The 57,671-nt window shown below is 46.4% G+C and carries 53 protein-coding genes and 1 tRNA gene (2 of these 54 cut by a window edge); 32 read left to right on the forward strand and 22 right to left on the reverse strand.

The features are described 5' to 3' along the window. The 5 genes from glmS to CIK98_RS05420 form a co-directional block, all read right to left on the reverse strand. A protein-coding gene (gene glmS, locus CIK98_RS05400) for a glutamine--fructose-6-phosphate transaminase (isomerizing) (protein ID WP_094383248.1) crosses the window boundary here: on the reverse strand, positions 1-1,624 show its 5' portion. It extends 221 nt beyond the left edge of the window; only the first 1,624 of its 1,845 coding nucleotides appear in the window; it begins with the start codon at positions 1,622-1,624; the stop codon falls past the left edge of the window. A gap of 97 nt (positions 1,625-1,721) precedes the next feature. Further along, entirely contained in the window at positions 1,722-2,657 is a 936-nt protein-coding gene (locus CIK98_RS05405) for an endonuclease/exonuclease/phosphatase family protein (protein WP_094383249.1), read from the reverse strand. Positions 2,658-2,762: 105 nt separating this feature from the next. Then, a complete protein-coding gene (locus tag CIK98_RS05410) occupies positions 2,763-3,215 on the reverse strand; it encodes a DUF4293 domain-containing protein (protein WP_094383250.1) in 453 nt (150 codons plus the stop codon). Positions 3,216-3,222: 7 nt separating this feature from the next. Then, positions 3,223-3,558, reverse strand: a complete 336-nt coding sequence (locus tag CIK98_RS05415) for a DNA-directed RNA polymerase subunit omega (protein ID WP_094383251.1) — start codon at positions 3,556-3,558, stop codon at positions 3,223-3,225. A gap of 37 nt (positions 3,559-3,595) precedes the next feature. Beyond that, a complete protein-coding gene (locus CIK98_RS05420) occupies positions 3,596-4,426 on the reverse strand; it encodes an outer membrane protein assembly factor BamD (RefSeq protein WP_094383326.1) in 831 nt (276 codons plus the stop codon). A gap of 126 nt (positions 4,427-4,552) precedes the next feature. Here CIK98_RS05420 and uvrB point away from each other — a divergent pair, with 126 nt between their 5' ends. The 4 genes from uvrB to CIK98_RS05440 all read left to right on the forward strand — a co-directional run bounded on the left by uvrB (position 4,553) and on the right by CIK98_RS05440 (position 9,923). Further along, positions 4,553-6,604, forward strand: a complete 2,052-nt coding sequence (uvrB, locus tag CIK98_RS05425; RefSeq protein ID WP_094383252.1) for an excinuclease ABC subunit UvrB — start codon at positions 4,553-4,555, stop codon at positions 6,602-6,604. Between the two features lie 89 nt (positions 6,605-6,693). Next, positions 6,694-7,317, forward strand: coding sequence for a DUF4468 domain-containing protein (locus CIK98_RS05430; protein ID WP_094383253.1), 624 nt, complete (start codon positions 6,694-6,696; stop codon positions 7,315-7,317). Continuing rightward, positions 7,314-7,568: a hypothetical protein gene (locus CIK98_RS05435; RefSeq protein ID WP_094383254.1), complete on the forward strand. Its 255-nt coding sequence runs from the start codon at positions 7,314-7,316 to the stop codon at positions 7,566-7,568. Before CIK98_RS05430 ends, CIK98_RS05435 begins: the two co-directional genes overlap by 4 nt. Then, positions 7,569-9,923 carry a putative porin gene (locus CIK98_RS05440; protein ID WP_094383255.1) on the forward strand — a complete coding sequence of 785 codons (2,355 nt, stop codon included), beginning with the start codon at positions 7,569-7,571 and terminating at the stop codon, positions 9,921-9,923. Here the strand turns inward: CIK98_RS05440 and CIK98_RS19045 are convergent. Continuing rightward, on the reverse strand, positions 9,920-10,075 hold the full coding sequence (locus tag CIK98_RS19045) for a FeoB-associated Cys-rich membrane protein (RefSeq protein ID WP_094383256.1): 156 nt from the start codon (positions 10,073-10,075) through the stop codon (positions 9,920-9,922). The two genes, CIK98_RS05440 and CIK98_RS19045, sit on opposite strands and share 4 nt — an antisense overlap. A gap of 38 nt (positions 10,076-10,113) precedes the next feature. After that, positions 10,114-11,151, reverse strand: a complete 1,038-nt coding sequence (locus tag CIK98_RS05450; RefSeq protein ID WP_094383257.1) for a diacylglycerol kinase family protein — start codon at positions 11,149-11,151, stop codon at positions 10,114-10,116. A gap of 159 nt (positions 11,152-11,310) precedes the next feature. Between CIK98_RS05450 and CIK98_RS05455 the strand changes: the two genes are divergently transcribed. The 3 genes from CIK98_RS05455 to CIK98_RS05465 all read left to right on the forward strand — a co-directional run bounded on the left by CIK98_RS05455 (position 11,311) and on the right by CIK98_RS05465 (position 15,223). Further along, positions 11,311-12,498, forward strand: coding sequence for an aminotransferase class I/II-fold pyridoxal phosphate-dependent enzyme (locus CIK98_RS05455; protein ID WP_094383258.1), 1,188 nt, complete (start codon positions 11,311-11,313; stop codon positions 12,496-12,498). A gap of 84 nt (positions 12,499-12,582) precedes the next feature. Next, positions 12,583-12,655 (forward strand) — tRNA-Pro (locus CIK98_RS05460). A gap of 102 nt (positions 12,656-12,757) precedes the next feature. Beyond that, entirely contained in the window at positions 12,758-15,223 is a 2,466-nt protein-coding gene (locus tag CIK98_RS05465; protein ID WP_094383259.1) for a two-component regulator propeller domain-containing protein, read from the forward strand. Here CIK98_RS05465 and CIK98_RS05470 read toward each other — a convergent pair. The 8 genes from CIK98_RS05470 to rlmD all read right to left on the reverse strand — a co-directional run bounded on the left by CIK98_RS05470 (position 15,211) and on the right by rlmD (position 23,836). Continuing rightward, positions 15,211-16,458, reverse strand: a complete 1,248-nt coding sequence (locus CIK98_RS05470; RefSeq protein ID WP_172409830.1) for a DUF5103 domain-containing protein — start codon at positions 16,456-16,458, stop codon at positions 15,211-15,213. The genes CIK98_RS05465 and CIK98_RS05470 overlap by 13 nt on opposite strands. Positions 16,459-16,521: 63 nt before the next feature. Then, positions 16,522-17,748, reverse strand: coding sequence for a DNA recombination protein RmuC (rmuC, locus tag CIK98_RS05475; RefSeq protein ID WP_094383261.1), 1,227 nt, complete (start codon positions 17,746-17,748; stop codon positions 16,522-16,524). A 144-nt stretch (positions 17,749-17,892) separates the two neighbouring features. Further along, on the reverse strand, positions 17,893-18,906 hold the full coding sequence (locus CIK98_RS05480) for a GGGtGRT protein (protein WP_094383262.1): 1,014 nt from the start codon (positions 18,904-18,906) through the stop codon (positions 17,893-17,895). A gap of 12 nt (positions 18,907-18,918) precedes the next feature. After that, positions 18,919-19,620 carry an iron-sulfur cluster assembly scaffold protein gene (locus CIK98_RS05485; protein WP_094383263.1) on the reverse strand — a complete coding sequence of 234 codons (702 nt, stop codon included), beginning with the start codon at positions 19,618-19,620 and terminating at the stop codon, positions 18,919-18,921. 118 nt (positions 19,621-19,738) lie between these two features. Continuing rightward, complete coding sequence (locus tag CIK98_RS05490; protein ID WP_094383264.1) at positions 19,739-20,431, reverse strand: tRNA1(Val) (adenine(37)-N6)-methyltransferase; 693 nt, start codon at positions 20,429-20,431, stop codon at positions 19,739-19,741. A 16-nt stretch (positions 20,432-20,447) separates the two neighbouring features. Beyond that, a complete protein-coding gene (gene kdsB, locus CIK98_RS05495; RefSeq protein WP_094383265.1) occupies positions 20,448-21,197 on the reverse strand; it encodes a 3-deoxy-manno-octulosonate cytidylyltransferase in 750 nt (249 codons plus the stop codon). Positions 21,198-21,216: 19 nt separating this feature from the next. Next, positions 21,217-22,374, reverse strand: coding sequence for a porin (locus CIK98_RS05500; protein WP_094383266.1), 1,158 nt, complete (start codon positions 22,372-22,374; stop codon positions 21,217-21,219). Positions 22,375-22,399: 25 nt separating this feature from the next. Further along, entirely contained in the window at positions 22,400-23,836 is a 1,437-nt protein-coding gene (rlmD, locus tag CIK98_RS05505) for a 23S rRNA (uracil(1939)-C(5))-methyltransferase RlmD (RefSeq protein WP_094383267.1), read from the reverse strand. A 164-nt stretch (positions 23,837-24,000) separates the two neighbouring features. On the opposite strand from rlmD, the gene ppdK reads away from it, so the two are divergent. The 3 genes from ppdK to CIK98_RS05520 all read left to right on the forward strand — a co-directional run bounded on the left by ppdK (position 24,001) and on the right by CIK98_RS05520 (position 28,724). After that, a complete protein-coding gene (gene ppdK, locus CIK98_RS05510) occupies positions 24,001-26,721 on the forward strand; it encodes a pyruvate, phosphate dikinase (protein ID WP_094383268.1) in 2,721 nt (906 codons plus the stop codon). A 100-nt stretch (positions 26,722-26,821) separates the two neighbouring features. Further along, a complete protein-coding gene (locus tag CIK98_RS05515) occupies positions 26,822-27,244 on the forward strand; it encodes a hypothetical protein (RefSeq protein WP_094383269.1) in 423 nt (140 codons plus the stop codon). Between the two features lie 184 nt (positions 27,245-27,428). Further along, positions 27,429-28,724: a Fic family protein gene (locus tag CIK98_RS05520; RefSeq protein WP_094383270.1), complete on the forward strand. Its 1,296-nt coding sequence runs from the start codon at positions 27,429-27,431 to the stop codon at positions 28,722-28,724. Positions 28,725-28,868: 144 nt separating this feature from the next. Here CIK98_RS05520 and CIK98_RS05525 read toward each other — a convergent pair whose 3' ends face one another. The 6 genes from CIK98_RS05525 to CIK98_RS05550 form a co-directional block, all read right to left on the reverse strand. Beyond that, entirely contained in the window at positions 28,869-31,157 is a 2,289-nt protein-coding gene (locus CIK98_RS05525) for a hypothetical protein (RefSeq protein ID WP_141210417.1), read from the reverse strand. Between the two features lie 176 nt (positions 31,158-31,333). Beyond that, on the reverse strand, positions 31,334-32,734 hold the full coding sequence (locus tag CIK98_RS05530; protein ID WP_094383272.1) for a hypothetical protein: 1,401 nt from the start codon (positions 32,732-32,734) through the stop codon (positions 31,334-31,336). Positions 32,735-33,335: 601 nt separating this feature from the next. Next, positions 33,336-33,851, reverse strand: coding sequence for a pyridoxamine 5'-phosphate oxidase family protein (locus tag CIK98_RS05535; RefSeq protein ID WP_094383273.1), 516 nt, complete (start codon positions 33,849-33,851; stop codon positions 33,336-33,338). Positions 33,852-33,922: 71 nt separating this feature from the next. Further along, complete coding sequence (locus CIK98_RS05540) at positions 33,923-36,052, reverse strand: Tex family protein (protein WP_094383274.1); 2,130 nt, start codon at positions 36,050-36,052, stop codon at positions 33,923-33,925. Between the two features lie 85 nt (positions 36,053-36,137). After that, positions 36,138-36,929, reverse strand: a complete 792-nt coding sequence (locus CIK98_RS05545) for a polysaccharide biosynthesis/export family protein (protein ID WP_371683243.1) — start codon at positions 36,927-36,929, stop codon at positions 36,138-36,140. Positions 36,930-36,972: 43 nt separating this feature from the next. Further along, positions 36,973-39,288 carry a transglycosylase domain-containing protein gene (locus CIK98_RS05550; RefSeq protein ID WP_094383276.1) on the reverse strand — a complete coding sequence of 772 codons (2,316 nt, stop codon included), beginning with the start codon at positions 39,286-39,288 and terminating at the stop codon, positions 36,973-36,975. A gap of 164 nt (positions 39,289-39,452) precedes the next feature. Here CIK98_RS05550 and pyrB point away from each other — a divergent pair, with 164 nt between their 5' ends. From pyrB to mnmE, 6 genes are all read left to right on the forward strand, one after another. Continuing rightward, positions 39,453-40,400 (forward strand): aspartate carbamoyltransferase, encoded by a 948-nt coding sequence (gene pyrB, locus CIK98_RS05555; RefSeq protein ID WP_094383277.1) that lies wholly within the window; start codon positions 39,453-39,455, stop codon positions 40,398-40,400. Between the two features lie 29 nt (positions 40,401-40,429). Then, positions 40,430-40,885 (forward strand): aspartate carbamoyltransferase regulatory subunit, encoded by a 456-nt coding sequence (gene pyrI / locus CIK98_RS05560; protein ID WP_094383278.1) that lies wholly within the window; start codon positions 40,430-40,432, stop codon positions 40,883-40,885. A gap of 70 nt (positions 40,886-40,955) precedes the next feature. Then, positions 40,956-42,236 carry a serine hydroxymethyltransferase gene (gene glyA, locus CIK98_RS05565; RefSeq protein WP_094383279.1) on the forward strand — a complete coding sequence of 427 codons (1,281 nt, stop codon included), beginning with the start codon at positions 40,956-40,958 and terminating at the stop codon, positions 42,234-42,236. Between the two features lie 64 nt (positions 42,237-42,300). Then, positions 42,301-43,461 carry a hypothetical protein gene (locus tag CIK98_RS05570; protein WP_094383280.1) on the forward strand — a complete coding sequence of 387 codons (1,161 nt, stop codon included), beginning with the start codon at positions 42,301-42,303 and terminating at the stop codon, positions 43,459-43,461. Then, positions 43,433-44,314: a nucleoside phosphorylase gene (locus CIK98_RS05575; RefSeq protein ID WP_094383281.1), complete on the forward strand. Its 882-nt coding sequence runs from the start codon at positions 43,433-43,435 to the stop codon at positions 44,312-44,314. Before CIK98_RS05570 ends, CIK98_RS05575 begins: the two co-directional genes overlap by 29 nt. 10 nt (positions 44,315-44,324) lie before the next feature. Continuing rightward, positions 44,325-45,698 carry a tRNA uridine-5-carboxymethylaminomethyl(34) synthesis GTPase MnmE gene (gene mnmE, locus CIK98_RS05580; protein WP_094383282.1) on the forward strand — a complete coding sequence of 458 codons (1,374 nt, stop codon included), beginning with the start codon at positions 44,325-44,327 and terminating at the stop codon, positions 45,696-45,698. Positions 45,699-45,723: 25 nt separating this feature from the next. On the opposite strand, the gene CIK98_RS05585 is transcribed toward mnmE, so the two are convergent. Further along, complete coding sequence (locus tag CIK98_RS05585; RefSeq protein WP_094383283.1) at positions 45,724-47,109, reverse strand: DUF1593 domain-containing protein; 1,386 nt, start codon at positions 47,107-47,109, stop codon at positions 45,724-45,726. Positions 47,110-47,686: 577 nt separating this feature from the next. Between CIK98_RS05585 and CIK98_RS05590 the strand changes: the two genes are divergently transcribed. From CIK98_RS05590 to CIK98_RS05660, 16 genes are all read left to right on the forward strand, one after another. Then, on the forward strand, positions 47,687-48,394 hold the full coding sequence (locus CIK98_RS05590) for an SDR family oxidoreductase (protein ID WP_094383284.1): 708 nt from the start codon (positions 47,687-47,689) through the stop codon (positions 48,392-48,394). A gap of 23 nt (positions 48,395-48,417) precedes the next feature. Beyond that, positions 48,418-48,687, forward strand: a complete 270-nt coding sequence (locus CIK98_RS05595; RefSeq protein ID WP_094383285.1) for a DUF1294 domain-containing protein — start codon at positions 48,418-48,420, stop codon at positions 48,685-48,687. Between the two features lie 3 nt (positions 48,688-48,690). Then, entirely contained in the window at positions 48,691-49,089 is a 399-nt protein-coding gene (locus tag CIK98_RS05600) for an FKBP-type peptidyl-prolyl cis-trans isomerase (protein WP_094383286.1), read from the forward strand. A gap of 91 nt (positions 49,090-49,180) precedes the next feature. Next, a complete protein-coding gene (locus tag CIK98_RS05605) occupies positions 49,181-49,909 on the forward strand; it encodes a YitT family protein (RefSeq protein ID WP_094383287.1) in 729 nt (242 codons plus the stop codon). 91 nt (positions 49,910-50,000) lie between these two features. Further along, on the forward strand, positions 50,001-50,354 hold the full coding sequence (locus CIK98_RS05610; RefSeq protein ID WP_253249652.1) for an EamA family transporter: 354 nt from the start codon (positions 50,001-50,003) through the stop codon (positions 50,352-50,354). Between the two features lie 87 nt (positions 50,355-50,441). Further along, positions 50,442-51,476 carry an alcohol dehydrogenase gene (locus CIK98_RS05615; protein ID WP_094383288.1) on the forward strand — a complete coding sequence of 345 codons (1,035 nt, stop codon included), beginning with the start codon at positions 50,442-50,444 and terminating at the stop codon, positions 51,474-51,476. A 15-nt stretch (positions 51,477-51,491) separates the two neighbouring features. Continuing rightward, on the forward strand, positions 51,492-53,264 hold the full coding sequence (locus CIK98_RS05620; protein ID WP_094383289.1) for an alpha/beta hydrolase fold domain-containing protein: 1,773 nt from the start codon (positions 51,492-51,494) through the stop codon (positions 53,262-53,264). Between the two features lie 19 nt (positions 53,265-53,283). Further along, entirely contained in the window at positions 53,284-54,825 is a 1,542-nt protein-coding gene (locus CIK98_RS05625) for an agmatine deiminase family protein (protein WP_094383327.1), read from the forward strand. A gap of 22 nt (positions 54,826-54,847) precedes the next feature. Continuing rightward, positions 54,848-55,051: a hypothetical protein gene (locus CIK98_RS17595; RefSeq protein WP_094390365.1), complete on the forward strand. Its 204-nt coding sequence runs from the start codon at positions 54,848-54,850 to the stop codon at positions 55,049-55,051. Next, complete coding sequence (locus CIK98_RS05630; protein WP_094383290.1) at positions 55,051-55,488, forward strand: DUF4186 domain-containing protein; 438 nt, start codon at positions 55,051-55,053, stop codon at positions 55,486-55,488. Before CIK98_RS17595 ends, CIK98_RS05630 begins: the two co-directional genes overlap by 1 nt. Further along, positions 55,485-55,691 (forward strand): hypothetical protein, encoded by a 207-nt coding sequence (locus tag CIK98_RS05635; protein WP_094383291.1) that lies wholly within the window; start codon positions 55,485-55,487, stop codon positions 55,689-55,691. Before CIK98_RS05630 ends, CIK98_RS05635 begins: the two co-directional genes overlap by 4 nt. A 10-nt stretch (positions 55,692-55,701) precedes the next feature. Then, positions 55,702-55,935, forward strand: coding sequence for a hypothetical protein (locus CIK98_RS05640; RefSeq protein WP_094383292.1), 234 nt, complete (start codon positions 55,702-55,704; stop codon positions 55,933-55,935). 11 nt (positions 55,936-55,946) lie between these two features. After that, positions 55,947-56,510, forward strand: a complete 564-nt coding sequence (locus CIK98_RS05645; RefSeq protein ID WP_094383293.1) for a flavin reductase family protein — start codon at positions 55,947-55,949, stop codon at positions 56,508-56,510. Further along, entirely contained in the window at positions 56,510-57,262 is a 753-nt protein-coding gene (locus tag CIK98_RS05650; protein ID WP_094383328.1) for an MBL fold metallo-hydrolase, read from the forward strand. The genes CIK98_RS05645 and CIK98_RS05650 overlap by 1 nt, the downstream gene beginning before the upstream one ends. A gap of 26 nt (positions 57,263-57,288) precedes the next feature. Then, a complete protein-coding gene (locus tag CIK98_RS05655; RefSeq protein ID WP_094380885.1) occupies positions 57,289-57,468 on the forward strand; it encodes a transcriptional regulator in 180 nt (59 codons plus the stop codon). After that, positions 57,468-57,671 carry the start of a ribonuclease H gene (locus tag CIK98_RS05660; protein ID WP_094383294.1) on the forward strand. Its footprint extends 246 nt past the window's final position, so 204 of the gene's 450 nt are visible here — the first part of the coding sequence; it begins with the start codon at positions 57,468-57,470; the stop codon falls past the right edge of the window. The genes CIK98_RS05655 and CIK98_RS05660 overlap by 1 nt, the downstream gene beginning before the upstream one ends.

The following is a 57,671-nucleotide window of genomic DNA, read 5'->3' on the forward strand; positions in this document are numbered from 1 at the left end:
CCTCCTGAATGTTGCTGAGCACTTTGTCATACATGGCGTTGTGTGTGGCAATGACCACCACTGGCATGTCAGAGTCGATGAGTGCTATAGGTCCGTGTTTCATTTCCGCGGCGGGGTATCCTTCAGCATGAATGTAGCTTATTTCCTTCAGTTTCAGTGCTCCTTCGAGTGCCACTGGATAGTTATATCCTCTACCGAGGAAGAGGAAGTCGCGTGCGTAGGTGAAAGTACGGCTGAGGTCGGCAATACGCTTATTGAGTTTTAGAAGTTCCTTCATCTTGTTTGGTATCTGATGCAGTTCTTCTACTATTTTGAGATAGTCGGCAGAGGAGATGGTTCCGCGTTCTTTTGCCAGGGCCAGTGCAAGCATGGTAAGTACGGAGACCTGTCCGGTGAAGGCTTTTGTTGAGGCCACACCTATCTCTGGTCCTACATGGATATAGCTACCGGTGTCGGTGGCTCTTGGTATGCTGGAACCTATGGCGTTGCAGATGCCGTAAATGAAGGCTCCGTGTCGTTTGGCAAGTTTTACGGCTGCGAGTGTGTCAGCAGTCTCGCCCGACTGTGATATGGCTATCACCACATCGTCTTTGCATATTACAGGATTCCTGTATCTGAACTCTGAGGCATATTCCACTTCTACTGGTATTCTGCAGAAACTTTCTATCATTTGTTTTCCTATGAGTCCTGCATGCCATGAGGTACCGCAAGCTACGATGACGAAGCGTTTGGCCTGGAGAAGTTGTTTCTTGTAGTCGATCACGGCACTTAGCACCACGTTGTCGGTGTCGATATTCACTCGTCCTCTCATGCAGTTGGTGATACAGTCGGGCTGCTCGAAGATTTCCTTTAGCATGAAATGCGGGTAGCCGCCTTTTTCTATTTGTCCAAGGTTGATGTCGATGGTTTGTATCTCTGGATAGAGTTTGCGGTTTTGAATGTTCACCACCTTGAGGTCGTCGTGGCGTTTGATGACGGCTATGTTTCCGTCTTCAAGATATACTACCTTGTCGGTATATTCCACGATGGGGCTTGCGTCGGAACCAAGGAAATACTCGTCGTCGCCGATGCCTACAACAAGTGGACTTTGGTTTCGAGCTGCAATGATGGTATCTGGGTTGCGATGGTCGAGGATGGCTATGGCGTAAGCGCCTATTACTTCGTTGAGTGCCAGCTGCACGGCTGTGAGCAGGTCGATGTTCTTTTCTTCCTGTATGAACTCTATAAGTTGTACGAGTACTTCCGTATCGGTGTCAGACACGAAAGAGATGCCTTTGGCCTGAAGTCGGCTTCTGAGTTGTGAATAGTTTTCGATTATGCCATTATGGATAATGGCGAGATTTTTCGACTGTGAATAGTGGGGGTGGGCGTTGAGCGACGAGGGTTCGCCATGTGTGGCCCATCGTGTGTGTGCAATACCGATATTTCCGGTGACATTCTTGTCGCTGCAATATTCTACAAGATTGTCAACCTTACCCTTAGTCTTAAAAACGTTAAGGTCGCCGTTATCGTTGATGAGAGCCACTCCTGCGCTGTCGTAGCCTCTGTATTCAAGTCGTCTCAATCCTTTGATGAGAATGGGAAACGCTTCTTTGTTTCCTATATATCCAACAATACCACACATAATTATATACGTCTGAATTTAAAAATTGGTTGCAAATTTACAGTTATTTTTCCATTCATGCAAGAAAAACCTGGATTTTTTCTTTCTTGTTCATAATTTATCTTAGTTGTACTGTAAGCGAGATTGGTAAATGGTCGCTGCATCCCTCTTTGTTATATCGTCTGCCGTAGAACGTGCGGCGTGGTTTTACGCCTCCATAACGGCTATCAAACTCTAAGAGATAGGGATGGTCGTGAAGGGTGAAGGTGTAGGGCTGACTGGCGAGTGAGTGACTGACGAAAATGTGGTCGATGGTTTCCCAATCGCCTTTATATTTGTATGTCCCCTTTGCTCCGTTGGTTCCTTCTGCCCCATGGTCAGTGTCCACCATTCCGTGGTTTATCAGTTCCTTCAGCGGTCGTTCGCTGCTTGTGGCGTTGAAGTCGCCGGCAACGATAATCCTTGCCTCTGGCGATGCCTGGTATAGCGAGTCGATGATATGCGTGAGGGCATAGGAGAATGCCATTCGTCTTGGTTCTGTCTCACTGCCTCCTATTCGGCTTGGTGCGTGGACTACCATAACGTGAAGGGTGTCGCTATTTCCTGTCAGGCCTTTGACATAAAGGATGTCGCGAGGCGGATGGTCGCCGAAGTCGCCTTCCACTCTTATACTTTGTGTGTCAAGTGGTTTGAAGGTGAGTCTTCGGTAAACGAGTGCAACATCAATGCCGCGTTGATCTCTTGAGTCGGTCATCACATAACCATAGTTGCCTCCCTTGAGTGGTGTGAGTCTTGTGAGTCGGTTCATAACGCTGTCGTTTTCCACTTCGCTAAGTGCCATTAGGTCGGGCAGTGTTCCTTCGGGCGAGCATGACATGAGTGCCTTGGCTATGTTGACTGTCTTCTGCCGGTATCGGCTGAAGTTCCATTGGCGAATGCCTTCTGGAGTAAACTCCATGTCGTTTTTCAGTGTGTCGTGCCTGCAGTCAAACAGGTTTTCGCAGTTCATCTCCACTATTGTGAAGAGTGATGCTATGATAGCCAATGTATTCATGTTTATAGTAAATGTTTAGTTGAGTATGAAAGAAAGAAACCACAGAAGCAGTGGGTGACACTGTTGTCTGTGGTTTCATTCTTTGTCTTTTTCATATGTCGAAAATTATCTTATTCTGTCGGCTGCCCTTACGAGTTTTTCATCAGCCCATATTGCCTTGTAGGAGAGGAAATAGAGGGCGATGGCGATAAACGGGGCCCCGCCGCCTATTTCAATCTCGAAGGAGATATTGCCGCCTCCGAGCACTTGGCTAAAGACGGCAAAGACGATATACCACCCGATGACAAGAAACATGTTGAACACGCAAAGCCTCGCCTGTGCCACACGGTTGTGATAGGCGAAGATGCTGTAGATGCCCAATACTGACGAAAGTAGCAGTATGATGAACAGCGGGCATGTGGTAAAGTCTTTTGTTCCCTGTGCGGTATAGAGCCAGAGGTTGTATTCGGTGGCAACTCTCATACCTTCGGCATAGAAAGTACCGATGGGCAGGCAGAGTGTCAGTACCGACAACAACACCGCAAGCAACATATACAGAGTCTGTTTGCGCTGAATCATTACCAGATTAGTTGAAGTTCTGTGAATCTTTCTGCTGGTCGCGCCAGTAAACCTTTTTCTCTACAAACTCTTGTGTTGCGAGCAGCGATGGCTTTGGGAGCTTCTCGTAGTAACGTGAAATCTCTATTTGTTCGCGGTTCTCAAACACCTCTTCGAGGCTGTCGTTGTAAGATGCAAACTCTGCAAGCTTCTTGCTGAGATCTTCCTTAATCTGCATGGAAATCTGGTTGGCGCGCTTAGAGATGATAGCTACGCTCTCGTAGATGTTTCCTGTGTCTTTGCAGAGATCCATGATGTTGCGTGTCACGGTGTTTACCGGAGCCTTTGATTTCTTGTAATCCATTGTCCTTATATATTATATATGATGTTTCTACTCGTGATTAAATATCGCCTGTAATCTTTTTGCATTTCTGAAGATATTTCTCAGCAGTGGCTCGTTCGGCACTTTCTGGGAATTCGTTTATGAAGGCATAGCATTCGTCTTCAGCCTCACGATATCTGTCGATACGCTTTTCTTCCACGCTCTGCTGAGCCAACTCGTACTTGCTCTTCATGATGAGTACGGCGAAATCCTCGCGCATGCTAGTGAACGGATATGTTTTCAGCGTGTTTTCTGAAGTAACGATGCAAGCCTCGTAGTTAGAGCCGCCGTGAATGCAGTTGCCAAAATAATCTCCGAGGGTGTAATACAGCTTGGCTGAGAGATATTCCTTGAGAATGAGCTTGTCTTGCAACTCATAGAGTCGTTTCTGGGCACGCTCCTTGTACGACGATTCCGGGAAATAGTCCATAAACTCCTGATAGGCATTGATGGCTCCTACTGTGGCGGTCTGGTCGAGGCGTGGCTCGGGAGTGGACTGGTAGAGTGACTGCCCTATGTAGAAACATGCCTGTTCTGCAAATATTCCCTTGGGATAAGAAGAGAAATACTTCTTGAATGTGGCTGAGGCACTCTCATAGTCACGGTCGCAGTATTGTGCCATGGCAAGCATGTAAAGACATTCCTGAGCCTTGTCGGTTCCTTTCTGGATGGTGACGAGCTCTTGAAGAAGGACAACGGCCTGATTGAACTTGCCGTTGGCGAAACACTCTTTTGCAAACTCGTACTTGTAATTTATGTCGTTTGACTTATATACACGGTTAAACTCTGCTGCACAACTGCTCAGCAGAGTAGCGCATACAATTAATATGATAAATGCGTACTTTTTCATGTTTTTGTCTTTTGTGTGTGCAAAAGTACTCATTTTCTATTATATTTCAAAGCAAAACATGTTTTTTTTGCAAAAAAATCGGCAAATATAACGTTTATTACGCCGAAAAAGTGTAATTTTGCATTTATGAGTAAATTTATACTGACTTCTAAGTATCATCCCACTGGTGATCAACCTGAGGCAATAAGACAGTTGGTCGAGGGGGTTGAAAGAGGTGACAAGGCACAGGTGCTGCTCGGTGTTACCGGTTCCGGGAAAACCTTTACCGTGGCTAATGTTATTGCAAAGGTTGAAAAACCCACCCTGGTCATCAGCCACAACAAGACATTGGCCGCCCAACTTTACGAGGAGATGAGAGGATTCTTCCCCCAGAATGCCGTGGAATATTATGTTAGCTACTATGACTACTACCAGCCTGAGGCTTACTTGCCGGCAAGCGATACTTATATTGAGAAAGATCTTGCCATAAACGAGGAAATTGACCGTCTCAGACTTAGGGCGGTTTCATCGCTACTGTCTGGTAGGAGAGACGTGGTGGTTATTTCGTCGGTGAGCTGTATTTATGGTATGGGAAGCCCCATCGCTCTTTCCGAAAATGTCATTGAGATTCACTGCGGACAGACACTAGACAGAAACATGCTGTTGAGAAGACTCGTACAGGCTCTATATACAAGAAACGACATGGAGTTGGCCAGGGGTAACTTCAGGGTTAAGGGTGATGTGGTGGACATCGCTCCCGCTTATAGCGAGTCGATAGTGAGAATTTCTTTCTGGGACGACGAAATCGACGCCATCGAGGAACTCGACGCCATGACCATGACAAGATTGGCGAAGTTTGAGGAATACAGAATATTCCCGGCAAACTTGTTTATGACAACTCAAGAACAGACAAATATCGCCATCCGACACATACAAGACGACCTCGTGCAACAAATAGCATATTTCCAAGACCTTGGTGACAATATCAAGGCTGAACGTATTAAGGAGAGAGTGGAATATGACATGGAGATGATAAAGGAACTGGGACACTGCTCGGGTATTGAGAATTATTCCAGATATTTCGACGGAAGACAAGCTGGTGAAAGACCTTATTGCCTGCTCGACTTCTTCCCTGAGGATTTTCTTATGGTAATAGACGAAAGCCATGTCAGCGTGCCACAAATTAATGCCATGTATGGTGGCGACAGGGCAAGAAAGAGAAACCTCGTGGAATACGGATTCAGACTGCCTGCTGCCTTCGACAACAGACCGCTGACTTTTGAGGAATTTAAAAGCATGACCAATCAGGTGATATATGTTTCGGCAACGCCTGCCGATTATGAACTCGCTGAGACAGAAGGGGTAGTGGTGGAACAGGTGATAAGACCTACAGGACTGCTTGACCCGGAAATTGATGTAAGAAAGAGCGAAAACCAAATAGACGACCTTACAGACGAAATCCTCACGAGGTCGAAAAGAGATGAACGTGTACTTGTTACCACACTCACAAAACGTATGGCAGAAGAACTGACAGAATACCTCATGGCACAAGGCATACAGACTGCATATATACATAGCGACGTAGCAACACTCGACCGTGTGAAAATATTGGAAGACCTCAGGGCTGGTGTATACAACGTGCTTGTGGGAGTGAACCTGCTGCGTGAGGGACTTGATCTGCCTGAGGTATCGCTTGTGGCCATACTCGATGCAGACAAAGAGGGCTTCCTTAGAAGCAAAAGAAGTCTGACGCAGACTGCTGGACGTGCCGCAAGAAACGTAAACGGAAAGGTGATCATGTATGCCGACACCATAACAAAAAGCATGCAGGAAACTATTGACGAGACAAACCGCAGAAGAATTAAACAGCTTCATTTCAACGAAGTAAACCATATCGTGCCGAAACAGATAGAGAAAAACTCCAAAAGCCTGCTGCGCAACGAGGCGGGCGCTCAAGATACAAAGGAAACGAAAAAATCATCAGTTTATACCATGTCATCGTATTCAGAACCTCTGGAAGGCACTTTCGCAGCCGACCCAATAATCAAGAAGATGACTCCAGAACAACTTAGAAAGAGCATAGCCAACACTACAAAACTCATGAAAGAGGCTGCAAAAAATCTCGATTTCATACAGGCTGCACAATATAGAGATGAGATAATCAGACTGAACAGCTTGCTGGATGAGAAAAACGGGTAAAAAAGTGTTAATATTTATGCATGGTTACACATATTTAAAAATATATTAGTAACTTTGCCAAATAATTACAAGTATAACAAACGAATAATATGAAAAAAATAGTATTTGCAATTTTGTTCATGATGCCTTTTACGACAATGGCTCAAGACAATACATGGGAACGAATAGAAATCGAAGAGACTGATGAAACAAAAGTCAATCCCGACTTGAAATATCTAGAAGGTGCTGTGCCCATGGTGAACGGAAAGGTGGAATTCTCCACAGTCATTAAGGCGCCTGGAAAAAATAAAGAACAAATTTATGATATAACAAAAAAATATCTCACAAAAATGACCACCGAACCTAACCAGACAGAGTTTAGCAGAGTGGTGATTGACAATCCTGAAAAAGGAGAATTGTGTGGGGCTTTCCAAGAGTGGCTCGTATTCAAAAGTACGTCGCTATCGCTCGACAGAACCCGTTTTTTCTTCAATCTCGTGGCTGAATGCAAAAACGGCGAATTAGAATTGAGAATGATACGCATCCACTATCTCTATGAGGAGGAAAGAGACCCGCAGACTTATAAGGCCGAAGAATGGATTACCGACGAATATGCTCTTAACAAGAAAAAAGACAAACTGCTAAGAATAAGCGGCAAATTCAGAAGAAAAACTATAGATAGAAAGGATTTCATCTTCAATAAGTTCGACAACCTTTTAAATAGTAACAAATGACAAACGATAACTCTAAGAAAATAGATGAACTGGTAGAGACGCAAATGCGCCACAGACGACCGGACGACTTTGACAAAAAAGAGCAGATGATGCTCAGAATAAGAAACGTGCTCAATATCGTTTTCATGATACTCGCTGTGGTTGGGGCAGTGGTATACATTAAGGTTGACCTCGAAACGGGAGGTTGGATTATCGGTACAGCAGTAGTAATCAAAACTGTTGAAGTAGCTTTAAGATTATTCAAGGTTTAAATGAAAAAATTAGCAATATTACTTGTCGCAACTCTTATACATACCTTGGCAATGGCACAGGGGTTCGACCGCATAGATACCAACGGCAACGGGACCTTCACTCCCGACGGTGGCGACAACCGTAATTTCAACAAACACAATAACGACACCACTAAAAACAAAGAAGTGCCTAAGGGTATCAGAGTGTGGACCATAGATAGAAAATTTGGCGACACAATGCCAGCCGTGCCCGACACATTGCATCATCTGTTTATGAACTCCATTTTCAATACCGGAAGGTATGGGGAATATAACACCACTGGTAATAACTATACACCCAGAATCAACCGTATCGTAATTGATAGGCAGATTACAGACCAGTTTGCTTTCGTGCAACCTTATGACTACGTTACCTTCCAACCTGATACTTACCACTTCACCAATACGCTCTCACCACTGACAAACATCAAATATGATAATTGTGGCGACAAAACAAATGGTGAAGATCATATCGATGCAAAATTTGCCGTCAATGCCGACAAAAAACTCGGTTTTGGCTTCGACTTAAACTATTCTTACGCTCGTGGCTACTATAGTAACCAAAGCACTTCGCATTTCGGAGCATTGTTATACGGTTCGTATGATGGTGACAGATACAAAATGCATACCATGTTTTCTACTTACCACAGAAAAGTAGCAGAAAACGGCGGCCTGACCGATGACCAGTATGTTACAAAACCAGACATCTTCGAAGACCGACTTGCGACAAACGAAATGCCTACTATACTACAGCAAAACTGGAACCGAAACAATAGCTTCCATTTCTTTCTTACACACCGCTATAGCGTAGGGTTCTACAGAAAAGTAAAAATGACCGAAGAAGAAATTAAGGCCAAGAAATTTGCTCAACAGTCGAAAATTGACAATGAAGACAAAGACGGGAAAGACAAAAAACTATCTGGACAGAGAAAAATAAAACCCGAGTCTGAGCCTAAAGGTAGACCTGAAGGTGCGGCAATTGCAGGCAACGAACCTGAACAAAACAATACTCTCACAACAGACTCTACAAGAGTGAAAATTGGGTCGAAAGAACAAATGGACAGTCTAATGGCTGCAAAAGCTTTACAGGACTCCATCGACGCAACTATGAAGAAAGAATATGTGCCTGTAACAAGCTTTATTCATACTCTTGACTTCAACAACTACGACCATATCTATCAGGCATATAGCTCGCCTAACGATTACTATATGAATACATATTATGACAAGAATGCTGATAATGTGTATGCCGGCGACTCTATCTATGACCAAACTAAACTCACTCAGGTGAAAAACACTTTCGCTATTGCAATGCTCGAAGGTTTTAACAAGTGGGTCAAGGCAGGGCTGAAAATCTTTGCTTCACATGAACTCAGAAAGTTTACAATGCCTGACATTGTGAAAGCTACAGACGTGGGCGATAACGACATGGTAGTGATGGGAAAATGGAACGAAAACAACATTAGCATCGGTGGACAACTTGTTAAATCGCTTGGCAACACTTTCCACTATAATCTCATGGCGGAAACATGGCTCGCCGGTGAGGATGCAGGACAACTGAAGGTGGACTTCGCCACCGACCTTAACTTCAAACTCTGGGGCGACACGGTCACTCTGGCTGCTAAGGCTCATTTCTATAATCTTCACCCCGTATTCCTGCAACGTCACTATCACTCTAAACACCTTTGGTGGGATAACGACAACCTTGGCAAGGAAACAAGAACAAGAGTGGAAGGCTTGTTCTCTTACAGAAAAACAAACACGAGACTGCGTGTAGCTATTGAGGAAATACAAAACCATACTTACCTCGGCATGAGCTACGATCGTACTACAAACTCACTGACTAACATGAACGTCGAAGTGATGCAGTGCGGAAGCAATATCAATCTCATCACGGCTCAACTGATGCAAGACTTCAGACTGGGACCTCTGAACTGGGAAAACGTGGTGACATGGCAAAACTGTAGCCAAAATGACGTGCTGCCCGTTCCAAGTATCAACATTTTCACCAACTTATACCTAAAGTTTAAAATTGCTGGAGTGCTGGCTTGTGAACTCGGAGCCGATGCAACGTTCTTTACAAAATACTATGCTCCTGACTATAGTCCGCAACTCAGCCAGTTTGCAGTGCAACAAACAGCCGATAGCCGTGTTGAGCTTGGAGGTTATCCTTTTGTAGACATATATGCCAACATGCATTTAAAGCATACACGATTCTTTATCATGTTCAGTCATTTCAATGCAGGAAGTGGTAGCAGAATGCAATTTCTCGCACCTCACTATGCCACAAACAACAGCATAATGAGATTTGGACTTTCATGGAATTTTTTCAATTAACGTGATTTCTTGCAATGACCGCAATCGTCGCAACCATTATGCCCTTTGCCGAAAATTAGTTTTACTATTCGGTAAAGGGCATATGCTATTGATAATGCCACAACTATGGTGGTAATGATATTCTGAACGTCCATATTAATATCTAAAGACATTGTGTCACTAAACAATGTTGATGGTCCAACCGCAAAAGTCAATTTCCTGTTAGCTTGCGGAGAAGCGCCTTGTTGATGGCCTGTATGCGCCTGCCTTGTTTCTCTATGTCCTCGCGTACATTATTTATATTATTAAAGAAGATGGAAAAAGCATTGAGCATCTGGTTGGGCTGTCGCGGATCTTCTGTCTCATCGGGATTGGTGATGATGCGTATGCCTTGCGCTTCTATATGCACGTCGATGTCTGAGCCTGTCATAATCGGATCGCCGTCAAAATGTATTGCCCCAGGCTTGCTGCGATGGATATGAATGCTTTTCGCACGGAAGGTCTTTATCTTTGAGTTCATGTCTAATGTACGGTTCATAAGGTCGATGCTTATCTGTGGAGCGTCGAAGGCAGTAAAAGGCTCCATCACAATCACATCCATCAGACCATCGGTCATGGTGGCCTTCGGTGCTATATACGCATTGTTACCATACTGACTTGCATTGGCGCAAGCTATGAGATAAGCCTTATACTTCTTTGTGCCTGTTTCGTCTTCCACTTCGTAAGTCTCCGGCTTGTATTTCAGTCCCTCACGCAGCACATTTTCTATATATGTGATAGGGCCACGCTTTCCAGCCTCTGCAAATTTCAAGGAGATGAATGCGTCAAATCCCATGCCGCAGGTACAGAAAAACGGCAGATTGTTGATTACGCCATAGTCAAGAGCTTCTATCTTGCAGTTGTTGATAATGTCGATGGCCTTTCTCGGGTCGAGAGGAATACACAAATGTCGTGCAAGCCCATTGCCGGAACCACAAGGTATTATACCCAATGCCGTCTGAGTATGGACTATAGAACGGGCCACCTCGTTGATGGTACCGTCGCCACCCACTGCCACTACAATGTCGGTATTGGCATCCACACATTGTTTTGCTATGTCGGCAGCATGTCCTGGATATTCAGTAAACAACACCTTATGACAGAACTTCTCCTTGTTGAGAGTGCTGTCAATAAGTGCGGGCAACTGCATCTTGCTTTGAGTTCCCGAATGTGGGTTTAAGATGAATACAATACTACTCTTTTTCTTCATATAAGTGCAAAAATAATGTTTTTTGCGCAAAATAATAGTCATTATTGGACTAAAAATACCTAAAAGGTGCATTTTTTTAGAAAAAAGCACATTATTTGGCAAAAAATTAGTAACTTTGCCGCCTAAATTATAAGAAAAAGAATAAGAGACCTTTATAAAATGGGACAATTACAAGAAAGATACAAGAGCTATCGCGAGCCTCAGAAATTCATGGAGGCGGGTGTGTATCCCTATTTCCGCGAGATTACCGGAAAACAAGGAACAGAAGTAGAGATGGGTGGGCATAAGGTGCTGATGTTCGGCTCTAATGCCTATACTGGTCTTACAGGCGACCAGCGCGTAATTGATGCAGCCAAGAAGGCACTCGACCAATATGGTTCGGGATGTGCAGGAAGCCGCTTCCTTAATGGCACACTTGACCTCCATGTCAAGTTGGAAAAGGAATTGGCAGAATTTGAGAGCAAGGATGATGCACTCTGTTTCTCTACAGGCTTTTCGGTTAATGCTGGTGTCATTGCCATGGTTGTAGGACGCAATGACTATGTTATTTGTGACGACCGCGACCATGCAAGTATCGTTGACGGAAGAAGATTGTCTTTCGCCCATCAGTTAAAGTACAAGCATAACGACATGGAGGATCTCGAGAAGATTCTTCAAAAGCTCCCTTATGAGGCTATTAAACTGATTGTTGTTGATGGTGTGTTCTCAATGGAGGGCGACCTTGCCAACCTTCCTGAAATCGTCAAGTTGAAGCATAAATACAATTGCTCGATTATGGTGGACGAGGCCCACGGACTGGGCGTGTTTGGCAGAGAGGGTAGAGGGGTGTGCGACCATTTCGGACTGACTGACGAAGTAGACCTTATAATGGGTACATTCTCGAAGTCGCTCGCAAGTATCGGTGGTTTTATAGCCGGTGATGCCGACACAATCAACTTTTTGCGTCATACATGCCGCACATATATTTTCAGTGCATCAGATACTCCTGCTGCTACTGCGGCTGCGCTTGAGGCATTGCATATCGTGCGCTCGGAGCCTGAAAGAATCGAGGCATTGTGGAAGGTGACAAAGTATGCGCTTAAGCGATTCAAGGAAGAGGGCTTTGAAATAGGCGACACTGAGAGTCCTATCATTCCACTTTATGTAAGAGATGTGGAGAAAACATTCATTGTCACTGCAAGGGCATTTGACAGTGGAGTGTTTATTAATCCGGTGATTCCTCCTGCATGTGCCCCTCAGGATACACTCGTGAGATTCGCTCTTATGGCCACCCATACCGAAGAACAAGTGGAAAGAGGCGTACAAATACTCACTAAGGTATTTAAAGAGCAAAAAATTGTTAAATAATTGCGAAATATTTGCAAGGCTCAGAAAAAGTTCGTACCTTTGCACTCGCAAAACAGAAAGGGCTTCTTTCTGAGACTTGCAAAACGAGGTGTAGCGCAGTTGGTAGCGTTCCTGGTTTGGGACCAGGCTGTCGCAGGTTCGAGTCCTGTCACCTCGACAAAAAGAAGAATCTTTAATGGTTCTTCTTTTTTTTTATCTTTTCTTTTGGTGGTATCAATTATTAGTTGTATCTTTGCATATCAATACCTAAGCAATACATATGAAGATACATATACATAATATATTTGCATACATACTGACAGCACTTCTCATGAACGTTTGTCTGTCGTCGTATGGAAAGACAGACAACAAGTCTTTCCGGATAATCAATGCATCACATGGTCTTGCCGACAATAGTGCACAGACTATTCACTGCACCTATTCAGGACGTATCATTATTACAAGTCTTGGTCATATCAATATCTATGATGGTGGATATTTCGCTTATATACCGGAAAAGAAATCTCAATCGGCATATTACCTCCAGAATTATTTTGGCAATTATCACCTGTATTTCGACAACTGTCATCATCTTTGGCTGAAGGACAAACACAAGGTGAAGTGCGTAGACATGATGACTGAGTCATACCTTGACGACGTAAAACCTTTGTTCTTAAAAGAAAATGTGGAAGGCAACGTCGACGACTTGTTTGTTGACTCTGAAGGTAGGGTGTGGCTTTCTACTGAAGGGCTGATTGTGGCCGAAGCTCGCAAATACCAAATAAGAATCAATCCCGACAAGTCGCTTCAGGATTTAGAAGTGATAGAACATGAATTGTATTTATTCTACGATGATGGCTCGTTGGAAATACATAAGCTGAAAGACGGAACGCTTATCTCTTCAAGCGTGGCTTATGACAGAGAATGCCAGAAAAACTACAACAAGTCCACTGTCATGCTTCGTACATTGAATGGTTTTTTTCAAATACGTAACGGCTCTGGAAAGTCTATTCTTCTGTTCTACAATATCGAAACTAAGTCTTGGACCGAGCTGATGAGACAAGACTATAGTCTTAATAACATGACCATACACAATGAAGTGCTATATATTGCATGCGCTTACGGATACTGGACCTACGATCTTAAATCCAAACAACTCGAACATTTTGATGAAATAACACTTAATGATGGGCGAAAACTTATTACTGACATCAATACGCTTGAGTTTGACCGACAAGGCGGTATGTGGGCTGGCACAGAAAAGCGTGGCGTGCTATATTCAAAACCTCGATTGACTCCTTTCGATACCTACGGATGGGATAATCCAAGGGCCATAGAGTTGTCTGCATTGATGGACAAAATGATTGACTCTTCTGATGATGTGTATGAAAGCGGAGTGTATGCACGGTTTGTCGACAGCAGAGGATGGAGGTGGAAAGGAGAAAGAACCGGACTCTCTTTTGAGAAACCTGGAGACCCAAACACATATGTCGTGCCAAAAACTGTCGGTCTGCTCAACAATATTGCACATTGCATTATTGAAGACAACAATCATAATATTTGGATTGGTACAAGCAACGGCATCGCTGTTATTTTTATCAAAGACGGAAAGGTGAGCCATGCTATCAGCTTTAACGAAAACGACAACGTGCCGATAGAGTCGTTTACAGACGGAAGGTGCTATAAATTGCCTAACGGAAATATCGTTATGCAGTCTATTGACCATGTGGTAGAGTTTCGTCCAAAGACCTTTATTACTGACAACGATAATTTCATCCTCCTTTACCCAAAGTTTGTAAGACTTATGGTAAACGGAAATGTTGTGAATGCCGGCACTAAGGTCGACGGAGAAGTGATTATCAACCAGGCTGTGTCGCGAACAAAACACATCGATCTCGAATATCTTTCGAAAACCATCAACCTGACATTCTCTGCCCTAAACTATTTCAGACCTTTACAGACATATTATCGTGTCAGGGTGCTTGGCACAGAAGATGATAAATGGAAATCATACTCTTACTTCAATTCTGACGGATTGGTTGACTCCAAGGGCTTGTTACACCTTCCTCTTGTAGGACTGGAACCTGGAAAATACACCATAGAGGTTCAGGTTTCGATGTTTCCAGACAAATGGCCCACACCACCATTGCAAATTTCAGTTAACGTCCATCAGCCATGGTGGCAGACCACTGGATTGTATATCATGCTCTTCCTGCTAATAGTTGTTTTGTCGGTGGTCAATTTCATTTCTTATACGAAAAACAACAAGTTGAGAATTAAGTGCAACCTTGGTGAGTTTGAACTCGTAAAACAACTTAACGCCTTCCTAAAACGCAGCGATACATATATCGACGAGATACAAGTGCCAAGCCGTGATGAGTTTTTTGGCGGCAGCGAGGAAATGAATGCGTTGATGAATGAGAAATTTATCAAGGCCCTAATTGAACTGAAACCTTACTTGGAGAAGGGTGATGTAAACCATAAGATTTTAAAGGACGTAAGTGCCAACCAAGGCCTCGACATTCTTGAGTTCTACGACCTCGTATCTGCAAACATCAATAAGAATCCGCGCTTGTATGTTCGTGCGTTGAGACTTAGAAATGGTGCCGAGATGCTTGAAAAGTCTATGAAGAATGTTGACGATATTGCAAGTGATTGTAAGTTTGTGTCTACCAACTTCTTCATCAAATGTTTTAAGGCCCGATATGGTTATACTCCCGACGAATACCGTCGTCATCTGAGTTGACGATAGCCTACCAACTGCCAATATCGTTCGCCCGATGGCTTGTAATATACGTATGCTTGATAGCTGTTTTCTGTCTCATGGAAGTTGCCTTCAGTTGCAAGCAGCTCTTCTTCCCCATCTGTACCTATCGTAAGGTACTGAAATGAATAGTAGCCTTGCTTTTGCAGTATCGATAGGGTATAGCATTTCTGTTCGTCGTCCCATATGGCAACATATTTGTTTTTGTCGGCATGGGTTGTCCATTTCCCGTCTACAACCACGTGTCGGTTTATTTGCCGTTTGGTTGAAAGTCTATAGTTTACATACACATAGTCACTACAGATGTCGTTGTCTATATTGTCGCTGTTTCTTATGTAAAAGGCGCCGTCGGCATCTTCGTCATATATGTAGTTCTGGCGAGGCATGGAGATATATGGGTATGCTTGGTAGTTATGTCCGTCCCAGCTTATTTCTTCTATTCCCATGGTGGTGTGTGATAGAGAGAGCACCTCGTATTTCCTGTATTCGTTGCCTCCGTCGAATATGAGTTTACGGTTGTGTTGCCATGTGAGACTCTCTGGTGTTTTCATGTCGGGCTCGACATTTACGCGCTTCGTTGACTCCCTGTCGTTTTGTGTCACTATTGTATATAGTTGCTCTTCGCTGTTTGTCACTCTCAATCCATTGAAGTTCACTGCCATTGACAGTTGTTGATGACTTTTGTTTACATCGATGTCTGTGTTTGTCCTCATTTCCATTCTCAACGTCATTTTGGGATCGACCATCATAAAGCGAGCCTCAAGGAGACGTTCTCCTGTGTCGTCGTCAGTCACGGTCACAAGATAGTTGCCGCTGAGTTTCAGTTGACATTGTTCGTTGGGTATGCTGAAATGATAATGTGTAAATAAAACCGTAGTGTTTATGGAGTTGGAATAGTTGTCTATCACGTTGTCGTTGAATCCCTCAAGATAGTCGCTTTCAAGCAGTTCGGCGCTAGGGGTCCAGTCGGGGTTGCAGTGGGTAATGTGGTAAGTTAGGCGTCGTGTTTCGTGCGACATCTCGTCAAAGCCTATCCTCACAGTCTGTCCTTTGCCCATAGTGACTACTGTCGGCGATAGGAAGTCGTTGTCTACCATCACCTGTAGCGTATTGATATTGTTGCTATATATAGTTCCGTTGGCTACGCAATACGTTGAAGTCAGGAATGCGGAATTGACTATAGCAAACTTTATGTATTTGTATAATTCTTTCACCATAATTCGTATATAGTTAGTTTCTTCCTTTTCAAACATATGTTATCAAGGTTAAGAAATGATGTCTTATTCGATAAACATTGTCTCGTCCATTTCAGCCAGTGACTTTTTCTTTTTGTTTTCCTTTGCGCCAGCCTTTATCAGATTGCGTGCTGCAGTGATGATGCTTGGTCCGCTTTCCGAAGTGGTGATTTTCAGTTTTCCCATTCTTTTTATGGTTTCATTCATGCTTGCTTCTACATCCATAAACCTGATACCGAAGTCCTGCACCCTTTCCACCACAATGTTTGCGGCATCCATCATAGCCTGCTGGTTGGTGAGCTGTCTCACCTGAGTCCACATCATTTCCAGTACTCTAAGGTTCATATACATAGTTTGCGGTCCAAGTATCAGCACTCCGTCGTCATAAGCTTCACGCCATAGTGTGTCGTCGTTGAGCAATGCGAGGTTGAGTGCTCCTTCAATCGGCACATACATTATTGCGAAGTTCAGGCGGTTGTATCCGTTAGGCAGGTAATTTGTATATTCCTTTTTCGCCAATCGTTTCACTTGCGCTCTTACGCTCATGAGATGCTGACGGAGCCATTCTTTTTTCTGTTCACTGCCATCTTCGGCATTCATATATTTCTCGTATGCAGTGAGTGACATCTTCGAGTCTACCACCACATGGCGATTGTTTGGGAAATGGAGGATGAAGTCGGGGATAAGTCCCTTGCCGTCGTCGCCCTTAGCCTTGCTTCCGGCCTTATCTTTCAGCGTCTCCTGAGTGTCAAACTGCTCACCCTCTTTCAGTTCCATATCTTCGAGCAGTTGTTTGAGCTTCAGTTCGCCGAAGTTGCCCTGCACCTTCACTTCTCCAGTCAGTGCCCTTGTAAGGCGGTCTGCCGTCTCACCCAGTGCAATGCTTTTCTGCATGTTTATCTTAATGGTTTCGTCAAGACGCGCCAACGCTTCATACTGTTGTTTTTTCGAATTGTCGAAAGCCTCCTGCATGTCTTTCAGACTTTTCTGCAGCGGGTCAATAATCTTCGATACCTGTTCACTGTTTCTTTCCCCCAGCTCATCTTGTCTTTTTTTTAGCACTTCCTCCGAGGTGGCCACCATCTGCTGCCTAATCATTGCAAGCTGGTCTTCCACCTGTTTTCTGTTCATCTCCTTTAGCACGTCGAGCTGTCTGCCGTAAGCGTCTTTTATCTCGCTTATCCTTCGTTCCTGCGATGTCTTGCCAATGTAGTAGCCCACATAGGCCATTAAAGCCATACCAGCTACAGCTATTAAAAAAAGTATTGTCATATTCCTGTCTGTTTTTTTTTAGTTTTGCAAATGTAGCAAAAAAGCGACCTGTAACCAAAGAAAAACCTCTGCGTTAAAGTCAATGACTAAAACACAGAGGCCTTTATTTCGTGTATCAACTCGTCGAATAGTCGATGAGTCAACTTACTTCTTATTAATAGCCATGTCTACTGTTACGGCAACGGCTACTGTAGCACCTACCATAGGGTTGTTACCCATACCAAGGAAGCCCATCATCTCAACGTGAGCAGGTACAGAAGAAGAACCGGCAAACTGAGCGTCAGAGTGCATGCGGCCGAGAGTATCGGTCATACCGTATGAAGCTGGACCTGCCGCCATGTTGTCTGGGTGGAGTGTACGACCTGTACCACCACCAGAAGCCACTGAGAAATAAGGCTTTCCTGCGAGCACACGTTCCTTCTTGTAAGTACCGGCTACTGGGTGCTGGAAGCGGGTTGGGTTTGTTGAGTTACCTGTGATAGATACGTCAACATCTTCAAGCCAGTTGATGGCAACACCTTCGCGAACATCATCGGCACCATAGCAGTTTACCTTGGCACGAGGTCCGTCAGAATAAGCTATGCGGTTTACCACCTCTACCTTACCTGTATAGTAGTCAAACTTGGTCTGTACGTATGTGAAACCATTGATACGGCTGATAATCATGGCAGCATCTTTGCCTAATCCGTTGAGGATGCAACGTAGAGGATTCTTACGCACCTTGTTAGCCATCTCTGCAATCTTGATGGCACCCTCAGCGGCAGCGAAAGACTCGTGACCGGCGAGGAAAGCGAAGCACTGTGTATCCTCACGAAGCAGACGTGCAGCGAGGTTACCATGTCCGATACCTACCTTACGGTCATCGGCCACAGAACCAGGAATGCAGAACGACTGAAGACCGATACCGATTGCCTCAGCAGCCTCAGCAGCACTCTTTACACCTTTCTTGATAGCTATTGCAGCACCGCAAACGTAAGCCCACTTGGCATTCTCAAAGCAGATACCCTGAGTGTCCTCACAAATTTTATAAGGATCTACACCTGCGTTTTCGCAAATCTGATTAGCCTCTTCAATATCCTTGATACCGTTTTCGTTAAGAGCGGCGATAACCTGCTTGATACGACGCTCCTGGCTTTCGAATTTCACTTCTCTAATCATATATGTTCCTCCTTATTCTTTACGTGGGTCAATACTCTTAACAACTCCCTGCTCGGCCTTGGTGCGTCCGTAAGAGCCTGTGAACTTCTTCACTGCCTCATTGGCATCCATACCAGCCTTGATGGCTTCCATCATCTTGCCGAGGTGAACATACTCGTAGCCGCAAACCTGGCTGTCCTTGTCGAGGAACATCTTGGTGATGTAACCCTCGGTAAGCTCAAGGTAGCGTGTACCCTTGGCTACTGTGCCATAGAGCGTACCAGTCTGGCTACGCAGACCCTTACCGAGGTCCTCAAGTCCGGCACCGATAACGAGTCCGTCCTCTGAGAAAGCACTCTGTGAACGACCATAGACAATCTGCAGGAACAGTTCACGCATGGCAGTGTTGATGGCATCGCAAACGAGGTCTGTGTTCAGAGCCTCAAGAATGGTCTTGCCAGGAAGGATCTCAGAAGCCATGGCAGCTGAATGTGTCATACCTGTACAACCAATTGTCTCTACAAGACACTCTTGGATGATGCCCTCCTTGATGTTCAGTGAAAGCTTGCAAGCTCCCTGCTGAGGTGCACACCAACCCACACCGTGGGTATAACCAGAGATGTCCTTAATCTCTTTTGCCTGAATCCATTTTCCCTCTTCAGGAATTGGTGCTGGTCCATGGTTTGGACCCTTTGCAACAACGCACATGTTGTTGACTTCGTTAGAATACTGCATATTCTTCTGTGTTTATTTAAAAATGAATAATAAATACTTGCTTTAAAGCACTGCAAAAGTAATATTTTTTTTTGATATAATACCTATTTTTGGGTATCATTTTTAACTCTTTAACGCTTTATAGGTAGAATTTACCTGTTATGGCTTGATAATCCTCTCCTCCTACCACTATTATTTCTTCTCTTAGTCCTCCTGCCTTCCTGCCAAATTCCATCATCACTCGCTTTGGTGGCTTGCCTTCTTTGGTCTTTACATAGCATTGTCTTTGCAAACTAAGTCCATTGAATATTGCTTCAGACTCCATCTTCCCTTTACTGTCTGCCGGTACTATCACCGCCAGTATTCCGTCGTCATAGAGCAATCGGCTTGTCTTGCGGGCTATATCGGCAAAGGTGAGCGTTGTGGTGTGGCGGGCTATGGTGCGGTTAGTGTTTGGACTCTTTAGCGAATCGGTGAAAAACGGCGGGTTGCATACTATCAAGTCATACAGCTCTGTTTCTCCCATATCCTGAAGTGCCATAGCTTGTGAACTTAACCGTTTGCTGAATGGTGACAACCTGAAGTTGTCGCTTGCCTGTTCTGCCGCTTCTGCGTCTATGTCTATGGCTGTGACTATAGCATTTGGAAACCTCTGGGCTATGAACAATGATATCAGTCCTGTGCCAGTGCCTATGTCCAGCACCCTCATGCAGGCATCAGCCTTTCTGCTGCATGCCCATGAGCCTAGCAAAACTCCGTCGGTGCCCACTTTCATGGCACAACGGTCTTGTCTTATGGCAAAATGTCTGAATCTGAATTCGTCTTTACCCATATTGTAACTTTGGTTATCAGTGTTCGGCACCCGTCAAAAATGCCTCTGCCCTTACCAGATCTTCAGGTGTGTCTATGCCTACGGTCTCCACGTCGGTAAGTCCCACTTTTATCCTGTATCCGTTTTCAAGCCATCTCAGCTGTTCGAGGCTTTCCGCCTTTTCCAGTTCGCCTTGCGGCAGTTGTGTCACTTCTTTTAGCACGTTGCGTCGGTAGGCGTATAGTCCTATATGTTTTAGGAAAGGGTAGGAGAAGGGCCATTCTTTTTCATCCTTGCCTCTTACAAATGGAATGATGCTTCTACTGAAATACATGGCATATCCTCTCTTATCGACTACTATCTTCGGCGAGTTCGGGTTGCTTACTGCATCCATGTCGTTGCCGAATGGCTTTCCTAATGTGGCTATCTCTGTCGACGGGTCGTCGAAACAGTCACACACGGTCTTTATCTGAGAAGCCTGAATAAACGGTTCGTCTCCCTGGACGTTGATTACCACGTCAAAGTCGCCGCCTATTTTCTCTATGGCTTCCTCTATGCGGTCGGTACCGCTCTTATGGTCGTTGCGTGTCATCACCGCCTTGCCGCCGAAGTCTTTCACTGCGTTGAATATCCTTTCGTCGTCGGTGGCAACCCATGTCTCTTCTATTATGCCACTCACCTTCTCGTATACCCTCTGTATCACACTTTTACCACAGAGAAGGGCCAACGGCTTGCCGGGAAACCGTGTTGAAGCGTATCTTGCAGGAATTATAGATATAAATTTCATAATCAGATAGTTATTATCGTTAGAATCTAACACTAAACTGTACGTCTGCCATACTGTAGTTGTGGTTTGCGAGACTACGGTCGTTTACCAGCGAATACTCAGTCTGTATCTCAAGGTTTTTACAGAACAGGTAGTTGATACCGGTTTTGTATATGGTCTTTGCCGATGCCCAATCGCCAGCATTTCTATAGAGGTCGTAGCGTGCTTTTGCCCTTAGCTTACCCTTGATGATGGGAGCTACAAAAGCCACGTATACGCCGTCGGCACGGTCGCCAAGACTTTCGTTCAGGTTGCAGTCGATAAGGTCGCTGCTGTTGTTGGCGGTCTTCTTAAATGCTCCGCCTGTGTTGTGTATGTATTCCGAGCGTATCTGCCAGTCGGCATCCTTATATTCTGCTGATATGGCATAGCGGTATCGGCTGACCTTACGTGTGCCTGATGTTTCAACCCCGCCTTCCGTCCATACTCCTGTGCGGGCATAGGATCCGATCCATCCGAATCCGCCAATGCGCATTCCCTTGATGGGCGACACCCAAAAGCCTCCAATGACATCCTTCTGGTTGCCTACATCCTTGCGGTTGATGCCTTGTCCGTTAAACACGCCCACCTCGTAGTGTAGCAGCGTGTGTCCATTGCTATTTGGAAGGAGGTCGCCCGACATTTGCACACCTATATCGCGACCGCTACTTGACTGCTCGCCAGTACGGTCGTTGAATCCAGCCAGTTTGAGCACACTCTGGGCCTGGGAGTTAAATCCGATGTCGATAGGGTTCATGGGGTTTTCGAAAGTAAACGGACGTTTGAATTGTCCAATTTTTATCTTAAACTCCTTATGCTTCAGCCACTCCACGCTCATGTCTACTATTCTAGGCGACTCGCCGTAAGTGCTAGAGTTACCATTCACCTGTCCCTGCAGCTTATACTCAAAGTCGTTGAGAATTCTTCCGGTCATAATCAGGCGTATGAGTCTTATGCTAAATGTGTTAATATTATTGTCGTCTTGAAACGTTGAGTTGTAGTTTCCTATCATATATCCCGAAAACTTCGGTTTGCTCATCACGTCACCAAGTTTAAATTCTTTTTTTGTTTCCTTAGCAGTGGTTTCTGTTTCCTCTGCGGCTTTCATCTGAACAGACATTGCAGCAGCCACGGCAACGATAATATACTTTTTTTTCATTACCCTTTAAGGTCTCAGACCTTTTTTAATTATTTAATTCATTATTCTTTGATTCCAATAGTACAACGTTTTCCACATGTGGTGTGTGTGGAAACATATCCACAGGCTGCACCTTAACCACCTTATATTCAGCATCAAGCAATTGTAAGTCTCGAGCTTGGGTTGAAGGGTTGCAGCTTACATATACAATACGTTTTGGCCTTGCTTTCATTATCACACTTATCACGTCTGGATGCATGCCAGCCCTTGGCGGGTCGGTAATGATTACGTCAGGCCTACCATGCTCAGCAATGAAATCGTCGGTCAGGATGTCCTTCATGTCTCCGGCGAAGAAAGAGGTATTTTCTATTCCGTTCACCTGTGAGTTCACCTTAGCGTCCTCTATAGCCTCAGGCACATACTCAATGCCTATCACCTTTTTTGCCTTGTGTGCCACGAAGTTTGCTATAGTCCCCGTACCAGTATACAGGTCGTAGACGATTTCTTCGCCAGTGAGTTGTGCAAACTCTCGAGCTACTTTGTATAGGAGATAAGCCTGATCGGTATTGGTCTGATAGAAACTTTTTGGACCAACTTTGAATTTCAGGCCTTCCATTGTCTCAAATATGTGGTCGTTACCCTTAAACACCATCACGTCCTGGTCGCCAATGGTGTCGTTGCATTTTTGGTTGTTCACATACATCAGTGCGGTAATCTGCGGAAATCTGTCCGCTACGTGTTGCAAAAGTGCCTTGGCTTTTTGCTCGTCACCCTCCTGGTCGTAGTGAAACTGCACAATCACCATCCATTCACCTGTGTTAGAGTTTCTTATGATGATGTCTCTCAGTAGACCTTTCTGTCCTCTGAGGTCGAAGAAGTTCAGGTTGTTTTCGAAGGCATAGTCTCGTATGGCGTTACGTATCTGATTGTGAGTGTCGTCCATCAGCCAGCATTTTTCTATTGGCAATATCTTGTCGAAAGCCCCAGTGATGTGGAATCCGATGCCGTTCATGTTGTCATATTTAAACCCCGAAGCCACCTGGTCCTTGGTAAGCCATCTTTTGTTGCAGCATCCGAATTCGAGTTTATTTCTATACTCGAAAGTTTTCACCGATCCCATGATAGGCTGAAATTCAGGCAGCTCCACCTTGCCAATTCTTCTCAGTTGGTCATAAATTTGTTTCTTTTTACCCTTCAACTGCTCTTCGTGGGGCAGGTTTTGCCACTTGCAACCGCCACAGACACCGAAGTGCTCACACTTAGGTGTCGCGCGTACATTACTATATTTAATAAAGCGCACCACCTCAGCCTCGCAGTAGCTATGTTTCTTTTTTTTAATTTGTAAGTCAACGATGTCGCCAGGTACTGCAAAAGGCACAAACACTACCATTTCGCCCACTCTTGTCAGTGCCTTCCCTTCAGCCGCCACATCCGTGATAGTGATATTTTCCAGCACTGGAAAAGGTTTCTTTTTTCTGCTCATTTATCTATTTTTTTCAATTTTTCGGTGCAAATATACGAATTATTCTACAAAATTAGATACGAATAATATATTTTTTCAATTTTTTCTTGCAGCATAGCCAAAAAAACCGTATATTTGCAGAAAAAATAAAACTATACATATTTTAAATATACAACAACTAACTTATGAGTGAAAAAAGAGTTTATACCTTCGGTAACGGTAAGGCCGAAGGAAATGCCAAAATGCGTGAAGAACTTGGCGGCAAGGGTGCAAACCTAGCCGAGATGAACCTTATAGGTGTCCCGGTTCCTCCAGGTTTTACAATCACAACCAGCTGCTGTAACGAATATTACGAGGTTGGTCAGGAAAAAATCAAGGAAATACTTCAGGACGAGGTGAACGCTGCCGTAAAGCATACTGAGGAATTGATGAATTCCAAGTTCGGTGACGTGAAGAATCCATTGCTTGTCAGTGTACGTTCTGGTGCCCGTGCCTCTATGCCTGGTATGATGGACACTATCCTTAACCTTGGTCTCAACGACGAGGTTGCTGAGGGATTGGTAGCAAAGACTAACAATCCACACTTCGTTTACGACTCTTATCGCCGCTTCGTACAGATGTATGGCGACGTGGTGCTCGAGATGAAGCCAGTTAACAAGGAAGACATCGACCCGTTCGAGGAAATCATTGAGAGCGTAAAGGCAGAGCGTGGCGTGAAGCTCGACAAGGACCTTTCTGTTGAGGAACTGAAGAAACTCGTCACACTCTTCAAGACAGCCATCAAGGAGCGCACAGGAAAAGACTTCCCCGACGATCCAATCGAGCAGCTTTGGGGCGCTATCTGCGCTGTGTTCCGCAGCTGGATGAACGAGCGTGCAATCCTTTATCGCAAGATGGAGGGTATTCCTGACGAGTGGGGTACTGCCGTGAGCGTTATGGCTATGGTATTCGGCAACATGGGCGAGACATCAGCCACTGGTGTTTGCTTCAGCCGCGACGCCGGTAACGGCGAGAACCTCTTCAACGGTGAGTATCTCGTAAACGCACAGGGCGAGGACGTTGTGGCTGGTATCCGCACACCACAGCAGATTACAAAGATAGGTTCGCAGCGCTGGGCTGAGCGCGCTGGCATCAGCGAAGAGGAGCGTGTAGAGAAATATCCTTCAATGGAAGAGGCAATGCCAGAGATTTACGCACAGCTCAACGACCTGCAGGACAAGCTCGAGAAGCACTACCACGACATGCAGGACATGGAGTTCACCGTACAGGAAGGCAAGCTCTGGTTCCTCCAGACACGTAACGGCAAGCGCACAGGTACTGCCATGGTGAAGATTGCCATCGATCTTCTCCACGAGGGAATGATCGACGAGAAGACTGCCATCATGCGTTGCGAGCCTCAGAAGCTCGACGAGCTGCTTCACCCCGTATTCGACAAGCTCGCCCTGCAGAAGGCAAAGGTCATCACTCAGGGTCTGCCTGCTTCTCCAGGTGCAGCCTGCGGTCAGATTGTGTTCCACGCCGACGACGCACAGGCATGGCACGCCGATGGCCACAAGGTTATCATGGTCCGCATAGAGACTTCACCTGAGGACCTCGCCGGTATGGCTTCTGCCGAGGGTATCTTGACAGCCCGTGGCGGTATGACCTCTCACGCTGCCGTTGTGGCTCGCGGTATGGGCAAGTGCTGCGTGTCAGGTGCTGGTGGCATCAATGTTGACTACAAGGCTAAGACCGTTGAAATAGACGGCGTTGTATATAAGGAAGGCGACTACATCTCGCTGAACGGAACCACAGGTCAGGTTTATGCAGGTGAGGTTCCAACCAAGGCTGCTGAGCTCAGCGGCGACTTCAAGGAGCTTATGGACCTCTGCGACAAATACACCAAGCTGCAGGTTCGCACCAATGCCGACACTCCACACGATGCACAGGTGGCTCGCGCCTTCGGTGCAAAGGGTATCGGTCTTACACGTACTGAGCACATGTTCTTCGAGGACAAGAAGATTGTGGCAATGCGCGAGATGATTCTCTCCGACACTGTTGAGGGTCGTGAGAAGGCACTTGCCAAGTTGTTGCCTTACCAGAAGGCCGACTTCAAGGGCATCCTTGAGGCTATGGATGGCTGTCCGGTTAACATCCGACTGCTCGACCCGCCACTCCACGAGTTCGTACCACACGATCTTGCAGGTCAGCAGGTGATGGCAGACGAGATGGGTGTAGATGTTGCCACCATCCAGCGTCGTGTCGCTTCTCTCGCCGAGAACAACCCAATGCTCGGTCACCGTGGTTGCCGTTTGGGTATCACATTCCCTGAGATTACAGCCATGCAGACTCGCGCCATTCTCTCTGCAGCTTGCGAGCTGAAGAAGGAAGGCAAGGATCCGAAGCCAGAGATCATGGTTCCGCTCATCGGTATCCTCTACGAGCTCAAGCAGCAGAAGGAGATTATCCAGAAGACTGCCAAGGAGGTATTCGCTGAGTATGGCGTTGAGATTGAGTTTGAGATTGGTACAATGATCGAGATTCCTCGTGCAGCCCTCACAGCCGACCGCATCGCCACTGAGGCAGAGTACTTCTCGTTCGGTACCAACGACCTCACACAGATGACCTTCGGTTACTCTCGCGACGACATCGCCAGCTTCCTGCCAGTATATCTCGACAAGAAGATTCTCAAGGTTGACCCATTCCAGGTTCTCGACCAGAAGGGTGTTGGCCAGCTCATCAAGATGGCAGTAGAGAAGGGTCGTGGCGTTCGCCAGAACCTCCGTTGCGGTATCTGCGGTGAGCATGGTGGTGAGCCAAGTTCAGTGAAGTTCTGCGCCAAGATTGGCATGAACTACGCAAGCTGCTCTCCATTCCGCGTGCCTATCGCACGTCTGGCAGCGGCGCAGGCTGCTGTCGAGGAGTAATCCTTAGATACTGAAAATTAATAAGATAAGAGGCAAGTGCTTAACAAACAGGCACTTGTCTCTTTCGTAAATTTTTGAAGGATTGTCAATTAGCAGGTGTATGAAAGGCAATAGATTTTTAGTATTTACAATTTCCGTCTGCTTTGTATTGAGTATTGCCGGTTTTTCTGTCGTGGCTTGTCAAGCCAGTGGAGATTTGGATTTATCCATAAACAGAGACAACATAAGTATTCACGGAATATACGGAAGAGCCATCAATTACAGTGATATAAAAGATGTCAGTTTGAATACCAGTTTGCCGGAAATAAAGTTCCGCTCAAACGGTTTTGCTGCGGGAAGAACAAGATTGGGAAACTTCATCACTAAGGACGATAGACATATAGTGCTATTTACTTATTCCGACACTTGTTTTATTCAAATCACGACCTTGAGCGGAGATACGTTTTATCTAAGCAGGAAGCAACCTGATGAAACGACAGCGACTTTCAGAACATTAAAAAGAATGCTATCCAGTCGTTTATGATGCATTAAATAATAGGCAAGCATCCTTTCTATGGGTGCTTGCCTTTTTTAAAAGATTGATATAAAATCGTCGCATATTATGCGTTATTAACCCAAAATATTTGGTTATTCGACAATATTTTAGTAATTTTGCCGCATAATTTGCGACGATATATATCATATAATGTCGCATTAACATTTTGACTATGTATATACACGAAAGAGATAATTGGACAAACTTTAGATGGAACGACTCGGAGGTATCGCTCCTTCTGGAGGTGGTATGCCGCAAGCAAGGATTGCTTTATGGTAGGTTGAGTTCGCTTGGCTTCGACAGCAAGTTGCGGGCTATGGCAGAGAATTTGACTCACGATGTGGTTTATTCATCAGGGATTGAAGGTATACGCCTGAATGTGGACCAGGTACGTTCTTCCATTGCAAGGAAACTGGGAATCGAAAACGTGAAATATACTGCACCTTCGCACTATGTTGACTCTGTTGTGGGGGTCATGCTTGAAGCAGTACAGCACTATGATATGCCTCTCAGCAAAGAGAAACTATGTGCTTGGCAAGCCGCTTTCTTCCCCTCGGGTTATAGTGAAGGCAGCCAGATAGAGATTGGCAAATACCGAACAAACGAGGAGCATATCGTCAGCGGAATGTTCGGGCGCGAGAAAATCCACTATATTGCTCCTTCGCCTGACCGTGTAGAAGAAGAGATGCACAAGTTCCTCGCTTGGTTTGATGGCGAGGAGCCTGTGAGTAGCGTCATTCGTTCTGCCGTTGCCCATTTCTGGTTTGTGAGCATTCATCCCTTCGAGGATGGCAATGGCAGATTGGCCCGCATTCTTTCAGACATACTTCTGGCTCGTGGAGAGAAGAGTGATTTCCGTTTTTATAATGTCTCGTCACAGATTAACAAAGACAAGAATCACTACTATGACATTCTGGAGCGCATGCAGCATGGCGATGGCGACATTACGGAGTGGTTGGTGTGGTATATGCAGAAATTGGTTGATGCACTTGACGAGGCAGACGCCATCGTCACCACAATACTGAATAAGAGTTTCTTCTGGCAGAAGGCGTCGGCAGTGCCAATGACCGAACGTCAGACCCGGATGCTCAATCTCTTTCTTGAAGGCTATGAAGCAAAGATAACGTCAAAGACATGGGCAACATTGGCAAAGTGCTCGAAGGACACTGCCATACGTGACATTCAGGATCTCGTGGATAAAAACATACTGACAGAAGACATTCCAGGGGCAAAGCGTCCCAGCTACTCCATCGTCTATGACGCTGAGGACTTGACACAATTCTTCACTGATGTAAACATTGTAGAAGAGAACGGCATTCAATATCTCAAAGCAATGTTCAAAGGGAAAAAAACTATTTGCGAAAGAGTTCTGAATCTTGATGCAGAGCGATACCGGAAAAGAGATTTGCCATTAGCCAATCTGCTCAGCAAATACTGCTCGTATATGGTTGCAGGCAATAGAGAATAGCAAAAAAAAAGAAGAGACAACTGTTAAAGACGTTTTATACTCCATTAACAAACAAAGGGCAAGCATCCGCAGAGGGTGCTTGCCTTTGTTTTGTTGACAAGTAAACACGGGGAAAAACCTTGTCACGCTTGTCACGCTGTCACGCTATGCAGCCCGACGCTTGGTTTTCACATAGACATTGCCTATGCTGTCGTACTCAATCTGCGAGCGGCTGCGCCACTTGCGAAGGGTTGCCATTCCGTCTGCCGACCTTCCCTGCAATACCCTCACGCGGCGATATTCGTCGATGGTGAAGGTGTCGGGCAGCAGGTCGTAGAGGCTCACCATACCCTCGCGGAGCGACTTGTTCTCCTTGTCCAGCTCCTCCTCGAAGATGGCTCCGAAGTACTTCATCTTGCACCAAAGGTCGTAGCGGAGCGACCAGCGGACGTAGTCGCCGATGTCTTTCGACCATCGGCATCCGTTCAGGATGTAGAGCACCATGCCCTTGCAGAAGGCTATGACGCAGGCTCGGCGCGAGAGCAGCTCGTAGCCCTCGGAGTCGTACTGCAAAGCGATGTCCTTGCTCTCCACTACCAACTGCTCAATGAGCGCGTTGAGCTGCTGGCACTCGATGAAGCCGTTGGCCCGGTTGAGCAGGTCGATGAAGGGCTTGAGATCGGCGTCGAACTTGTCGTCGTAGATGCCATACTTGGGTATGTCTCCCATTGTCTGCTCCTTCTCTATGCTCGAGACGGAAAGGCGCGAGAGAGTTCCGTCGATGGACGAGTTTTTGAGCAGGGCCTTGGCTACGGAAGGCGTTGACGAGGTGTGGAAGTTGAAGCGCAGCGGAGCCTTGCCGGTCACTGAGTCGGCGCCCACTCGTTCCTGTCCGTGCTCGGCGTTGTCGAAGGCGTTTCTCACCACCACCGACAGCTGCTGTATGCTGCGCTGCGAGGTGACGTTCCTCATCGAGTCGAGCTCGTCTGTCTTGAGGAAGAGGTAGCGGTGGCCGTTTCGGTCGGCGTCGAACATGCGCTGGTTGAAGGCAGCGTTGGTGAGGTCGGAGGTGAGCACCTGTATGCAGATGTCCTCAGGTCGTGGGTCGCGAGCCTTGCTTTTCGACGAGGGGTTCTTGCGCTTCCACTCCATCTCCCTCTCGCGGCTGATGTTGTCGCGTTCGACGATGTCGGCCATCACCTTGTTAATAGGCACGTTGACCGAGCTTTTTCCTGTTGACATTGGTGCAATGAGCAGAGCCATGAGTGTTGCCTCGCGCTCGGTGTTGTCGATGTAGCGGAACTTCACGTCGTGGAGATGGGCTGCAAGTGCGGGGAACACGCCCTCAGCCACGCAAGCCTTGTAAGGCTCAGGCACCTTGCTGGTCAGGAGCTTCAGTGCGGCGGGCAGTTTCTTGGGCATCTCGGGAGGCATCAGTGCAGTGCCTCCGAGATAGTTTTTCAGTTCCTCGTTCTTCAGTGCCTTCATCACCTCCGAGGTGCGTCGGGGCATGGTTTTCCAGCGCTTCTGCAAGGCATTGGTCACCGTTGTGCGCCACTCCTGTTCGGGCAGCGAGTCGTAGCGGGGCACGATGGCGAGCAGTCGGTCGGCGTTATAGTCAACCAGCGGGGCAAGAGCCTGCGACAGTTCGAAGGTGAGGGTGTTTCGGTTGCCAGCCGAAGGCTCCTTGCCGTTGTTGTAGAGGTCGAAGTACTTGTCGATAATCTGTTTCCACGAGAAGCCCAAATAGCCTTCCGAAGCAGAAGGGCTGTCGGTTGAAACGGCGGGGCTGGCGTTTTCGTCAGGGTCTTTTCCCTCAGCGGCTTTCAGTTGGGCAGCGGCTTTCAGCTCGGCTGTCCTTGCCCTCGACTTTTCGAGCAGAGCCTGCACTGCCGAGGGGCTTTCGTCTGTCGGCTCGCCTCCGGTGAAGAGGTCGTCGTCGAGGAAGAGAAGGTCGTCGTCGCTGGCGGTGGTGGTGTAGAACACTCGTGTGATGTCCTTTGCTCCCTTGTCGAACTCCACTCCGATGAGTCGGCTTGCCCACTCGAGGTTCTCCACCTGGCTCATTTCGGTTCTTCGGCGGAACACGACGTGGAATCCCTTCGTGGCAGAACGCTCGAGCATCAGGAGACCGAGCTCGTCCTTCTTTTCGATGACCTTCGCCGGCAGTTCAGCCATCAGCTGGTCGTAGTCGGGACGCATGGGGTCGAAGTCGAGGTCCATGCCCACTGAGTTCGACTGCCTTGTTGCTCCACGCAGCAGTCCTCCCGAGGCGGGCAGACAAGAATAGTTCATCTGCACAAGATCTCTCTTGGCTTCAATGTTGCCATTTCTGGCTTCACTAACGTTGGCAATCTGGTTGCCACTGTTTCTAAGGCGAAGGTACTCTTCGCGGCTTTTCACGAGGTGCATCATCTTGATGCCCATCACTGTGTGTATTCTATATGTACTCATGTTTTTGAAAAATTTTATTTTCCTGCAAACTATTCGCAGGATTCTGCCGCAAAGGTACACTCTTTTTTCTGTTTTTCCTCGTGTGTTTTTATGCTTATAAATATGCCGAAATATGTTTTTGAATATGCTTGTGTTTGATGAATTTTGCTGCTGTTTTATCCCTTATTTTTCGCAACTTAGCGGAATAAATCGCGCAGTTTGTTGCTTACCGACTTTTCTTGCTTCTTCAGTTCAATGCCGCAATATTGGGTTAGGAAGCGGATTAGAGCTGGGGTGTTGGGATTTGCGACCTTCCATTTTTTCTTCACGATGTCAACCACAGCACATGACAACGGATTCTCCGCGCTGGTGTCTAACCCTATTTTCACCTTGTCGCCCAACAAAGCCTTCATTTCCTCTGCCTTTTTGCGACATTCCTCCTCGGTGGTGAAGAGAGTTTCTTCCTTTCTTCCCTTGTAGGCACTCTTCTCGCCGCTGTCCTCCAGTTTCTTCACCAAGGCGATGGCTGCCATCACTCTATATAAATCGGTACGCGCGAGCGCGAGATACCTTATTTGTGCCGCCAACTCCTTCCAGTTTTTGTCTTCAAGCGGAGTGAGCAGGTCGTAGAGACTTGCCATAGTCCTTAGCCACTCTTTCAGTTCACCTGCACATTTCCTCCTTTGAGTGACTTTCATTTTTCCAATCTCACACCCCTTGGAGTGCTCATACCTGTCGAACATCACTGTGTCGTTGAGTGCACTGTCAAGCATAGTGTTGAAAATGGCTTCGCCTGTGTCGCGTGTGGTGTCGGCAGCCTTGCGCTCGGCTTTCTCCGCAAGTTGCTCCAGTTTCTCACCGCCCCATTCTTTCGACTTCGGGTCGGCAACAAGCATCATAAGCGACGTGGCAACATAACTCATTGTCAGTTCCGACTCCCGCGAGAGTGAGCAGCCCAAGCTCTCCACCATGCGCTCGGCGCAATCCATGAACGCCGCTCGAAGTTTAGTAACCTCATTAGAATGGAGGTCACTACATGAGGAAACCTTCATCGAATGAAGGTCACTACATGAGCAACCCTCGACAGAATCGAGGTCTCCACATGAGCAAACCTCCGCCGAATGGAGGTTTGTTCTTTTCACCTCAGCAAGCAGTCGGCGAAACTCGCTTTCCTCGGCGGCAATGCGTCGCTCGTCCAAAGGCATCGACGTGACTATTCTGTCGTTCAGCGGACATGTGTCCATGGAGTAGAGCTTTTCCCAGTGCAGTTCCAGAGGTCCTTCGGTCTCTATCTCCACGAAGTAGGTGACATGGCTTCCGCAGACATAAGTGGCCACCACCTGGTCGTCCTTCATCAGCAGTCGCACGATGTTTTTCTGTGCCGCTTTCACCCATCCGTAGAAGTCGCCCTTCATGTAGGAAATCACTGCCAGCGGGTCGTGTGGATTGTCGTTCTCAGCCATCAGCACCACACGTTCTCCCGTAGAGATGCCTTCGAGAAGCTCTTCTGATTTCTTTGTTGCCTCGTCCTTGGTCAAGCCCTTAAAGACTTTGCTGAAGCGCATGCCCACAATAGGTATTATTATTTTCTCGCTCATAATTCTATGTTTATATTAGGTGGATGCAAAGGTAGTGCAAGTTGAGTGAAATACAAAATAAAAGTCGAAAAACTTTTATTTTTATTTCCGAGACGCAGCCTACCTTATTCAAAGGTAGTGCAAAAGAGTGAAATGTCAAAGGAAAAGTCGAAAACTTTTATTGATAAGTGTGACAGTGTGACAAGCGTGACAACCTTTTTTTCCTATCCACTCTTCCGCATATAATAGTTCTCTTTTATATATATAATATATTATATATATAAAAGAGAAGTAAATATAGTAAGTAAAATTCACAAAGTGACACTCTCGAAAAACCCTTGTCACGCTTGTCACGCTGTCACGCCTCACCCCAGCTCAACCGCTTTCCAACTGAGGAAAATTTGTTGCCTAACTGGCGCGCAAAATTTCCCCGCCTGACGCTTTTCATCCGCTGCCCGCCGCCCATTTGGCGACAAACCGCGGATGTAAAACAAGTTCAAAATGTAGTCGCTAATACAATACGTAGGGTTGTTCCTCTGGGGTTGCGTAGCAGTGGACGTAAGTGTGACAGCGTGACAAGCGTGACAAGGTTTTTTCGCGGGTCTCCTTGTCAACTCGACTATTATTCCATTCGCCCGTATTTCATCTCGTCCCCGTTGGCGTCATACTGCTTGCGCTTGCCCACAGGAGGCTCAGTCAGTGTGATGCGTACCACGGCAGTGCGCGACATGCTCCGCGCCACGGCAGCGTCGAAAGCATCCATGTGGTTGGGCAGGAAACGTTGGCAAATTGCGCGGAGTGCCTCACGCTTTTCGTTGTCGTCGGCAACTATTTCCGCCTTGCCAAATGCAATGGCAGACTTGAATTCCAGTGTGAAACTTCCGTCTTTCGGACCTACCGTAGGCTTGCATTTGCTCACGGCTGTAAGGCATACGCGTGGTTTCTCCCGCAGTATGTCCAACTTCTTTCCCTCTGTGGCACAATGGAAATAAAATGTTTTCTCGTCGGTGCGAGCCAAGGACAGCGGAACGGAATAAGGCATTCCGTCGCCATCTGCCATACTCGCTGTAATATATGGAGCCTTGTCCATCACCTCAAGTGCCCAGTCGGCACCCATCTCTCTGCTTTTCTTTCTCATAAATATTTATTGTTTGTATCTAGGCGGCCTTGAATGGAAGACAGATGTTTGCCAGGTTTTATTTCCTCGAATCACTGGGATATCTTCTTCAGTGATATTCTGTTTCTTTTTCTGTCCACTTCCATCACTCTAACCCTTACATGTTGATGAAGTTTCACCACTTCGTTGGGGTCGCTGACATATCGGTCGGCGAGCTGGGAAATATGGATGAGCCCGTCATGGTGTACGCCAATGTCTACAAACACGCCGAAATTGGTGATGTTTGTGACTATACCAGGTAACTCCATGCCCTCCCTCAAGTCGTCTACGGTATTGATGCCTTCAGCAAAGTCAAACTCCTCAATCTGGTTTCTTGGGTCCAGTCCAGGTTTTTCCAGTTCTTTCATTATGTCATTGAGTGTTGGCATGCCAATGGTTTCGGTGACGTATTTTTTCAGGTCGATGGTTTTCCTCCTTTCCGCGTCTTTCATCAGCTGTAGCACAGTGCAGCCATTGTCTTTTGCCATCTTCTCCACAATCTTGTACGATTCAGGATGTACGGCACTGTTGTCGAGTGGATTGGCTGACTCGGGTATTCTTAGGAATCCTGCACATTGCTGGAAAGCCACAGGACCGAGCCTCGGCACTTTTTTCAATTGGTTACGGTTGGTGAACGGGCCGTTGTCTCGTCGGAAGTCCACGATGTTTTTCGCGAGGGTAGGGCCGAGTCCGCTGACATAGGTTAGCAGATGTTGGCTTGCGGTGTTGAGGTTCACTCCCACGGTGTTTACGCAACTCTCTACAGTCAGGTCGAGCGTCTTCTTCAGCTTCGACTGGTCAACGTCGTGCTGGTATTGTCCCACTCCGATGCTCTTCGGGTCTATCTTCACGAGTTCTGCCAGTGGGTCCATGAGTCGTCTCGCAATGCTCACCGCCCCTCTGACTGTGACATCCTTGTCGGGAAATTCCTCTCTTGCAATTTTCGAAGCAGAATACACCGACGCACCGTCTTCGCTCACCACGAACTGCTTTACATTATGTATGAACTTTATTGACTTTATGAACGCCGAAGTCTCACGGCTTGCAGTGCCGTTGCCTATGGCTATTGCTTCCACTCCATATAGCTCCACCAAGCGTTCCACGGCAGCTGCAGCTTCCCTTGTCTTTGATACAGGCTGATGGGGGAATATTGCCTCGTAGTGGAGCAGGTTGCCTTGCTGGTCGAGACACACCACCTTGCATCCAGTACGAAATCCAGGGTCTACACCCATCACCCTTTTTTGTCCGAGAGGAGCCGACATGAGGAGTTGTCGAAGGTTTTCGGCAAACACCTTTATTGCTTCTTCGTCTGCCTTTTCCTTGCTTCTGGCTGCAAACTCGTTTTCTATTGAAGGTTCTATTAGTCGCTTATAGCTGTCGTCTACTGCTTCCTCCATTAGTCTTGCGCATGGTCCTTTCCCGTTGACGCGGCTTCTGCGGAGTCTGAAGAGGCAGTCGCCGTCGTCGGTTGAGATGGAAATTCGCAATATGCCCTCAGCCTCTCCTCTTTTCATGGCGAGCAAACGGTGTGAAGGGCAGCGTTTGAGAGGTTCTTTCCAGTCGAAATAGTCTCGGTATTTTGCAGCTTCCTCGTTATCTGCCTTTTCCTTCACCACTTTAGAGCAGATGGTGGCTTCGCGTTCGAACGACCTTCTGACAGTTTGGCGTGCCTTTTCGTCTTCGCTCACCATTTCGGCAATGATATATTGAGCACCCTTGATGGCATCGGCAGCCGTTTTCACATCTCCTTTTACAAATCGTTTTGCTGCAGCCATGGGGTCAGATTCTCGTCCGAGACAAATAAGGGTAGCCAGAGGCTCGAGTCCCTGTTCGCGAGCCACTTGAGCCTTGGTTCGACGCTTAGGCTTGTACGGCAGATAGATGTCTTCAAGTATTTCCGCGTCTTCACATTCCCTTATTCTTTTTTCCAGTTCCGGCGTCAGCTTTCCTTGTTCGGTAATGGTTTTGAGGATGGTGGTTTTCCGTGCCTCGAGTTCAGTGAGTTTGTTGTTGAAGTCGCTGATAGCCGCTATCTGTACCTCGTCGAGCGAACCAGTACGTTCCTTTCTGTATCTTGCGATAAAAGGTATTGTACATCCTTCCTTAAGCAGTTCAAGAGTGTTTTCCACGCTCCTTGTCGGCAGTTGCAGCAGATCTGCAATTTTTCTTGTGATATTGTCCATTATTGTTGTAATAGTTATCTGTTTCTAAATACGAGAAGTGGGATTTCTCACTCCTCATTTATTAAGTTAAAGAAGTTAACTCCTTTTATTTAAACAACAGATAGCCCAGCGACGTGAGGAAAGAGCCGCTTCTGAGGAAGAAGCTGGTGGACAGCAGGGTATTGTCGTTAAGTGTCGACTGACCGGCGCGCACTTCATTCGGCACGACATATATCACGTCGTTCTGCTTGAGATAATACACGGGAGATTCAAACAGTTCCTTCTTCCTGATGTCCACCTCGTGCGACACCCTTTGTCCGTTTTCCTCCCTTATCACGTAAATGGCATCCCTTCGTCCCATAATGTTCAGGTCGCCCGCCATTGCCAATCCCTCAAGCAGCGAGATACGGTCTCTTGTGATGGCATATTTTCCCGGTTTCTTCACTTCTCCCACGGCAGAAAAATAAAGGTTGAGGAACTCAACCGTCACTACCAGGTCCTTCACCATTTTCGCTTCAATTATTTTGTTTTTTATTTTCTGCGCCACTTCACTTCTGGTCAGTCCTCCAATCTTTATCCTGCCAATAATAGGGAAGTCAATTTCCCCTTTTGAGTCGAGCGTATATCCCGACACCTCACCTTGGTAGTCGGGCCTTAGTTCTGTATAACCGGCACGATACTGTGAGCGTGAGAGATTGAAGATCGAGGTAATCTCAGCGTCCTTTGTGGTCACAATAATAGAAATCTGGTCTTGCGGCCTCAGTCTTATGTTATTGTCAGCTCCGATGGTCTCGTATGTATTCAGCGGTACATTCTGGAAATACGAAATCTTTTCCGGAGTGTTACATGCGGCCATCAGTGAAGCTGCAAGTACTATAGGCAGTAATTTTTTCATAATCCTTACATTATATATATATTATTGTTTTTTATATTTGCATGAGTTATTCATACACCTCCTCTATGTCGTTCGGCATGCTGACGTCATATTCCGACATCTCGCAAGGGTTATACCCTTCTGGCAGGTCGAAAATGGCGTTTTCGTTATATCCGAGTCTTGGGTCGTTATACACCTTTCTCATGTAGTACGCCCATATAGGCAGAGCCATGGTGGCACCCTGTCCCATCTGCATGGAGTCGAAGTGTATGTCACGGTCGTCTCCTCCAACCCATACACCGCTGACGAGGGTAGGTGTGACACCCATAAACCATGCGTCGCTATTGTTGTTTGTCGTACCGGTTTTGGCAGCTATCTCACCGGTGAAGTTATATCTGAACCTCAGTCTTCCGGCAGTACCGCCATCGACCACTCCTTTCAGCATATACAACATTTTGTGAGCGCTTTCCTCGCTAATCACCTCGTTCATTCTAGGTTGGAATTGTGCTATGATGTTACCTTCGTTGTCCTCAATCTTGGTCACGTAGAGTGGGGCACACCTGATGCCATGGTTAGCAAAAGTCGTGTATGCGCTAACCATTTCCGCCACGGTAAGGTCACAAGGTCCGAGACATAGCGACATTGATGGATGAATGTCCGGGCTGCTGAAGCCATATTCCTTCAGCAGGGTCACGAAGGCCTGCGGGTTAAGCTTGCTCATGAGGTATGCCGTTATCCAGTTGTTTGACTGTGCCAGTCCCCATTTCAGTGTCACCATTTCCCCGTATCTGCGTCTGCTTGAGTTGCGTGGAGTCCAGTTCTGTCCTGCCACCACATATGTCTGCTGTACGTTAGGTGCGAGGTCGCAAGGCGAGAATCCGTTTTCCATTGCAAGAGAATAGAGGAAAGGCTTTATGGTCGAACCCACCTGTCGTCTTCCCTCGGTACACATGTCGTAGTTGAAGTGTATGAAGTTCAATCCTCCCACGTAAGCCTTTACGGCTCCATTAATGGGCGACATGCTCATGAATCCGCACCTGAGGAACGATTTGTAGTATTTTATCGAGTCGATTGGCGTCATGGTGGTGTCCACCTCACCATGATATGTGAAGATGCTCATCTTTGTGGGAGTATGAAACGACTTGTATATCTCGTCGTACGTAGCCCCTTGGCTATTCATGACCCTATATCTCTCGCTTTGTTTCACCGAGCGTCCGAGAATGTCGTTAAACTGCTTAGCTGTCAGTTTTCCTGAGAAAGGAGCGTTTTTCTTTCCTCTGTTTTCCTTGTTGAAAGCAGGTTGTAGGAATTTCACCACGTGCTCGTTGACCGCTTCCTCGGCATATCTCTGCATTCTTGAGTCGATAGTGGTATACACTTTCAGTCCGTCGGTATAAACGTTATAAGGTTCTCCGTTCTTTTTTGTGTTTTTGTTACACCATCCGTATAGAGGGTCGTTATTCCAGTTTATGGAGTCCTGTACATATTTATTTATGTTCCACGAAGGGTAGTTGCTTCTTTCCGGTCTTTTAGCCATGAGATACCTTCTGAGGAAGTCGCGGAAGTAAGCCGCTATTCCGTCTTTGTGGTCAGCCACGTGGAAGTTCAGGTTGAGCGGTCGGGTGGAGTAGGAGTCATACTCAGCCTCGGAGAGGTATCCAGCCTTCATCATTTGTCCGAGCACCACATTTCTTCTTTCCCTGCATCTTTCAGGGTTTCTCACCGGGTTGTAGTACGATGGGTTTTTGCAAAGTCCGATGAGAGTGGCAGCCTCATTAATGTTCAGGTCTTTGGGCTCCTTTCCGAAGTAAGTGTTTGCAGCTGTCTTTATTCCCACGGCGTTGTGTAGGAAGTCGAAATAGTTGAGATACATTGCAATTATCTCGTCTTTGGTATAATTTTTCTCCAGCTGCACGGCGATAACCCATTCTATAGGTTTCTGCATGACACGTTCGGTCACGTTTTCCGCTTTTCCCGAATATAGCTGTTTTGCAAGTTGCTGTGTGATGGTCGACCCTCCTCCAGCGTTTTTCTGTCCGAGGATACCTCTTTTTATTATTGCTCTTCCCAAAGCCTTGAAATCAATGCCCGAATGTTCGTAGAACCTCACGTCTTCCGTAGCCACGAGAGCCTTCACCAAGTGAGGCGAGAGCTGCGAATAGTCAACACAAATACGGTTTTCCTTATTGTAGTTCCATGTGCCCATAAGTTTTCCGTCGGCAGAATACACCTGCGTGGCAAATCTGTTGATAGGGTTTTGCAAGTCCTCAATAGGGGGCATATATCCTATCCATCCTTCGGCGATGGCATAGAATAAGCCAGCGGCCGAAATTACGGCCACGACAAGCATGGTCCATAGCAGATGGACAATTTTTTTATCCATAATTAAGTCACTTTTTTCTTCTAAAAACTGAATATCGACTGCAAAAATACTTGTTTTTATTGATATAACGAAAAAATATTGCGATTTTCTGTAATTTTTGTGCGATAAATGCGAAAATATGTGTACCTTAGCGGTCGAAAAAAACGAATAATCAAATTTTTCTGATGGAAAAACATAATTTTGTGACCATAGCCGACCTCACTCGCGAGAAGATTCTATACATGATTGAGATGGCACAGGAATTTGAGCGGCATCCCAACAGGGAGCTGCTAAAGGGAAAGGTCGTGGCGACGCTCTTTTTTGAGCCTTCTACAAGAACACGACTGAGTTTTGAAACCGCAGCCAACCGCCTTGGCGCACGTGTTATAGGTTTTGCCGACCCCAAAATCACCAGTGGTACCAAGGGAGAAACACTTAAGGATACCATACTCATGGTGTCCAACTATGCCGACGTGATAGTTATGAGGCATTATATCGAAGGAGCTGCGCAGTATGCCAGCGAAGTGGCCCCGGTGCCTATTGTCAATGCCGGCGACGGAGCCCATCAGCATCCTTCGCAGTGTATGCTCGACCTCTATTCCATCTACAAGACTCAGGGAACACTTGAGAATCTCAACATCTATCTTGTGGGCGACCTGAAATACGGGCGCACAGTGCACTCCCTGCTCATGGCCATGCGCCATTTCAATCCCACCTTCCATTTTGTGGCTCCAAAGGAGCTCTCCATGCCCAATGAGTATAAGGTATACTGCAAGGAGCATGGTATCAAATATCAAGAACACACTGCATTCAACGAAAAGGTCATTGCCGATGCCGACATTCTATATATGACACGCGTCCAAAAGGAACGCTTCAGCGACCTGATGGAATACGAGCGGGTGAAAAACATCTATATCCTTCGTGCCGACATGCTTACAAACGCCAAGCCGAACATGAAGGTGCTGCACCCGCTGCCAAGAGTGAACGAGATAGCATACGACGTGGACAACGACCCGCACGCTTATTACATCCAGCAAGCCGGCAACGGCCTCTTCGCCCGCCAGGCTATCTTCTGCGATGTGCTCGGCATCACTCTGGATGAAGTGAGAAACGATAAGAGTATAATAAATTAAGATGACGAGTCAACAAAAATAATATATCTATGGCAAAGAACGAAATTATGGTGACTGCCATTGAGAATGGAACAGTCATCGACCATATACCTGCAGAAAAGACCTACGAAGTGTTGCAGCTTCTTCATCTCAACGAGCTTACGACCCCCGTAACCGTCGGTTGCAATCTTCGCTCAAAGAAGATAGGACGTAAGGGAATCATCAAGGTGGCCGACAAATTCTTCACCGACGAGGAAATATCGCGTCTATCCGTTCTTGCACCCAATGTGGTGTTAAACATCATAAAAGACTATGAAGTGGTGGAAAAGAAAACCGTCACCACTCCAGACCTCTTGCGTGGTATCGTGAAATGCAACAATCCCAAGTGCATCACCAACAACGAACCCATGGACACCCTTTTCCATATTGTCGACAAAGAGAGGGGCACCCTTAAATGCCACTATTGCGAAAAAGAACAGGACATAACCAAGGTTCAGCTCGTCTAAAATCTTGGAAGTAGGGCCTTGTTGAGCAAACGAGAAACTTAAATTTTTTAATTAATAAAATATATTTCAAATGAAAAGAGATCAACAGGTTTTTGACCTTATCGAACGTGAGCATCAGCGCCAGCTCAAAGGCATAGAGCTCATCGCGTCCGAAAATTTTGTTAGCGACCAGGTAATGGAAGCCATGGGCTCATACCTCACCAACAAGTATGCTGAGGGATATCCCGGAAAAAGATACTATGGTGGATGCCAGGTTGTTGACGAAGTAGAACAACTTGCCATTGACCGCGTATGTAAACTCTTTGGTGCTGAATATGCCAACGTGCAGCCACACTCCGGCGCACAGGCTAATGCCGCAGTATTGCTCGCCGTGCTGAAACCAGGCGACACCTTCATGGGACTTAACCTTGCACATGGCGGTCACCTCTCACACGGATCTGCCGTAAACACATCAGGTATCCTCTACAACCCAGTGGGCTACGACCTCAACCCAGAAACAGGACGTGTCGACTATGACGAGATGGAACGTCTCGCACTCGAACACAAGCCAAAGCTCATCATCGGCGGTGGCTCTGCATATAGCCGCGAATGGGATTACAAGCGTATGCGTGAAATTGCCGACAAGGTAGGTGCTCTTCTTATGATAGACATGGCTCATCCAGCAGGACTCATTGCTGCAGGACTTCTCGACAACCCGGTGAAATATGCTCATATCGTCACTTCTACCACACATAAGACACTTCGTGGTCCACGCGGAGGTATCATCCTCATGGGCAAGGACTTTGAAAATCCATGGGGACTGAAGACTCCAAAGGGTGTGACAAAGATGATGAGCCAGCTGATCAACTCGGCCGTATTCCCAGGCCAGCAAGGAGGACCGCTTGAGCATGTCATCGCAGCCAAGGCAGTGGCATTCGGCGAGGCTCTACAACCAGAATTCAAGGAATGGGCAGCACAGGTGAAGAAAAACGCTGCCGTACTTGCCGACGAGCTCGTAAAACGCGGTTTCACCATCGTCAGCGGCGGCACCGACAACCACTCCATGCTTGTCGACCTGCGCTCTAAATATCCCGACCTCACCGGTAAGGTGGCTGAGAACGCACTCGTGGCAGCAGACATCACCGTAAACAAGAACATGGTGCCATTCGACTCTCGTAGCGCATTCCAGACCAGCGGAATCCGTCTTGGTACACCAGCTATCACCACACGCGGTGCCAAAGAAGACCTTATGGTGCTTATTGCAGAACTCATCGAAGAGGTGCTCAACGACCCGGAGAATGAGCAGACAATAGCACGAGTTCGCGCTAAGGTGAACGAGACAATGAAGAATTATCCTCTCTTTGCCTATTAATCCCCACGTGAGGTGACGCAATAGAGCGTCACCTCATGCCCAATTTTCATCCTTAAAAACGACAATGAACAGGAAACATATATATATCATATCAGCACTTATTGCCCTTCTCGCCCTTACTCCCTCAACCACATTCGCCCAGAAAAAAAAGAAAAAGGCTAAGGAGCCGAAACTTACAGAGGCAGAGATACTACGGAATGCAAAACTGGAGGAAATGACATACGCCACACAGAAAATTGTATTCGTAGATAGTACAGTGGTTGACAAGCAACAGCTACATGATTTCTTGAAGATACCATCTGAGACAGGTTCTTTTTGTAAGGCTACCGACATCTCACCCACATGCCAAGGAATGGCTTTCGTCAATGAGATGGGCAACAAGGCATACCTCGTAAACCGCGACTCCATACTATGCTCCTGCGACCTCATTGATGGACAATGGACCGAGCCCGCCAAACTGGAAGGACTTGAAACGCTTGGAGAGAAAGCTGTTTTCGCCAATCCGTTTGTCATGGCCGATGGCACCACGCTCTACTTCGCGGCAAAGAGCGATGAAGGCATTGGAGGATTCGACCTCTACGTCACACGCTACAGTGCTGACTACAATAAGTTCCTGAGTCCGGAAATAGTGGGCACGCCATTCTGTTCCACTTCCAACGATATTCTTTACATTGTCGACGAATACGACCGCATAGCATGGTTTGCCACCGACCGTAACCAGCCCGAAGGCAAAGCATGTATCTACACCTTCATACCAACTGAGCTACGCGAAACCTACGACTCATCAATTGATTATGAACTACTCTCAAGCTATGCCCGAATTGATGCCATCTCAGCCACGTGGGGCGATGGAACAGAGCGGGATAAAGCATTGAAACGCCTTCAGACCGCCATTAGCCGGAGTGAAAACGAGGAGAAAGTATCTGCCTCACGCCTTTCGTTTGTTATCAACGATAATGTGGTCTACCATTCCCCAACACAGTTTCGTGCAGAGGGCAATGCCTCCCGTTTTAACACCCTTTGTGAAATGAAAGAGAAAATCAGTGAATTGACCACCCGACTCGATACCGACCGCAACTACTACGCCAAGGCCAACGAGTCAGACCGGGCCACACTCCGCCAAGAGATACTCTCCCTTGAGACAGAACTGGAAAAACTTCAACAAGAGTCAAACAACTTGGAAAAAGATATACGCAATGCAGAAAACAAAAAAATACTTCGCTGAGTCAGAACTCATCATCAATGAAGATGGCAGTGTCTTCCATCTTCATCTTCGTCCAGAACAGCTTGCTGACCGTGTCATCCTCGTAGGTGACCCAGGCCGTGTAAATCTCGTTGCATCATATTTCTCCAACGTAGAATGTGAAATATCCAACCGTGAGTTCCACACCATAACGGGCACATACTTAAACAAACGCATAACCGTATTGAGTACAGGCATAGGCTGCGACAATATAGACATTGTACTCAACGAACTCGATGCGCTTGCAAATATCGATTTTTCTACGCGCGAGGAACATGAAACTCCACGCAGCTTGACAATCGTCCGCATAGGTACCTGCGGCGGCCTGCAGCCATACACACCCTCTGGCACTTTCATCGCCTCACAGAAGAGCATCGGCTTCGACGGACTTCTCAACTTCTATGCCAGGCGCAATGAGGTGTGTGACCTCAGTCTCGAAGACGCGTTCAAGGCTCATGTCATTTGGAATCCGCAACTTTGTGCACCTTATGTTGTGGACAACGATTCAGACCTGCTACAAAGCATAGCTGCCGACGATATGGTACGTGGTATTACCATATCCTGTGGAGGCTTCTACGGACCTCAAGGACGCGAGCTCAGGCTTCCTCTTGCCGACCCGCATCTCAATGAAAAGATAGTAACGTTTGAACACGAAGGACTCCGCGTTACAAACTTCGAGATGGAGGGAAGTGCAATAGCAGGTCTTGCCAAGCTTATGGGCCATCGTGCCTTAACCTGTTGCATGGTAATAGCCAACAGAAGGGCCAAGAACGTGAAACTCAATTATAATAACACCATCGACGTCCTGATAAAGAAGGTTCTCGAAAGAATTTGAAAAGACATATATGATAGACATAGACAACAACGACACCATCTGCGCCGTGGCAACGGCTGCAGGAGGTGCCATTGGCGTCATCAGGGTTTCCGGACCTGATGCCATCAGTCTTACCGACAGCATCTTCAGTCGAAACTTGCAGGATGCTTCACCCAATACCATCGTTTATGGCAACATTGTTGGCACAAACAATGATATAGTTGATGAGGTACTTGTAAGTATTTTCCGTAAACCTCATTCATACACCGGCGAAGACTCTACAGAGATTTCCTGCCATGGCTCGCGCTATATTCTCTCAAGGGTTATGCAATTGCTCATCAGTGCAGGCTGTCGTCAGGCACAGCCTGGAGAGTTCACCCGTAGGGCATTCTGTAATGGGAAACTTGACCTTAGCCAGGCAGAAGCCGTTGCCGACTTGATAGCCTCTACCAATGAGGCGACCCATCACATTGCCCTCGGACAGTTGCGTGGCAATATTACCAATACCCTTTCCTTGCTTCGCGACCAGCTTCTCAAAATGACCTCTCTGCTTGAACTCGAACTCGACTTCAGCGACCATGAAGAACTGGAGTTTGCCGACCGCTCCCAGCTCCGCCAACTTGCAGAAGAGATAGACAGCCGCATTGTCAAAATGATAAGCTCCTTCGCATCCGGACAGGCAATAAAGAAAGGTGTTCCGGTTGCCATTGTAGGAAAGACAAATGTAGGAAAGAGCACCTTGCTCAATGCCATTCTCGGCGAACAAAGGGCAATAGTGAGCGATGTCCATGGCACCACCCGCGACATCATAGAGGATGCCATCGACATACGTGGTGTAACGTTCAGATTCATCGACACAGCCGGACTACGCACCACAACCGATGAGATAGAACAGATAGGCATAGGGCTGACCTATCGGAAACTCAACGAAGCTACAGTGGTGTTGTGGGTCGTAGATGAGATGCCCACAGCCAGCGAAACAGCTGAAATGACACAACGATGCCGCAACAGCCAGCTAATCGTGGTGAACAACAAGACAGACCGGAAAAATCTTGTCGAAAGTCTAAAGGAAGAATTGAAAGACATTCCCGTTATCGGCATATCTGCTCGTTGTGGAGAAAATATCGACAGCCTTCAAGACATGATTTTCGAAGCCGCCGACATACAGTCAGTCACCGCCAATGATGTAGTAGTCACCTCGTCGCGCCATTATGAGTCGCTGCAGAGAAGCCATGAGAGCATGATGCGCACCATAGAAGGCATAGACCTTGGCATCAGTGCCGATTTACTGAGCGAAGACCTCCGTTCATGTCTTGAATCCATGTCAGAAATCACAGGTCGTGGTATCATTACCTCAAACGAAGTCCTCTCCAACATCTTCTCCCACTTCTGCATCGGTAAGTAGGTTTCCTGCACCTATTTCAAATTCGTCATTCTGTCGGTTTGATGATGACTCTGCGATAAGCGGGCAAGGCGTACTTGCTTTGGTCGTGTACCTCGCAGATGATGTGAATCTCATCGTTTGCAAAAGTTGTTGGCATGTCCACTTTAACTGTCGAAGAAGTGGCATTGCTGACAGTTGCCTTTGCCTGACTGATACCATCCTGCTGCCACCATTTGAAGGTGAGCCCATCACCATCGGGGTCGAATGACGCAGAAGCGTCGAGACTGATGGTCTGCCCAGCTTTTGCCATGATGACGATAGCATCAGTTCCGTTCTCACCATTGACGACAGCTACCGGATTGCGGTTACCCTGTCCCTTCTCAGCCCATTCGATGCGGGCGATGAAGTCGTTAAGTTGTGAAGGATAGAACTGTCTGTAATACGTTTCCGAGATGCTCTTCACAGGCTCCTGCCAACTGGTCCACGCACAGGTTGTCGAGTCCTTGGTCATTGTCCAAATATGAAAACCGCCCCAACCCACCTGCATCGGTTCTTCAGGATTGTGCAGACCATTGGGAATTACGTTCAGAAACGAAGGTGTATCACCCTCCACACCATATTTATAATCAGGATACTGTCTGCCCAAAGTGGCATGTCCCTGAATCTGCGTTCTGATCAGCTGCCAGTAATCCTGTCCGAGACCGCATTGCAACTGCCATGTGCCTTCATCCCACACAAACAGAAGATCTCTGGCAAACTCCCTGCGCATCCACTGATGAGAGCTGTATGCCAGATCCATGCGCATTGCATACACCATATCCTGATCAGTGATGGTGTATAGACGGAGCTTATGCAGAAACGCCTTCAGCTGTTCGGGCGTGCGCGTCTGCTTCACCTTCCAGATCGCCTGAGCCAATGTGTTGGCACCACCCCACGCACAAACCCAGATGGGGCGCTCATCCTTCTCGTCAGCCAGACGGATAATCAGTTCGCTACCCTCGCTGTCGTTGTCGCTGCCAATCACCTTGATGCCAGCCCGTTGACTACCCATCACACTCCGGCTACGAATGTACTCCACACTTGGCCAGTAGCCCATCTTCTGACAACCGTTCTCTTTCTCTAAGCTGAGAAAAGCCATTTGGTCAGATCGTTTCATCAGGTTATGCACATCCGCCCCGTAAGCCTCTACCACCGAATCACGATAGGCAGCGCTCTTCGTGGGATAAGGGTCGCAGTTCCAGCCCGTCGAGGTGATGATACCCTCAATCTCCAGTTGGTCGGCATAGCAAAGCAGATGCACCAGCGACTCCGTATCATCAGGTTCAAGATCCGGTTGTCCGATGTCAGTCAAGATCACCACACGAGGTTTCAGTTGTGCCTGTGCTCCCATTGCCAGGATACAGAGCAGCAGGGAAATAAGCAAATTCTTCATATCATCTAAAAGTCTGCTGATTATTTTATGCCGCAAAAATAACAATTATTTTTCGAATGACATTGGATTTTTTTGCGATTTTAACATTAATTTGCGACAGAGCAACAACGTGCGTTTGTAAGCGTCTCCACGATGGCGTATTGCGTAGTCCAAATTATTGTTTACCTTTGCCTCGTTTTTTTAAAAAGGTAACAAAACATTCGCCACATGATGCCAGCCATGCAAGATATTTGTTTGTCTTGTTATATGCGATTTTTATGGAAATCGCATCGTTTTTCAATAAAAAATCGTACCTTTGCACCGAAATGTCAGATAGACGTGAATACTGAACAATATGAGGTGACGCTGAACAGGAAAGAAATATATGGCATTACCAATAAGCAAAGACGAACTGCTGAGGGCGAAGGCTGGGAATGGTAACTTCCTTGCGACGATGCCCATATCATCAGGCTTTTGTTGACGAGAATGCTTATCTTTTCTCTATTGGACAAACAAAATGTCAATAAGGATTCGTAATTAAAAAAACTCTGGAAATCAGGAACAATAATTGAACGTCGACTACAATAAGATAACTGCAATGGAATACAAAGATAAGGTAGTAATAGTGACAGGCGGTGCGCATGGCATCGGCAAATGTATCTCAGAGGAGTTCCGAAAGAGAGGGGCTTCTGTTGCGGTCATTGATGTGCGTGCGGGCGACCATTTCGTTGGAGACATCTCCCAGAAGAATGTGCTGGAAACCTTTGCCGATGAAATAATTGGCAAGTACGGCAAAGTGGATTACATAGTCAATAATGCCCTTCCTCTGATGAAGGGGCTGGATGAATGTACGTGGGAGGAGTTTCAGTATGCCTTGACAGTCGGGATTACTGCACCTTTCTATCTTGTCAAGCTGCTCGCTCCGTATCTTGCCGAGGGAGCATCGATAGTAAACATATCATCCTCGCGCGACCGCATGAGTCAGCCGCAGACAGAGAGCTACACGGCTGCCAAGGGAGGTATTGCCGCCCTTACCCATGCCCTTGCCGTTACACTTCGGGGCAAGGCAAGGGTCAACTCCATTTCTCCGGGATGGATTGATACGGACTTTAAGGAATACGATGGCGCAGATGCGGTGCAGCAGCCGGCAGGACGTGTTGGCAACCCGATGGACATCGCCAATATGGTGCTGTTCCTCTGCTCCGACAAGGCAGGATTCATCACTGGCGAGAATATCTGCATCGACGGTGGCATGACCCGGCAGATGATTTATCATGGCGATCATGGTTGGACGTTAACCGAGTAAATAACAAGGAATTCATCGGATAAATGGAAGAAATTATCTGTTTTCTCCTTGCCATCAACATTGCCACATTCCTCTTGTACGGCATTGACAAGTACAAGGCAAAGAAAAACAAATGGCGCATATCAGAGGCTACACTGCTGACGATGGCTGCCATAGGTGGCAGTATCGGAGCATGGGCAGGTATGCGACTTTGGCATCATAAGACGATGCACAAGAAATTCAAGTATGGCATACCTGTAATAATCATCATGCAGATTGCCTTGGTGGTATATCTGCTAACAAATTTTGAATGAACAATGAATAAAAGAGAATACGCACAAGCTAATAAAGATTGGCTTGCTAACAAAGCACAGGAAGAGGGAGTGAAACCGCTCCCCAAGGGTATATATTATAAGGTGTTGGCAGAGGGCAAGGCTGACGGAAAGCATCCTACGCCTCGAAACATAGTTACTGCACATTACACAGGCCGAACCATCGACGGCAAGCAGTTTGACAGCAGCCGTGGCGGTGCTCCATTGGCAATACGTCTCTGTGATCTCATTGAAGGTTGGATCATTGCCATGCAGCAGATGTGTGTGGGCGACAAATGGGAGGTCTATATCCCTGCCGAAATGGGTTATGGCAAGTTCTCGCAACCAGGCATCCCTGGGGGCTCCACCCTCGTTTTTGAGATTGAGCTTTTTGGCATTGCGTAAGTAAAGGAAACAGAATATAAACAAGATATGAATAAAGCCAAATGTATAAGATAGAAAAAAATGTTTTTGAATAAATTCGACAGTACAAAAAATGAAAGATAAGATTATTTCATTTATCTGGCAGCACTTTCTGCTTCTCATTTCGCTTTATGTGATGACGCTTGGAGTAGCCGTATGCGTCAGGAGTCAACTTGGTAGCAGCGTGATCTCGACCATACCATACGTTATGGCGAGTGCTGGCGAGTTTATGGACGCAGTACCGGAGTGGACCATCGGTACCTATACCATACTAATGAATGCCGTCTTCGTTGTGGCACAGATACTGATACTAAGAAGAAACTTTGAGTGGGTACAGCTGTTCCAGCTCGTTATCGGATGTTTCTTCGGTATGCTCATTGACTTGAACATGTATCTGACACAGTGGCTCCTGTCCGATACGCTCTGGATTAACGCCTTGGTACAGATTGCCGGTTGTACCATCCTTGGCATCGGCATTGCTATGGAGGTTAAATGTGGTTCCGTAACTATGCCTGGTGAAGGAATTACGATTGCTATCCACAAGGTTACAGGTCTTGAGTTTCCGAAAGCAAAGATAAGAGTTGACACTTCACTCGTCATCCTTGCCGTCATCCTCTGCTTTCTTTTGCTCGGATCTTGGCAATGGCAGATAGTAGGCGTTGGCACACTATTCGCCATGGTTTATGTGGGCATGGTGGTTAGATTTACCGACAAACATATCGGGTGGTTTGACCGCATCCTTGCCTACAAACCAGGATTCCGTCGCTATGTCTATGGGTTGGCTCGCTATATTAAACACTAATAACACATTAAATGATGATATTTGGCTATCTTGAAATTGAACTTGACAATGAGATTTCTGCAACTCATCAAGCTTACAATAGAGACTAACAATGAAAATGAAAGAAATGTGGTTGATATTTGCAATTCTTTCTGCTGTTTTTGCTGCAGCTACATCCATACTGGCAAAGATTGGTATCGAAGGCGTAGATTCCAATCTGGCTACGGCCATCCGCACCATGGTGGTTCTGCTGATGGCATGGGGCATGGTATTCCTGACTCATAGCCAGGGAGGTATCAGCTCCATAACACCAAAGAGTTGGCTATTCCTCATACTTTCTGGTTTTGCAACGGGAGCATCTTTGCTATGCTCCTTCTATGCCTTGAAGATAGGCGAAGTCAACAAGGTTGTACCAATAGATAAGTGTAGTTTGGTACTGACCATACTCTTTGCGGCCTCTTCTTAGGTGAAGCTTTCACATGGAAGACTCTTGTAGGTTCCATACTTCTACTTGCTGGAACATTGATCATAATATTGTAAATAGATTAAGATAATGAAAGCATATACATATATAGATAAAGGCAGGTTTGAATTGATTGACAAGCCCAAGCCTATGATTCAGGAACCTACGGATGCCATAGTTCGTGTGACCATGAGCAGCATCTGCACAAGTGACCTGCATATCAAGCATGGCAGTGTTCCAAGGGCTGTGCCCGGCATCACCGTCGGGCATGAGATGGTGGGTGTAGTGGAAGAACTGGGCAATGAAGTCGGGGGATTCTGTAAAGGCGACCGTGTGACGGTGAACGTGGAAACTTTCTGTGGAGAATGTTTCTACTGCAAGCATGGCTATGTGAACAACTGTACATCGCCACACGGTGGATGGGCACTTGGCTGCCGCATCGATGGCGGTCAGACGGAATATGTTCGTGTACCATTGGCACAGCAGGGACTGAACCATATCCCCGACGGTGTTACAGACGAACAGGCGTTGTTTGTGGGTGACATCCTCGCCACGGGTTTCTGGGCGGCACGTATCAGCGAAATCTCTACAGATGACACTGTGTTGATTATCGGAGCAGGACCTACAGGCATCTGCACTTTGCTTTGCACCATGCTGAAACATCCCAAGCGCATCATTGTCTGTGAGCAATCAGCTGAACGTCGGGCTTTCGTTAAAGCGCATTACGCCGATGTATTGCTGACGACTCCAGATGAATGTTCCGACTTCGTAATGCAGCACAGCGACCATGGAGGTGCTGACCGAGTACTGGAAGTGGCTGGTGGTAAGGACACTTTCCAACTGGCCTGGCAATGTGCTCGTCCCAATGCAATAGTGACTGTTGTTGCCCTTTATGATGAGCCACAGGTACTGCCTCTGCCTCAGATGTACGGCAAGAACCTTACCTTTAAGACGGGAGGTGTGGATGGATGTGATTGCCAGGAAATCCTGCAACTCATCAAGGAGGAAAAGATTGACACCACACCGCTCATCACCCACCGTTTTCCGTTGGAGAGGATAGCTGAAGCCTATGAACTCTTTGAGCAGAAGCGAGATGGAGTGATCAAAATGGCCATAACTCAGTAAACAGATAAAGAGAAGATGAAGTTATATCAAATCATATTCAACCCCACAGAAGGGACTCGACGTGTGAGCAAAATCCTACACTTTCTGCTTCTCACCTTTTTCCTGGCTTACATCCAGACTACAGAGGCGAAAGGTCAATTTCCATGTTTTTCATTTGGGGCAAGCATGATGAATGGGGATTTATATTGCGGTCATCAGGAGAATAGTGTTTTTGCCATGCACAGCGTCATGAAATTTCCACAGGCTTTATACGTAGCAGACTACTTGCACAAGAAAGGTCTGTCACTGAGCGACTCTGTTCTTGTACACAAGGATAGCCTGGACGCTGAGACATGGTCGCCCATGATGTCAAAATTTGAAGGGGCACGTTATTTCACGTTTGCTGAGTTAATAGAATGGTCTTTGCAGCAGAGCGACAATAATGCGTGCGACCTTTTGTTTGCATCATGCGGACAGCCGGATGCAGTAGAGAAATATATCCATACGCTTGGATTCAAAGACATCCATGTGCAACTGACGGAGAAAGAGATGAAAAAGAATCCTCATAGAGCCATAGAAAACTCAGCTACTCCGAAAGAAATGACCAGACTCTTGGAGTGGTTCTATCTTCATAGGAATGACAACAAGAATCTCTCCTTTATCTGGAATACAATGGCAGATTGTAATACTGGTAAGCAACGTATAGCAGCAGTCTTGCCCAAAGGTGGCAAACTGATTCACAAGACTGGTTCTGGCTTTCCTTCTTCTGACGGAAGACAAGACAGAAACGATGTTGGTATCGTTCTTTTGCCCGACGGTTCTCACTTGTCTATTGCCATCTTCTCACCAAAGTCAAAAGAGGAGAAAGAGGTGGCAGAGATTGCAGAACAATGTTTGATGCGCATCCAGGCGGATGAATTCCTACGCAACATGCCGCCGGACCTACAACACAAACAGACATTGGCTATACTCAGGGCTATAGATGGAGATAACAAAGCGTTGATGGCTGTGCGCAATGCCCGGAATGCTCCACCCAAGTATTCTGACCATGTGGAAACAAAGATGATTACCCCAAACATGCGCCTATATGAGCCCAAGGGAAGTCAAGACCAACACCTTCCTGTATTGTTGTATCTGCATGGAGGTGGCTGGACTTTTGGCAGCATCAACAGTTGTGGAAGATTCTGTGATGCCCTGGCTGCATCAGGCAAGATGAGAGTCATCGCTCTTGACTATCGTTTGGCTCCAGAGCATCCTTATCCTGAAGGACTGGACGATTGTATCTCTGCCGTCAATTACATCATCGACCATACTGCAGAGCTGCATATTGATGCCAACCACATCACCATTGGCGGTGACAGTTCGGGAGGTAACCTTGCTTTGGCCACGGCTTTGTCAGAAACATGCCGCGACAAAACAGAATCCTTGCTTCTGTTCTACCCTGTGACAAAGGCTTTTGACGATGGTTCGGAATCATGGCAGCACTATGGTAAAGGCTTTGGTTTGGATGCCGAAATCATGGAAGCTTTCAATCGGGCGTACACCATCAATGCTGACAATCGCTGTTCTGCCATTAGCGTAGGCCTGTGTAGTGATGAAGTGTTGAATATGCTTCCGAGAACCTTGCTCATCGCTGCTGAAAGGGACATTCTGCGCGATCAAGGATTGAATCTTGCAGAAAGGATGTGCGGAAATATACAACGGATAGAATATAAAGGAGCCGTACATCTTTTCATCACAGTTCCCGGCCAGGATACGGCATTTGACAGAGCAGTCAAAGATGCCATTGGATTTATTTGTAACAAATAATAAAACGAAATATTCAGTTATGAGCAAAATTGAAGAACTAAAGCAATTAATGTCTATTGAAGGCTGTAATACAGCACCAGACATCAAACGACATTTCGACCATATAGCAAAATTGTTGTTTGAATGTTTCGTCATTGAGTACGAAGGCTCACTCTATTTATTCAATGATATTGAGTTCTATTATTACAACAAGAACCATCGAGACATTATTACCCATCCACGTATCTCCAAGGCAATGCGATGGTATATAAACGATTTTGGTGGGATTGACTTAAATTTTGAAAGTTCGATAAAAGCCAAAATCATCTCCAATGACAAGAAGAAATCTTCAAAACATTATTTTTTGGATGATAATGCTTCTTTCGGCGGAATTCTTCTACGCAAATTAACGAAGGAAGATGGCAGTGAGATACTGGACGGTCCATGGGCTTGCGCTGAGCTTTTCAGGACTTTCAATGCAGTTAGTGGAGATGGTGATTTCCCTCGCCTGGTTGAACATAACAATGGCAGTGTAGCATATGTATGTGAGAAAAGAAAAAATCTTCGAACGCAGCAGCAAAACATTGAAAAAAAAGTATGTAGCATTATTGGAAAATTTGAGTCATATCCAAAATTTGAACTCCTATGCAACGACTTCGCGATATTCGAGGAGAAAAGATATAGGTATGTTCGTTGTGAAAATCTGATGCATGATTCCGACACTAATGAAGTGTATTTCTCCACATGGCTAAAGGATAAACGTGACGGTCATCCAGAGTTCTATCATAGGCTTATTGACTTGCTGAATGATATTGGAATAACGACAAAAGAGTTACATTACACGGAGGATTACTGGGCTCGTGACTACATGCCCATTCAATTGGGAAAAGAAGAGTTCGTGAAGTATCGTTATTATCCAGATTATCTTGTAAATAGCAACAAACCAGGAGATGCTGACACAATAACAGATTGCACAAAAGTGCTACATGGAATGGGTATAAACTGTCGGAAAACAAACCTTATTATTGATGGTGGTAATATGGTTTGTTGTGGCCCTTATATCGTCATGACTGATAAGGTATATACAGAAAATCATTACGAAAAGGGAGACATGGCGTTCAAGCATAAATTGGAATCAGAACTTGGTCATCCTGTGATAATCATTCCTTGGACTTTACATGGAGATTTCAACTCTGATGATACTGATAAATATGGGCACTCTGATGGTTTTCTCAGGTGGTGTGGAGATAATCGTATTCTAATGGGAAACCATGGTGATGAATATCCAGAAGAAGCAAAAGAGATAAAAGATATTCTGGTAGAATATGGATTCTCTGTCACAGAAATGCGTTTCAACGATATTGTTTCTTCTCCTTGTAAAGAACTTAACTGGGCATATATTAATTTTCTTCAGGTTGGAAAGCATATTGTTATGCCATCCTTCAATATCGAGGAAGACAATATAGCGTATCAGTATGTCAAAAACGCCTTTCCTGATTGTCATATACATCTGTTAGAAATGACGGAAATAGCAAAAGAAGGAGGAGCTTTGCATTGTATTAGTTGGAACATTCAAAGATGAGGACTGAATAAACCCAACAATAATGACCGCACCGAATATTGAATCATCCACACGAGAAGAGCGTTTGGATTACGTCTTGAACGAATGGCGATGTCTGCATAACTGCGAGATATGCGGCAAATGCCATGTTCTTAAAGGTCGAAGCGAAGAATCGCTATATGCCGACTATATAGACGGCAAGCGGTCGTATATGGATATAACATTGGAAATCAGAAGCAACAGATAATGGTGTCACAGAAATACATATATCCATCATTGTTCCCTGAGGAAGAATTGAATGAGAACATTTCTTCTGAGAGGAAAGAATATGACCTGACGAATCTCTTTGAGAGATTGGCAAAGTCAGACTTTCGCAGCCGTTTCCATCTGTCAATGAAAGACAGGGAATATATAATGGAAAAGGGGTTGCCTACGATACGAAATCACGCTGAGGACTTCATAGCAAAAAGACTTGCTCCGGCTGTTATACCGAACGACGGCAAGCAGACTCCTATGCGTGGGCATCCTGTTTTTTTGGCCCAACATGCCACTGGCTGTTGTTGCCGGGGCTGTTTCTTCAAGTGGCATCATATTCCAGCAGGCAGGGCACTGACTAAGGAAGAACAGGAATATGCTGTTGCTGTATTGATGGCATGGATTGAAAAACAGATGAATAAAGGATGAAGATAGAAGAAGCCATAGTATATGTGATGGTGAAGAGAAATGGCGGTATGACTACCGACCAAATTGCTGATGCCATCAATCGCCAAGGGTTGCACCAACGAAAAGACGGTCAGCCTGTGACGAGCAAGCAGGTGTATGCAACGATTTGCCGCTTTCCCGAAATGTTCACAAAAGAAGCAGGCAGGATTATGTTGATGATATAAACGTAATGAGATGACAATAGATACAACCAATATGTGCTCACACCTTAAGAAGAAGCTATTTGAACCTGATGGTGTGTATTATCCGATATGGCAAGCCATGAAGGATGATGAGACCTTGACGGCTGTAGTACGGAGCAGGCAGTTGCACATCTACAGGAATGGGAAGAAGATTCTCGTTCTGGCAGGCAAGGCACAGCCGAAGGTGATACGCGAAGATAAATTGAATGAATTGATAACAATATAATGAATAGAACTATGAAATCATTTGGACAAAAATCGTGGATGCTTCCACAGCCGGTTTTGATTATCGGCACATACGACAAGAACGGCAACCCCAATGCTATGAATGCTGCTTGGGGCGGTCAATGGGACGCTAAAGAGATTATGATTTCCATGGGCGCACATGCCACCACCGAAAACCTGAACGACTGCCCTGATTTTACCGTGGCATTTGCTACAAAGCAGACCATGGTAGCTGCTGACTTCGTGGGCATCGTATCAGCCAAGAACGATGCCGACAAGATGGCGAAAGCAGGTTGGAAATGCGAGAAGTCAGAGAATGTAAACGCACCCGTCTTCACCGACTTTCCGATGACCTTGGAGTGCCGCATCAAGGAAAAGATTGACGAGTCGGAAGAGGGCTATTACATCGTGGCAGAGATAGTCAACATCCTTGTGGATGAGAACTATCTGGCAGAGGACGGCAAGCCCGACATGGAGAAGATGGAACTCATCGTGTTCGACCCGATACATCATGGTTACATCGAACTTGGCAAGACCATCGGAAAGGCATTCTCAGATGGCAAGACTTTGAAATGATGACACTCAGATACATCTTCCATAGCGGATTCCTGCTTGAAACGGCTCGGTGCATCCTGGTATTTGACTACTGGATGGATCCTGCCGATGTCATGAGTGGATACATGAATACATGTAAACATGTGTACGTGTTTTCAAGCCACTTCCATGAGGACCACTTCACGAAAGCAATCCTCAGATGGAAGAATAGCATCCCCAATATTACATACATCCTGTCAAAGGATATACTCAAACGCCGAAGAGCGCAGAAAGAGGATGCCGATGTATGGATGGCCAAAGGAACGGTATGGGAAGATGAGAACCTGAAAGTGACAGCCACGGGCAGCAATGACAGTGGCGTGAGCTGGATTGTTGAGACAGAAGGTAAAACCATCTTTCATGCTGGTGACTTGTGCAACTGGTACGCACGCTTTCTTGTTGACGGCACGCCTGAAGGAGAGGTCTTCAGTGAAGAGTTTGGTCAACACATCAATCCTGTGGCAGAGGAAAAGCGATTCCTTGGTGAACTTAAAGACATCCGAAAGATAACCGACTCGTTTGACCTTGTGATGTTTCCAGTGGACGGACGCATCGGCAACGGCTATACGCTTGGAGGGCGTCAGTTTATCGAACGCTTCAAGGTTGGAATGTTTGTCCCAATGCACTTTGTCATGAGTGGGTTTGAGAGTGCGTGGCGTATGGAGCCTTTCTGCAAAGAAAAGAATGTCCCCTTTTGGTGCATCGGGCACGAAGGAGACAGCATAACAATATAATAATAACACATTAAATCGTTAAAACAATGGACACAAAAGAAAAAGTATTAGCAACAATGAAAGAGGCAGGACAGCCTCTCAACGCAGGTAAAATTGCAGAACTCAGCGGTCTCGACCGCAAAGAGGTAGATGCAGCTATGAAGCAGCTGAAGGCAGAGGGCGCAATCGTCTCTCCTGTTCGTTGCAAATGGGCACCTGCAGAGTGATGGTACAGGACTCGACAACATATTATGTATGGATAGGCGGGTCATGTGACTACGGTCATAAGGAACGTGCTGGTGGTGCTGCCGTTGTGATAGAGCACGACGGTAGCATCATCAGTCGTGATGTCATCAGTGATTTGCATACCACAGAGTTCCGTATGATGCTAACGCTTATGGTTAAAGTAATGAACGAGCTGCCTGACGGT

Source organism: Prevotella sp. P2-180, assembly GCF_002251435.1.
GTDB lineage: Bacteria > Bacteroidota > Bacteroidia > Bacteroidales > Bacteroidaceae > Prevotella.

What these genes read in the sequence shown, in the direction of transcription:
- CIK98_RS05640 (WP_094383292.1), top strand. Translation starts at nt 55,702, where the DNA reads ATGACAATAGATACAACCAATATGTGCTCACACCTTAAGAAGAAGCTA.
- CIK98_RS05515 (WP_094383269.1), top strand. Translation starts at nt 26,822, where the DNA reads ATGAAAGGCAATAGATTTTTAGTATTTACAATTTCCGTCTGCTTTGTA.
- CIK98_RS05645 (WP_094383293.1), top strand. Translation starts at nt 55,947, where the DNA reads ATGAAATCATTTGGACAAAAATCGTGGATGCTTCCACAGCCGGTTTTG.
- CIK98_RS05525 (WP_141210417.1), bottom strand. Translation starts at nt 31,157, where the DNA reads ATGAGTACATATAGAATACACACAGTGATGGGCATCAAGATGATGCAC.
- CIK98_RS05535 (WP_094383273.1), bottom strand. Translation starts at nt 33,851, where the DNA reads ATGAGAAAGAAAAGCAGAGAGATGGGTGCCGACTGGGCACTTGAGGTG.
- CIK98_RS17595 (WP_094390365.1), top strand. Translation starts at nt 54,848, where the DNA reads ATGACCGCACCGAATATTGAATCATCCACACGAGAAGAGCGTTTGGAT.
- pyrB (WP_094383277.1), top strand. Translation starts at nt 39,453, where the DNA reads ATGGAAAAACATAATTTTGTGACCATAGCCGACCTCACTCGCGAGAAG.
- CIK98_RS05570 (WP_094383280.1), top strand. Translation starts at nt 42,301, where the DNA reads ATGAACAGGAAACATATATATATCATATCAGCACTTATTGCCCTTCTC.
- CIK98_RS05450 (WP_094383257.1), bottom strand. Translation starts at nt 11,151, where the DNA reads ATGAAGAAAAAGAGTAGTATTGTATTCATCTTAAACCCACATTCGGGA.
- pyrI (WP_094383278.1), top strand. Translation starts at nt 40,430, where the DNA reads ATGGCAAAGAACGAAATTATGGTGACTGCCATTGAGAATGGAACAGTC.
- CIK98_RS05605 (WP_094383287.1), top strand. Translation starts at nt 49,181, where the DNA reads ATGAAAGATAAGATTATTTCATTTATCTGGCAGCACTTTCTGCTTCTC.
- CIK98_RS05440 (WP_094383255.1), top strand. Translation starts at nt 7,569, where the DNA reads ATGAAAAAATTAGCAATATTACTTGTCGCAACTCTTATACATACCTTG.
- CIK98_RS05585 (WP_094383283.1), bottom strand. Translation starts at nt 47,109, where the DNA reads ATGAAGAATTTGCTTATTTCCCTGCTGCTCTGTATCCTGGCAATGGGA.
- CIK98_RS05615 (WP_094383288.1), top strand. Translation starts at nt 50,442, where the DNA reads ATGAAAGCATATACATATATAGATAAAGGCAGGTTTGAATTGATTGAC.
- ppdK (WP_094383268.1), top strand. Translation starts at nt 24,001, where the DNA reads ATGAGTGAAAAAAGAGTTTATACCTTCGGTAACGGTAAGGCCGAAGGA.
- uvrB (WP_094383252.1), top strand. Translation starts at nt 4,553, where the DNA reads ATGAGTAAATTTATACTGACTTCTAAGTATCATCCCACTGGTGATCAA.
- CIK98_RS05610 (WP_253249652.1), top strand. Translation starts at nt 50,001, where the DNA reads ATGAAAATGAAAGAAATGTGGTTGATATTTGCAATTCTTTCTGCTGTT.
- CIK98_RS05530 (WP_094383272.1), bottom strand. Translation starts at nt 32,734, where the DNA reads ATGAGCGAGAAAATAATAATACCTATTGTGGGCATGCGCTTCAGCAAA.
- CIK98_RS05520 (WP_094383270.1), top strand. Translation starts at nt 27,429, where the DNA reads ATGTATATACACGAAAGAGATAATTGGACAAACTTTAGATGGAACGAC.
- CIK98_RS05465 (WP_094383259.1), top strand. Translation starts at nt 12,758, where the DNA reads ATGAAGATACATATACATAATATATTTGCATACATACTGACAGCACTT.
- CIK98_RS05575 (WP_094383281.1), top strand. Translation starts at nt 43,433, where the DNA reads ATGCAGAAAACAAAAAAATACTTCGCTGAGTCAGAACTCATCATCAAT.
- CIK98_RS05480 (WP_094383262.1), bottom strand. Translation starts at nt 18,906, where the DNA reads ATGATTAGAGAAGTGAAATTCGAAAGCCAGGAGCGTCGTATCAAGCAG.
- CIK98_RS05420 (WP_094383326.1), bottom strand. Translation starts at nt 4,426, where the DNA reads ATGAAAAAGTACGCATTTATCATATTAATTGTATGCGCTACTCTGCTG.
- glyA (WP_094383279.1), top strand. Translation starts at nt 40,956, where the DNA reads ATGAAAAGAGATCAACAGGTTTTTGACCTTATCGAACGTGAGCATCAG.
- CIK98_RS05625 (WP_094383327.1), top strand. Translation starts at nt 53,284, where the DNA reads ATGAGCAAAATTGAAGAACTAAAGCAATTAATGTCTATTGAAGGCTGT.
- CIK98_RS05435 (WP_094383254.1), top strand. Translation starts at nt 7,314, where the DNA reads ATGACAAACGATAACTCTAAGAAAATAGATGAACTGGTAGAGACGCAA.
- CIK98_RS05655 (WP_094380885.1), top strand. Translation starts at nt 57,289, where the DNA reads ATGGACACAAAAGAAAAAGTATTAGCAACAATGAAAGAGGCAGGACAG.
- CIK98_RS05630 (WP_094383290.1), top strand. Translation starts at nt 55,051, where the DNA reads ATGGTGTCACAGAAATACATATATCCATCATTGTTCCCTGAGGAAGAA.
- CIK98_RS19045 (WP_094383256.1), bottom strand. Translation starts at nt 10,075, where the DNA reads ATGTCTTTAGATATTAATATGGACGTTCAGAATATCATTACCACCATA.
- CIK98_RS05620 (WP_094383289.1), top strand. Translation starts at nt 51,492, where the DNA reads ATGAAGTTATATCAAATCATATTCAACCCCACAGAAGGGACTCGACGT.
- CIK98_RS05540 (WP_094383274.1), bottom strand. Translation starts at nt 36,052, where the DNA reads ATGGACAATATCACAAGAAAAATTGCAGATCTGCTGCAACTGCCGACA.
- CIK98_RS05550 (WP_094383276.1), bottom strand. Translation starts at nt 39,288, where the DNA reads ATGGATAAAAAAATTGTCCATCTGCTATGGACCATGCTTGTCGTGGCC.
- CIK98_RS05595 (WP_094383285.1), top strand. Translation starts at nt 48,418, where the DNA reads ATGGAAGAAATTATCTGTTTTCTCCTTGCCATCAACATTGCCACATTC.
- CIK98_RS05405 (WP_094383249.1), bottom strand. Translation starts at nt 2,657, where the DNA reads ATGAATACATTGGCTATCATAGCATCACTCTTCACAATAGTGGAGATG.
- CIK98_RS05490 (WP_094383264.1), bottom strand. Translation starts at nt 20,431, where the DNA reads ATGGGTAAAGACGAATTCAGATTCAGACATTTTGCCATAAGACAAGAC.
- CIK98_RS05470 (WP_172409830.1), bottom strand. Translation starts at nt 16,458, where the DNA reads ATGGTGAAAGAATTATACAAATACATAAAGTTTGCTATAGTCAATTCC.
- CIK98_RS05455 (WP_094383258.1), top strand. Translation starts at nt 11,311, where the DNA reads ATGGGACAATTACAAGAAAGATACAAGAGCTATCGCGAGCCTCAGAAA.
- CIK98_RS05415 (WP_094383251.1), bottom strand. Translation starts at nt 3,558, where the DNA reads ATGGATTACAAGAAATCAAAGGCTCCGGTAAACACCGTGACACGCAAC.
- CIK98_RS05485 (WP_094383263.1), bottom strand. Translation starts at nt 19,620, where the DNA reads ATGCAGTATTCTAACGAAGTCAACAACATGTGCGTTGTTGCAAAGGGT.
- kdsB (WP_094383265.1), bottom strand. Translation starts at nt 21,197, where the DNA reads ATGAAATTTATATCTATAATTCCTGCAAGATACGCTTCAACACGGTTT.
- CIK98_RS05500 (WP_094383266.1), bottom strand. Translation starts at nt 22,374, where the DNA reads ATGAAAAAAAAGTATATTATCGTTGCCGTGGCTGCTGCAATGTCTGTT.
- CIK98_RS05590 (WP_094383284.1), top strand. Translation starts at nt 47,687, where the DNA reads ATGGAATACAAAGATAAGGTAGTAATAGTGACAGGCGGTGCGCATGGC.
- CIK98_RS05430 (WP_094383253.1), top strand. Translation starts at nt 6,694, where the DNA reads ATGAAAAAAATAGTATTTGCAATTTTGTTCATGATGCCTTTTACGACA.
- CIK98_RS05410 (WP_094383250.1), bottom strand. Translation starts at nt 3,215, where the DNA reads ATGATTCAGCGCAAACAGACTCTGTATATGTTGCTTGCGGTGTTGTTG.
- mnmE (WP_094383282.1), top strand. Translation starts at nt 44,325, where the DNA reads ATGATAGACATAGACAACAACGACACCATCTGCGCCGTGGCAACGGCT.
- rmuC (WP_094383261.1), bottom strand. Translation starts at nt 17,748, where the DNA reads ATGACAATACTTTTTTTAATAGCTGTAGCTGGTATGGCTTTAATGGCC.
- CIK98_RS05635 (WP_094383291.1), top strand. Translation starts at nt 55,485, where the DNA reads ATGAAGATAGAAGAAGCCATAGTATATGTGATGGTGAAGAGAAATGGC.
- rlmD (WP_094383267.1), bottom strand. Translation starts at nt 23,836, where the DNA reads ATGAGCAGAAAAAAGAAACCTTTTCCAGTGCTGGAAAATATCACTATC.
- CIK98_RS05650 (WP_094383328.1), top strand. Translation starts at nt 56,510, where the DNA reads ATGACACTCAGATACATCTTCCATAGCGGATTCCTGCTTGAAACGGCT.
- CIK98_RS05600 (WP_094383286.1), top strand. Translation starts at nt 48,691, where the DNA reads ATGAATAAAAGAGAATACGCACAAGCTAATAAAGATTGGCTTGCTAAC.